Raw genomic sequence first — 57,671 nt, forward strand, 5'->3', positions numbered from 1 at the left:
ACACCTGCATTTTCTGTCAACTGATAGAAACCACTAACACCTGGTAACCAAATGGTCGTTGATTTACGTTGCCAGTCATCTTTATCAACCGTGTCGGTATAAAACATATCCATGTCTTCGCCACGCACACCCGCAGATACGGTTAAATCACCAAACTTAACGGTGTCTTCAAGGTAAATAGAAAGCGCTTCTGTATTCTCGATATTTTGCGTTGTAAACTTTTTCGCTTCTTCAGTTCTCAGCGCAAAACCATCCGTCATTGCATATTTCTCTTCGAAATGTTTTCGCTCGATTTCGTCTTCGTGGTAACGCACACCAAATGATAATTGATGATCGATATTAAAGAGTGAGAAGTTGTAATCGGCATCAACTTGTAACCCCTGCGAATAATACTCGCGATCGTTAGTACCCATTACCAAGAACATAGTATTAAAGCCAGCTTCAACAGAATTTTGTTGACCTGAAATCACATTATATTCGCGTTCGTAATAGAGTGGATCGGTCATAATATCTGACAAACTCGCATTTGAGCCTGTTAATTTGCCGAGTTTACGCCAAGCTCGCTCATAATCGTTACGATACAAACGTGTAGTCATCGAAAACACATCGCTTGATAAATTATGCGTAAACATAAATTGCGTGTGCTCAGTGTCCATATTCGCAGGCTGTGATGCGGCATAGCGGCGATATGGATTTTCTTTAAAGTCCGCCTCAGTTAAACCTAAATAGGTTTCATCTGAGTTTTCATCCGCGTAAGAAAGCTTAAGTTCAAAGCTTTGATCAAACTGTTCACCATCAAGCAAATATTTAGTTTTAAATAAGAAATCATTTTTCTTAAAACCTGAATCACCACCGTTATCGATTTCTTTAAAGCCATCCGCTTGAAGGCGTACCGCTTCAACTAACACACCCACGTTTTTGGCGACTTCAGTACCAAAAAAGCCGTGAGCTTTATGATAACCATCGCTACCAGTCGCTAAATCTAGACCTGCGGTCAGTTCAAATGGCACTTGACGCGTAACCATATTGAGCGCACCAGCCACTGTTTGTGGACCGTGTTTAATCGCTGCTGGGCCTTTAAACACTTCAACGGCGGTCATACGAGTTGTTACCGGGAAGTAATAAGCGGCAGCTGCTGAATAAGGCGCAGGACCAATCAGTACACCATCTTCAAGAATCGTTACTTTTTTACTACGCTCTGGTGTTACACCACGAAATCCAATGTTAGGGCGCAGACCATAACCATCTTCTTCACGAATATTCACACCCGGTACTTTGGCTAGTATGCGGTGGATATCATCGTATTCGTATTTTTCAAGTTCCACTTCTGAAAGCAGTGTTGCAGACCCTGATTCTGTTCGTAATTTATTGCCATGACTAATAATCGTTATATGCTCAATGTCATCATCATTGGTTTTCTTATCGTCGGCAAAAATTGGGGTTACATAACTTGCAATTGCTAATGCTAATAGTGTTTTTTTCATATTCATAAAGCTCTAATCATTATCACCAGCTGAAGATTTAGGTAGCTCAAGGGCAAGCTTATTTATAAAGTCATGTTTAAGTTGATCGGTCACATCCTTTACTTTAGCATGTGTCTGTTCAACTTTTTCTTTTTCATCAATTAGGGCTTGTTGTAACGTGCCATTAATTGATTCAAGTGTTTCATTAGAATCAGTTAACCCTTTAAGCATCGCATCTTTGGTGTCGCTTCCCTCTTCTTCAATCAGAAAGTCATCAAAGCCAGTCGTGTTGTCTTGTGCAATACCATTGCCTGTAAATAATTTTTCAAAAGCAGCAAGATTTGCTTGGATATTAGCTAATGATTGCGCTGCAATTGGCGATTCAACGTCTTGCGGGCAGGCTTCTAAACCACACGAATTACTTTCATAGCCCAGTGGCAGTGCTAACTTTTTATCTTTTACTTGCTCGGTAAGGTAAAACAGCGCATCTGAAATCACATTCACCGCAGCATGTGCTGAATCAAAACTCGAACCAACCTCGCCTGCATTTTTAAGTGCCATAGCATAGCCTGCATCGCCATTCCATTTATCAAGTAATACTTGGCTGTTATCGACAAGGTCACTTGCAACTTCAATTGCAAACTCACAACGGGCAATGCGACGCTCACTGTCACTGCGGTTATTCCAATCTGCAAGTGCGTCATTGGCAATTGAGCAGCTGTGATTTAATTGTTCTGAAAATAGTAAGTGCTCTAGGCTGACAAGACCACGGCGAGTAGCTGTACGCTCTTTAATATCATAAGGTCTGGTTGAATCTAGGTTGATCATGCCATCTTCGAAATACGCGGTATCTTGGTCAACACCACATAAGCTTTTTGCTGGCCACGAATAAATTAAGTTGCGCAATTCACCTTCGTTTTCCAAAAGTGGCCCCATTTGCATTAATTCAGCATGTTGCCAAAGTGCAGTGGTATCTCGCCAGCTTGTTTGTGCCTCTAAAAGTGCTGCTAAGCGCTCATCTTCTGAAGCTTCACCCTCAGCCGCCGATTTTTCAACGGCGCAATATTGGCTTAACGTTGCAAAATTCGCAGCGGCTTGTTGATTAAATGAGGTAAACGTTGGTGTGATAACATTATCAACTAAGTTGGCAACAAGCGCCTTTTCGTCAAAACTTGTACCACCGCCATTACCTGGTTCGGTCGTGCCACCACCAAAGTTCTGTCCTTGAGTACTTGAAGTATCTTCTGAACACGCCGCTAACGTCAGTACTAGCGATGTTACAAGTGCTATCGGTTTAAGTTTTGCGGATATCAACATAAAATTATCCTAAAATCTCGAATAATAAATACAGCAAAAGGTTAGCGACCTAAATCACTAACCTTTTAATTAATTTAACGTTTATTTTAAATTACCAGTTCTCTGAGTTTGCATCAGCAAAGTCATACGCGTTATCTAAAATATCACGTGCAGCGATTAATTTCGCTTTGTAGTTTGCAAATTCATCCGCCCCAGCAAGTACTGGCATATCGCCGAATAAGTCATGCATATCGACAAATTGAGCTGGACCAACAGTATCTTTCTTAGGATTCAATGCATGGTCAGCAAATGGTGAGAATGGGCTGAATTGGAAATTAAGAGCAAAGCCTTTCATTTCACCCCAATGTTTGGCGTAATCTGCAAATTCTGCTGATGTATATTCGCCATCTTCAATGTTCTCAATATCAGCAATCACGTCATTGATATAATGAACAACTGTTGCTGCGATTGCTTTTTCCCATGCTAATGCAGCTTGGAATACATGATTATCGAATTTCGTTTTATCTTCTGCCGAAAATTCATCAACATTTTTACCAACGTTATCAGAAATCATTTTACGACCAGCGATAAAGTGTGTCATTGCCTCAGCCGTCAAATCTGTAGCAACTTCAGCACCTAAGTCACGCTTTGCTGCGTTAGACGAATTACCCCAAACAAATTCAGAAGTTAAATCAATTGCACCATCGCCATTAATATCGTTCTTACCTTGGAAATTCTCACGGCCGTCTTTTTTAGCAATTTCACTGTCTGAATATTCTAGGTAGTTGCGCGATGCACCAAAGTAACCAAAACCTTCATCAAATTGATGCTCAAGTGCTGTATACGTTTTAGTACCTTTGTCAGACACCTTGTTATCAGAAGCTAAACCTTCGCCAAGATAATCATCTGTACCCTGCGAGAACATTAATGCGCCAAGTGTATGCTTTTGAACTAGCTGAACTAAATCTAAACCTTCAGGAGTAATAAATGCTTTTGAAATAGCAACACCGTTTGCATCAACTAATGCTTCACCTGCGTTTACTTTTTCAATTTGAGCAACGAATAAATCAAAATAATGTTCAACTAAACCTTCTGGAGTTGCTGCGCGCGTACCAAAATCATTCCAGCCTTTGAAGTTGCCCGCAACATGCCACTCTTTATACATTTTTAACTTGTCACGGCCTGCAATTTTACCATTTTCACCACCTAGATTTTTATCCGAAGATGAAATATCGAAAAATGTTTTTTGCTTATAAGATGAAAGGTCATCGCCTAAGTGTGAAATTGGAGAATCAACTACCGCAGCATAGTCACCCCAAAGTGCATTTAGCTTAGCTCTTACATCGGCTGCCATAATGCCATTTGTTTCGATGTATTCAACCGTCATTAAGCCCATGTAGTGCTTAATTTCTGCTGACAGTGCATGACGCGCAGTTTGACCTGAGTAAGATACTGATGAACCACTGAAACCTGCAAGTTTAGTGTCAAACTCATAAACATTAACACCGTTTTCAGCATCGATGTCGTCTACTGTTAATGTAAGTGCTTTTGTGAAAGTTAAGCCACCAGCATCTGTTACTGTTACATTAACGGTAACTTCTTGTTCTTCTTCAAAGTTAACTGCAAGTGCATCTTTAAGCTTTAAATCTGTGCCTACAATTTCAAAACGTTCATCTTCAATAGAGAAAGTAAGACCGCTTGTCGTATCGTCAGTTGCTGTTAGCGCACCAACAACAACACCTAGTGTATCTTCAGAAATAGTTGAAGTTGAAATTTGGATATCTGTTGGTGCTTGATTTACAGGTGTTACTGGGTCTTTACTATCACTACCGCCACAACCAGTTAAACCAATAGCCGCAGCAAGCACAGCAGATGCTAATGCAGATTTACGAAGATTAATCATTGTTCGACCTATTAAATAATTTTTATTAATGAAGATTTATAAACTAACGCTATTATAAACCTCAAATCCAATGAGAATCAATCTCATTTAGTTTATTTTAATGTTTTATTTACGCAAATAAGTGTATCAATGCTTATGCTGCAATATCTGACGTAAGATCAAAGAATGATTAATTTGATTAAATTAGGACTGTGATTGTAGTTCAATGACAAAACAAGCACCGCCTAAAGGGCTTTTCTCTAAATAGCATTTGCCATTGTGCCAATTAATAATTTTTTGCACGATAGCTAAACCAAGGCCAAACCCTTTAATTTTTTTGTTACGGCTTTTATCAAGGCGGGTAAAGGGTTTAAATACATGCTCCCATTCTGATTGCTCAATACCCACCCCATCATCAGCAACTTTTATAAATACCCTATTTGCTTGCTGATAAATGGATATTCGAATTTCTTGCTCAGCATATTTTAAAGCATTGCCAACAAAATTCTGAATCGCGCGACCTATAAAATGTGGATCTGCAGTAATAATGAGCGGTGAGCTTGTCTCGATATTTATTATAATCTTGCTGTTAAAACCAAGTTTTTCTGCAAGTACCGTTGCCTGTTCTACAACATCATATTGCTCTATATTTAGGGTTGGCTTTTCACGTTCAAGCTTTGCAAATTCCAACATTTCACTGACTAAAGCATCTAGTTCTTGAATATCGGCTTGCATGCTTGCTAAATATGGTGCTGTTTTCTCATTGTTTTGTGTATCTTCTAGCATCGCAATAGCAAATTTTAGCCGAGCTAAAGGCGTTCTAAATTCATGAGAGACCGATGACGTAAGCTCTCGCTGGCTATCGAGCAAATGTTTAATTCGCTCTTTCATTGCCATCAAGGTTTGTTTTATTGGCAGAAGTGCCGATTTATCATCACTACTGAGTTGCAGATCTTCAGGGGCATTAATATCATGACAAGCACGCTCTAACTGATTGAAATCGCGCCATAACCAATAACTCCATGCCGCAACAGGCAAGCCTATTACCATCAGCATAATTATAAATGGCCAAATAGAATCGTAACTATTACTGTCAAAGCGGTAGGGGCCGATTTTTAGAAGCTGTGAGTTATCAAGTTGCAGATACCAAATGACTTGTTTTGGGCCATCAAAAACAGGAATAGCCTGCCCTTGTTGTAAACGGGATGATTGCTCTGGTAAAAAGGCAATTTGGTCGGCAGGAATAATTTGATGCTGATAAATATGCTTCAGCTTATCTATGCCGTGAGGCGTTACAGCTAAAGCTGAAATCGATTCACTAACTTGCGGTGCGAGTGGCAACGCTTCAATGCCATTAGGCTCAGGCCATAACCTTTCGAGCGCGCCACTTAAAATAAAGATTGAAACGATGATATAGGCATAGAGGCTAAGGAATAACTTGCCCATCTAATCTCCTAAAGAGTTATTACTAACCCCAAGCATCTGACACAAACAAATAACCTTGACCCCACACTGTTTTAATACGGTAAGGTTTGTCACTATTATCGCCTAACTTCTTACGTAAACGCGAAACTCGCACATCAACCGTTCTGTCGAGTCCATCATACTCACGGCCAATCATTTTTTCGTGCACAAAATCACGACTCAATACTTCACCCGCACTGTTAGATAATAACCACAGTAATTCAAACTCGTGCGATGTTAAACTTACTTCATTGCCCATCAACTTAACAATGCGACTGTTTTTATCAATGGTCAGCGAACCAAAGCGTAATTCTTCTGAACTTTTTTCAACAGCACCACGGCGTAATAATGCGGAAATACGTGCTAATAACACACGTGGTTCAGCAGGCTTAATGACATAATCATCGGCACCTAATTCAAGACCTATTACCTGATCAAAATCTTCACCTTTTGCAGTAAGCATTAGAATCGGTAATTGGTAACGGTCTCGTACTTCACGACACACACTAAAGCCGTCTTTGCCTGGTAACATCACATCCAAAATCATTAAATCAGGCATATTTGCCTCAAGTGCGGCCATCACTTCAGCACCATTACTTAATACATCAACCGTCATACCATTGTGCTCAAGGTAATCTTTGGTTAATTGTTGCAATGCTAAATCGTCTTCCACTAATAAAATGTGTGCCATGTGTATCTCCTAGAAAAAGCTCCACGGTGTGCGTAACCTTCTACGCTGGGACTTTGTATTGCTACTTTGCACTTTGATTTTAGCAGTAGCAATTTGTTCACCGCTTTTACGATTAACTAAGGAGTATACAGTGCCAAACTGAACGTCCGCTTTATAACTAAAATTACCATTAGTTGCACTTTGCCAACATTTTAATGGTGTTTGATCACGTAAAATACATACGTCTTGTGTTGTTTCTGTTTGCCACACAAAATTGACTTCAATTTGGCACACATCATCACTGTTTTGCACCATACAAACTGCAGGTGTCAGTTGAAACTCAGTGCTTTTATTTGCAGTAGCATTAAAACTGGTTAAAGCACATATAACTAAAAGCAAACAATATCTAAAAAACATGGGTCACCCCTGTAAATATTGTCACGCTTTCATCACTCGAAAATAAAGGACTATCACTTAAAGAACCAAGGTTGTGGTATTTAATTTTAGCTAGCAAACCAAAACGCTCGTTGATAGGCATTTGCCAACTTACTTCAACGTGCGGTAATACAGCAGCATCCTGCTCAAAGGTTTGCCCGACGTTATCGTCGGCCTGAATACCATAATAATAATCTGCGAGTTTGTGAGATAAATAATCGAGCCCCAAACGCACACTGAGTACCCCAGATCTAAATTGCCAACCCTTGGCGAAGCTCAGTGCTACTCGATGACCAAAATGAACTCCACTAATATCATGCAAAACATCGGCGGAGAAACGCCAAGAATCTGCGATATATTGATAATTCAATCCACCATCCAGTGCCCAATTTGGGCGATTTATCTCAGAAATGGATATCCTGTCGCGTGTTGCTGGTTCCGTGTAAGCGTTTCTAACAATAAATACGTTGGCAGGGTGCCAAGTAACGAAAAAGCGATTTTCTGGGTTTAATTCGGAGATAAGACTAATCACATGGTGTTTTTCATCCACCAAAGTGAGGCCTAACTGGCCATTGTCAAAATAAAAGCGCTCGCCATAATATGCAATATCTGGAATCGCAATTAATGGAAAGTTATCCCCCTCATTTAGCGGATTTGAAATTGTTCCAAGACCTAACGCTAAACCAAGGCGCAGTTCGCCTTGCTCTATCGCTTCATCTATTTGCTTAGCACTTGTAGCTGAGCAAAAGAACAATATAAATATGCAAAAGAGATGCTTCAATATTTAAAATTCTCCGAGAAAACACGCGCACTTTACCAATCAAAACAAATCCTGCAACAAAAATTACAATTACTTACACGTCGGAATAAAAATCAGCCAATTTGTAGTTCTTTTTTCCTAGTTATTTAAGCAATTGCCATATAGCATTCATGATTGGCTGCTGTAAATGTGCTTTTTTTGTAACTAGGCCAACATCAAATGCTGGCACAGGATCTGGCATGGCTAAAATCTGCACTTTATCTTTAATAGGACTATTATCGACAACAACTTTTGGAATAAGTGCCACACCAAAACCTAAACTAACCATTGAAACAGCAGCTTCGTTACCTGCTACTTTGGAGTATATAAGTGGATTAATGCCATTTTTATGCCACCAATCAGCTAATCGCTTTCGACTTAACCCCTGATCAGGCACGATAAACGGTAATTTTTGCCATGGAATATCCGAACGATTATTTATTGCCTCATTGATCATCGCACCCAGCGGCCCATCATCATTTGGCGCAATAAACACAAGCGGTGATGAGCCAAGTGAATAAAATGCCAAGCTTTCATGCAATTTATCCGGCCTTGCTGCAATTGCCATATCTTCAAAACCTTTCATCACACGCTCAATTGCAAGCGCAGGATCGCCTGTATTTAGTTTCACTTCGATGTGAGGGTGCGCCAACCTCACCTTTTTTAATAAGTCATATAAGAAACTGTAAGTTGCAGTAACAGAACTAAACAGCTGCACTTCACCTGAAAGTGCCTCACCAGCTTCATTTAACGATGAGCGAAACATTTGCCATTCACTAATTGTTGTACGGGCATAACGTAAAAAAGCCTCGCCTTGTTTAGTGAGCGAAACACTGCGTTTATTACGATTAAAGAGTATCGCCCCAACTTCATCTTCTAATTGTTTTATATTGCGGCTGAGTGTTGGTGCACTGACATTTGCCAGTTCGCTTGCTTTAGTAAAATGAAGCTGCTCCGCTAATACTAAAAACAATTGTAAGCGTTTAATATCCACGACAAGCCTTTATTTCATTTTTTGTAATACAATAATTCAAATATATCATTTTACGCAATTAATAATTTCTTTTAAGGTTAAATCAATGCTGCAAGACGCAGCGCATTATTTATTATTAGGAATTAGACATGGCAACGAATTATTTTAACAGCTTACCGTTACGCGAGCAGCTTGCGCAGCTTGCTCAATGTGAATTTATGGACCCATCAGAATTCAGCGATGGTGTTGATGCGTTAGTTGGTAAGAAACTGGTTGTAGTTGGCTGTGGTGCGCAAGGCCTAAACCAAGGCTTAAACTTACGTGATTCGGGTCTTGATGTATCTTACGCATTACGTGAGTCAGCAATTGCTGAAAAACGCCAATCTTATATCAATGCAACAGACAACGGCTTTGTTGTTGGCACTTACGAAGATCTAATCCCAGATGCGGATTTAGTACTTAACTTAACACCAGATAAGCAACACACCAGTGTAGTAAAAGCAGTTATGCCTTTGATGAAGCAAGGTGCAACACTTGCGTATTCACATGGTTTTAATATTGTTGAAGAAGGCATGCAAGTACGTGACGATATCACGGTAATCATGGTTGCACCAAAGTGCCCAGGTACAGAAGTTCGTGAAGAATATAAGCGTGGTTTTGGTGTGCCAACTCTTATCGCAGTTCACCCAGAAAATGACCCTGAAGGTAAAGGCCTTGCTCAAGCGAAAGCGTATGCAGCAGGTACCGGTGGTCACCGTGCGGGCGTTTTACTTTCATCATTTGTAGCTGAAGTAAAATCTGACCTTATGGGTGAGCAAACAATTCTATGCGGCATGCTGCAAACGGGTTCGCTACTTTGTTTTGACAAAATGGTTGAACAAGGTATCGACGCTGCTTATGCATCAAAACTACTTCAGTATGGCTGGGAAGTTATCACAGAAGCACTTAAGTATGGTGGTGTAACCAACATGCTTGACCGTTTATCAAACCCAGCAAAAATTAAAGCATTTGATTTATCTGAAGAATTAAAAGTGATTATGCGCCCGCTTTACAACAAGCATATGGACGACATCATGAGCGGTGAATTCTCATCAGGTATGATGGCAGATTGGGCTGAAGATGATGCGAAGCTACTAGGTTGGCGTAAAGAAACTGGCGAAACTGCATTTGAGCAACAAGCAAATACAAGCGACGAAATCACTGAACAAGAGTTCTTTGATAAAGGTATCTTAATGGTGGCTATGGTTAAAGCGGGTGTAGAGCTTGCTTTTGAAACCATGACAGCAGCAGGTATTAAAGAAGAATCTGCATACTATGAGTCACTGCATGAAACACCACTAATCGCTAATACGATTGCACGTAAAAAGCTATATGAAATGAACGCAACAATTTCAGATACCGCTGAATACGGTTGTTACTTATATAACCATGCATGTTTACCACTATTAAAAGACTTTATGGGCACAGTAAATACTGATGTTATCGGAAAAGGACTATCAACAGCTGATAATCGTGTTGATAACGCGCGTTTGATTGAAGTAAATAAAGCACTTCGTTCACACCCAGTTGAGGTGATTGGTGAAACGCTGCGTGGTTACATGTCTGCAATGAAACCAATAATTTAAGATAAACCCTGAGTAAACTGCCCGCCTTAAGCGGGCTTTTTTTTGCCTTGGTTCTGGGTTAATGTAGCCAAAACAATTTATGGGGTATTAGATATGGAACATGCGCAGTCTGGCATTTTTAATGAAAATAATCGCCACAGCTATTTTTTAGAATATGTCATTACCAATCGCGATCCACAAACACTTTCACAGCTTACCCAAGCACTCAAAAATATCACTCAAACGATTAAATGCAGTAATGTTATCGCATTTGGTAAGCGCCTTTGGCAGCACATCGACACCGAGCAAAACCCATTAGAGTTTAACGATTTTGCTACTCTATCAGGCCCTTTTGGTCACACAGCCCCTGCTACACAGCATGATTTACTGATTTGGCTTTATGATGATGAATTAGACAATGTGTTTGATGCAATGCAAATATGCCAAAATCAGCTTGCAGAACTGGCAATTTTAGCACTTGAATGCCCGGGGTTTCGCTACAAAGATAACCGCGACCTTACCGGGTTTGTGGATGGCAGTGCTAATCCCAAAGATTTAGCAGCAAAAGCAGAAGCGGCACTTTTACCAAATACACATTCACATGCTGGCGGCAGTTTTGTTTTAACGCAAAAATGGGTTCATGATTTAAGTGAGTTCGCAAAAATGCCTATGCAAATGCAAGAGAAAGTAATTGGCCGTACCAAACCTGATTCCATTGAGTTAGAAGGTGATGATATGCCTGAAAATTCCCATGTAAGCCGTACTGATGTCAAAGTAGATAACGTTGCGATGAAACTTTATCGCCGCAGTGTGCCTTTTGGTAACGCCAACGAGAAAGGGCTTTATTTTCTGGGTTTTGCCTGCGACCAAAAGCGTTTTCAAATTCAATTAGAACGCATGTTTGGTTTAACCAATGACGGTATTTACGACAAGTTAATTGATTTTTCCAAAGCAGTGAATAGCGCCTATTGGTTTGCACCATCACAGCAGCAACTAAATGCTTTATTTGGGAAATAAACTGTAACAATTTAACCAAGCAAAGGGGCCTAAACTTTACTATCTTTAATCAAGTAGTTAGAAGTTTCTGGAGGTGTTATGCGTCTTTCTTTTTGCTTGGTTTTACTGTTGCTAATGGGTTGTAATTCAACTCAAAATACACATAAGCCACCTCCACTCCTACTAAATGATGATCAATTTTCTCTTGTAACAATAGAATCTAAACAGGATGTATTTGAATTATCCGAAAGCACAATTGCAATTATGGAAGCGGAAATATCACGCTCATTAGATAAACGCTTAACAACACGTTCTTTACTCAAATATATATTTTCACCTGAAAACCAAAGTTTAAATTACCTCACTGGCGCAACACTGACCGCCGAAGAAACTTTCAACAGTAAAGATGCAAACTGTTTATCGCTTTCAATTATGGCTCATAGTATGGCAAAACACTTTGGTATCGAATCGCGTTTTCAGCAGGTATTTATTCCTGAGTATTGGGCAAGTGAAAATGGCTATAGCTTGCTAACTGGGCACGTAAATTTACGTTTAAAAAGACCTAGTTCTAGTGATATTGCCCTCACTTCAACCGTATATGATGCAGTTGGCGATCTTATCGTTGACTTTAATCCAAGCAGTTTCAGACAAAAATTCCGTACCAAAATAATTAGCGAAGACCTTATTCTCGCAATGTTCTATAACAACAAAGGGGCAGCTGCAATGATCAATGGCGAGCATGATCTTGCCTACTCATACTTTAGTGCTGCCATTGAAAGTGCGCCTGAGTACAGCTCAAGTTTTGGTAATCTCGGTGTGCTTTATCGAATTAGTAATCATTTTAAGCAGGCTGAAATTGCTTACAACCATGCATTATTACTGGATAGTGGTAATAATACTGCAAAAGGCAATTTAGCGCGCTTATACGACTTAACAAATCGCAGCTATGAAGCTGAAAGAATCCGCGAAGCCCTCGAACACGAGCGTAGTAAAAATCCGTATTATGCAATAGCCAAAGGAAATGAAGCCCTGTATCAACAAGATTTTGAACAAGCGATTCGCTTCTTCAAAAAATCAATTAAGCTTGATCGTAAAATACATGAAAGTCATTTTGGTTTAGCTAAAGCCTATTTTTATATCGGTGAACTTGATAAAGCCCTGAGTGAGTTAGAAAAAGCCGAGAAACACGCCTACTTTGACGGTGAAAAACGGCGTTATCGTGGCAAGATAATGTCGCTAACGGCCCATTTAATACAATGATCAATACCGTTTTAATTGTACTTTCGCTTTCCATAACCTCTGAAGCGCAATTAGCATCACACACGCACCTGCAATTTTTTAGTCATGATCAACTTGCAGGTCGAAAAACAGCTACTAAGCACGCTAATTTAGCCGCCAGTTATATTGCAAAGCAATTTAAGCGGTATGGTTTGGCTCCAGTTAGCAATCAATTTATTGTGCCATTTAATTATAAAAGCGGTTTTTTTAGTGAAGGCAATGCACATAATGTAATGGCTGTGACAAAAACAATTGCCAACAAACCAACGGTTGTTATTACCGCACATTTTGATCATTTAGGCAGTAGCGGCAAGGGAGTCTACAACGGTGCAGATGATAATGCTTCGGGCGTGGCGGCTTTATTAACCTTGGCAAAATTGATTTCTGAAAACCCAAGCCGGCAACTTAATTATTTATTTTTAGCAACCGATGCAGAAGAAGCAGGACTGTTTGGCGCGCGCGAATTTATTGATAACCCACCTATCCCACTATCTAATGTATTAATAAACATCAATTTAGATATGTTAGGGGTAAGCAAACGAAAACGCTTGCTGGCGCTTTACAATACACCATCAAAGCGACTGGTTGAGGCACTAAAAGACACCAATTGGCATACCAATAGCAAATTAAAATTCACTAAAGGCAATGGTTTTTATAACAGTTCAGTGAAAAACCAACGACGTCGTATTATAGATGCAGGTGATCACCGTGCATTTTACAAAAAAAACATTCCAGTATTATATTTTGGTGTAGGTGAACATGATAACTACCACACCGTAGACGACACCTATGAAAATATTCACCACGGTTTTTTTGATGCCAATTTACATAACATCGCTAAAGTGATTTCTGAACTGGATGCAAATGCGCATCTGCTAAACAGCGCTTTACCCAATTAACCTTTTGCAGCTTACTTAACTTTTTGACTTGGTATTCTAATTTACTTGCTTCGCTTCGCGTACCAACAGGCATATTAAAAATAAGTGATAAGGGCCCTTTGCCAACTAAGGCTTTGGCACCTTTGCCCGAGTTATGCTGTGAAAAACGCCTTGCTACATCAGTTGTAATTCCCGTATACCAATGGTGATACCGAGTTTCGACAATATATAAATGCCAAATAGGTTTAACCGATTGATTATTAGTGCAGATAACTTCATTAGACATAAAAACAGCGATTTGGGAACTTCAATCATCAATTTAAGTCAAATTTACACTTTTATAACCTGATAGCAAGAGGTATCATGATGCGATTAGTAGTAAGGATTAAAGAATTCAATGAATTGGTTTAAGTATATTTTTCTCTGTGCCGTATTGGTTATCAGCTCAGGTTGTTCTTCTTGGCTTTATAGAATGCCAATCCCACAAGGGAACTTTTTAGAGCAAACTGACATTGATAAACTTCGTGTAGAAATGACGCGTGAACAAGTGTTATACGTGTTAGGTCAACCAATTGCAAAAGACGCCTTTGATGAAAGCACATGGTATTACTTGTACCAATTTAATGCTGGTAGAAAAAATGAAGTGCGAAAAGAACTGATTGTTGAGTTTGACGGCGATAAATTAAAAGCACTGCGCGGCGACTATAAAACGCCAGAAGCATTTAACACGCCGCTTGAGCAATAACCAAAATATTTAAGTAAAAAGTCATGCAAATGCATGACTTTTTTATGACTGCCTGCGCCCTGCACGACCACCTGTTATTTTGTTAGCACGGCCTTCATCTTTCGCTTTTTCAGCACGACGTCTGCGCGCTTCTTTTGGATCGGCAATCAATGGGCGATAAATCTCGATGCGATCGCCATCTTTCACTTGTTGATTTAATTTACAAGTACGATTCCAAATACCAACTGCTAATGAGGTTAAATCAATTTCAGGACATTTTTCTAAAATACCGCACTGTGTTATCACTTCTTCAACGGTGAGGTCATCGTCAGTTTTGAAAGTCACAGTGGTTGCTGTATCTGGCAATGCATACACAATATCGATTGATTTCATTATTTGTACACCTGCTTTGCTCGTTGGGTAAATGCTTTTACCATATTATTTGCCACTTCGTTAAAAACCTTACCAAATGCCAACTCCACCAGCTTATTAGTGAACTCAAAATCAAGCTCAAGACTGACTTTACAGGCTGTTTCATCTAAAGGCGTAAATTTCCAACCACCCGCAAGCGTTTTAAATGGGCCGTCTAGCAATTTCATATTTATCGCTTGGCCTTCTATTAATGTATTTTCCGTCGAAAACCATTTACGCATACCTGCTTTCGATATTTCGACTGAAGCAGACATACACTGTGCAGTTTGATTATGTATTTTGGCCCCAGAACAATTTGGTAAAAATTCTGGGTACTTTGAAACATCATTAACTAAATCATACATTTGCTGCGCACTAAACATTACCAGCGCAGATCGACTAATTTGCGGCATATACTCTCCAGATTCAACACCGCGAATTCTATCAAGGTTTAGCTAAGATACAAAAAAAGAAGCGTGAGAATGTCAAAAAAGAGTGTAAAACCATAACGGATAAGTATAATGACGCCATTATGGCAAAACACAAAAAACCAAAAGCACAAAGTAATACCATCGCGTTAAATAAAAAAGCGCGTCATGAGTATTTACTGCAAGATAAATTTGAAGCCGGTATGGAATTACAAGGCTGGGAAGTGAAAAGTATTCGCGCCGGCAAAGTAAATATTACCGAAACGTTTATCCAAGTTAAAAATGGCGAAGCGTATTTACACGCAAGTCAAATTACTCCTTTACTTCAAGCATCTTCACACGTTGTTTGCGACCCTATGCGTCCGCGTAAACTGTTATTAAAAAAACGTGAGATTGACCGTTTAATCGGTGCTGTAGAACGCGAAGGCTACTCTTTAATTGCAACCGCAATGTATTGGAAAAAATGTTGGGTTAAATTAGAGTTTTGTCTAGCGAAAGGTAAGAAATTGCACGACAAACGTGCCGCCAGTAAAGATCAAGATTGGGCGCGTGAAAAAGAGCGCACAATGAAGCATTCAGCTCGATAGATTGTAAAAAAAAACCACGCAAATGCGTGGTTTTTTTTGCTTTGAATTTGCTTGCCAAACTTACTCTATTGCCAATTCTCATAGCACTTTCACTTTTTCTGTTTTCGTAATTCCCTTTATCAGAAGCTCCTAATACATAATTCATTACAAATTAAAAAATGCACAAAAGTTACTGGATTGTTAATGTTGTTTTTACATGTTATTAATAACAACAATTAGGTAACTAATTAATTTGATAATAATTAAACAAGGAATTTACTATGAACAGCGCTACAAAGTTCAAGTTAAGTACTCTCGCTTCAGTTATTTCTTCATCGCTACTTTTCTCTACTTTTATTGCAAAAGCAGATGAAGAAAAGCAAGTTGAACGCATCGAAATCACAGGCTCTCACATTAAACGTACCGACCTCGAAGGCCCTTCACCTGTTGCTACCTTAACAGCAGAAGATATTCAAAAATCGGGGGTGACTGATTTAATCAGTTTATTCACAAAGTTACCAATTTCAGGTCAAGGTACTTTCTCAACGCAAGCAAACAGCAGTGATGATACCGCAAATGGTGGTTCGTCAGTATCATTACGTGGTTTAGGTGCCGATTCAACACTAATTTTAATCAATGGTCGCCGTGTTTCGGTATCACCATTTGCTAAGGGCATTGATACCTCTTTCGTAGACATTAACAATATTCCGTTATCTGCAATTAAACGTGTCGATATATTAAAAGATGGTGCGTCTGCAACCTATGGTTCAGATGCGGTTGCAGGTGTAATTAACATCATTCTGCGTGATGATGTTGAAGGCGCAGAGGTTTCAGCTAAATTTGGTACCACAGCAGATGGCGGTGGTGATGAACAAAGCGTTAACTTAGTTTTTGGTAATCAAACGGATAATTCAAGCCATACCTTTATTTTAGAGTACTTTAACCGTGAAGAAGTGCTGTATGCCGACAGAGACTATTCAAAAACCTCTAACCAAGCATTAAGAACAGGCGATCCAGACGCAACTGATTTTAGAAGTTCTTCAGGTATTCCAGGTACTATTGCTCTTGCAAGTGACCCATCAAATCGTTTAATTGATTTATATGGAAATGATACTTGTCCAGAAGCAGATCGCGACTTTGCCAATAACTTGTGCCGCTACGACTATGCGCCTCACATGACGATGATCCCAGCAGCTGAGCGCTTCAGTTGGAATTATCTCGGTAAATATGAAATCAATGATAACCTTCGCGCGTTTGCGGAATTAAATGGTCAAAATTCAAAGTCGACCGTTCGCGGTGCAGGTAGCCCAAGTTTCAATGAGTTAACGATGGCAGGCGATAATATTAACCACCCATTTGCCAATATGCCAGATCATGAATTCCATGGCCAAGACTTAACAATGCGCCGTCGTACAGTAGATATCGGCAACCGTGAAAAACGTGTTGATTCGAATTATCACCGTGCAATTCTTGGTCTTCAAGGTGAATTTAAAGATTGGAATTGGGAAGCGGCGTATAGTTATATTAAAAGTAGTTCAACTGAGCGCGGTGTAGATGGTTTCCCGAATAAAAGACGCATGCAAGAAGCAATTGATTCAGGTGCGTATGACCCATTCGAACCGTCATCAAATGGGCAACAAGTATTAGACTATGTTGAAACAACCACGACACGTATTGGTAAATCAACGATGAAATCGCTTGATTTCAAAGCCTCTGGATCAATTTTCGAAATGGAACACGGCGATTTAATGCTGGCATTTGGTGGTGAATACCGTGAAGAGTCAATTAGTGATAACCCTGATGATCAGTTCTTACGTGGCGAAGTATTTGGTACCGAAGCAACACAGGCAAATGGCTCGCGCGATAACATGTCTGTTTTCGGTGAAATGTCAATTCCAGTTCTAGATTCACTGGAAGTGCAACTTGCTGCACGTTACGAAGATTATAGCGATTTTGGTGATACTACTAACCCTAAAGTGTCTTTCTTCTGGTCTCCAATGGATGACCTGAGTCTACGTGGTTCTTGGGGCACGGCATTTAGAGCGCCTTCATTGCACCAACTCGGTTTAGGCCGTACTGATGAATCGCCAAACCTTGTCGATACTCTACGCTGTAGTGCAATTGGCAATCAAGACCGAGCGTGTGAACCACAAGAGTATACTGCAATCTTTGAAGGTAACCCTGAGCTAGGTCCTGAAGAGTCTGAAAGTTATAACCTAGGTTTAATCTACAATATTACAGAAAACCTGAATTTCTCTATCGATTACTATGATTATGATATTACCGATATCATTGGTGCTGATACGCAATTTGTAATGGATACCTACGGTTTAGATCCTAATATCGTTGAACGTCGCCCTACAGCAATAGCAAATGACCCAGGTGAAGTCATTCAAGTGAATGACTCATATCAAAATATTGGTGACTTACAAACTTCAGGTATCGACTTAGACGTTCGTTATAATTTAGATACTGAAGTTGGTCAGTTTAAATTTGGCTATGTGCTTAACTATGTTCTTAATTTTGAAGATTATAAAGGCACCAAAGAAGGTGGTTTTGAGCAACCTCAAATGCGTTGGACTACATCTGTTGATTGGGTTAAAGATGACTTTAGCGCAACAGCTGCACTAAACTATATCGACTCGTTCGAGCAAGAAGCTTCTTTAAATCTTAATAAAGATGTTGATGCAATGACCACACTCGATGCGTCAGTTAACTATTTTGGTATAGAAGATTTAGTGCTTACAGTAGGTGCTACCAACTTAACAAACGAAGAACCACCATTTGCCTATCATGACTTTATGGGCTTCGTTGTTAACGTTCACAGCGGGCAAGGCAGATTTGCTTATGTTCAAGCAAGTTATAAGTTTTAATTAAACTAAAAACAATAAGCCCCAGTTTGGGGCTTTTCTTTACAATGATTATTTAAATATGGTCGCGCTGTTTTTTACATTCAAGCATTTCTTTCCAATGCACTATTTCTTCATGAAGTACTGGCGCTTCGCCATCAAAATCGGCTGCTTCTAGTAACTCTTCAACAGTCACAATGCCACCTTTTTTCTTAAATACACCACGCACATACGCAACTGCATGTAAACCACGTTCAGATTTAAAGGTTTGCTTAATATAAAAATATTTATGATCCCATCCAACAAGCTGAGTTGCAACTGTAAACTCTTGTAGTGGCTTAATATCTCGAATGTAAGTAATGGCAGTCGCATTGACAATTGGAAACCAGCGGTTTTTCATTACGACTTTAAATAGCCCTAAACGCTCAGTCATCCAAGTACGTGCTAAGTCCATAAAGGCAAGGTAACGTGAGTTAGTTAAATGCAAGTTAATATCACAATCAGACGGTAATGCTCGGTAGTTAATTTCAACTTCATCTAACAAAGGCTGATAAAGTTTATTTCGTTTTATCCGATAAAAGAGTAATAGTAATCTAAAATATAAATTCATTTGTCTTGAGTGGTCATACCAGAAAACATCATTTTCTCAGGTTTAATAATAAACTCAAGCACAAAACGATACTTTTAAGGTGTTTATGAAGTCATTCTTACTCATTTTGTTATTAAGCTGCATCAGCTTCATTTGTCAGGCGAGCTTTGAATTGCCAGGAAGTGGTACCGTTACCTACCCATCTGGTATAAAGAAAGAGTTCAACTTTGGTTTTAAGTGGGACAAAAAGAACAAGCAATTTACCATTGGCTCACAGCAGTACCCGATGGAACAACTACCAGATTCTTACGCCTTAGCATTAACGCTGGCAGGTGATGATCAAGCCGTTTTTGTACAAGAGTTTGCTAATGGTTTCATCTCAGAGTTTGAATGGCAAATTGGCTCACATTTGATTCGTCTTGAAAAAAATCGTTCAGAGTACCCTGTTCGCGGGGATTATGTGCTATGGATTGATCAATACAATTATTATTTAGCCAATGGAAACCCAAGTATTAAGCTGGTATTTGATAAGTCAGGTTTTTTTAAACTTTGATGGTTTTGCGATTTATACCGTACTCGCGTAACTTGTTTGCGATTGCGGTATGGCTTAATCCTAATCGTTTAGCCAATTGACGTGAACTTGGATAAGCCGGATAAAGCTTTCTTAATAACGTTGACTCAAAACGTTTAACCGCTTGATCAAGCGTACCTTCAAAATCTGATTCCAAATAACCTAAATCATTGGTAAAGCTTGGCAACTGTAAATGTTCAATACTTAATTGTTCATCATCTAGTAACGAAATCGCACGATAGAGCGAGTTTTCAAGTTGGCGTACATTACCAGGCCATGGGTATTGCTGTAAAAACGTCGCGGTTGTTTCATCAAGCACTGGGGATTTGCGCCCTAACTGATGCGAGTAACGGCTAATAAAGTGTTCCGTCAGTGGAACAATATCAGCCTTACGGTCGCGAAGCGGCGCAAGCTCTAAACTTAAAACATTAATACGGTAATAAAGGTCTTCACGAAAACGCCCTTCTTGTACCATGCCTGGAATATCTTTTTGAGTTGCAGCTAAAATACGCACATTAACCTTGATTTCATTCTCACTACCAACACGTCTAAAAGTGCCATCCTGCAAGAAACGTAATAATTTTGTTTGTAACTGAGGTGACATTTCACCAACTTCATCAAGGAAAACAGTACCACCATCAGCCTGCTCAAGTACTCCTCGGCTCTCTGCGTTAGGTAATGCACAACCAAATAATTCCGGCTCTGCGGCATCGTCTGGTAAGGATGCACACGACAAGGTAACAAAAGGCTTGTTTGCTCTATTTGAAGCATAGTGACACGCTTTTGCTAGTAACTCTTTTCCTGTGCCTGTTTCACCAGTTATTAGAATTGGAGCCTCTAATTGCGCCATTTTACGTGCTTCTCGAACAACTTTGCGCATTGCACTGCTGTTGGTATGAATTGTCGCAAAGCTCTCATTACCTTGACGTCTAAATGCGCTTACTTGCTCACCTAAACGGCTTTGAGATTTGATATTTACCACCGCACCAACAAAGGTAAAACTGTGTTCAGAGTCAGGAACTGAAATAGGCAAAATGTCAGCGATAAAATCTTCGCCATTAACTTCTACACGAGTGGTTTGCGCTAACACTTCATCACTTTCAAGCCAACGGGTGAAGTTAAAGCCTTTGAGCTGTGTGTTAATGTGATGGCCAATTACTTCATTACTTTGTGCATTTAAATCACGACACGCTGAATCATTACACTGCCTAATAATGCCTTTAACATCAATTGAAATAACGCCATCAGGTAATGCGCTTAATAATGTAGTTAATTCATTATGCTCTCTTTCAGATGGTAAAAAAGCCGTCGTTCTTACATCTTCAACCCCTTGGATCAAACGGATCTCAGGCATTATTTTTTGAAACTGCTCAAATTCAATCGGTGGAAAAGAAACATACATCCGACAATTGACAGCATCAACTTCAATACCTTTTAAATCAACTTGATAACTCACTAAAATATTGAGTATTTCCTGCGCAATACCTATTCGGTCTGCACAGTGGATCTCTAAGCGCATAATTTCCCCATTACCAGCTTAAGCACATTGATGTTGATAATACTGAAAAAACAACAGATTGAAAGCAAATTTGTAAACATAAATGAACAAAAAAGCTATAACCAATAACCATTCTGCAAATAAAAAAGGGAGCAAATGCCCCCTTTCTTTTAGTAACCTGGATATACCATCCATTCACCATCATCGAGTTGAATATAAGGTTTGCCATTGAACATCTGCATTCGAGTACCTGAGTTTTCACCAACCATTGGGGTTTTAGGTAAGTCAGCAGCCAATGCAGCTAGATCAAGGCTGCCTTCGAATTGGTTTTGGCGTGTTGCTCGTGCAATTAGTTCAGAAATAGCTAAATAGCTTGATGGCGCTGAAATAACCTTTTGTCCACTATCTGATTTAACCTTCGGACCAATAAATTTTACACCTACAGGAATATCTAAAATAGCTGGGCTTGGAATATCTCGCATACCGGCTATCTGCATTTTATCACCTGCAAGTGAAGCACCGTGCTCTGGAACCATTACTACCATATAGTTACGGCCGCTTTGCTCTAAACGCTTAAAGAACTGGTCGAATTGCTTAAATAATATTTCTGTTCTTGTACCATAGCTTTTTAAACTACTGCCAAATTTACTTCGTCCTTCAATCACATTTCCGTCGTGTAAACTAATAGTGTTGTAATAAAGTGCAGCGCGAGGTTTACTCGATGTCAAACGGGATTTAAGCCATTTGTTAAGAACTTGCCCATCATCAAAAATTGGTGTGCCATCAAATGAACGCTGCGCAATTTTAACACCCGAAAGCGACTGCAATTTTGCATCTACTCGACCTTGGCTTTCAACCATACCTAAGAAATTATCAAAATTACCGTTATGGTTCATCGCAAAGTCATTATCAAACCCTAAATTCGCCAAATTTTCAAAAAGATAACATTGCTTGTTTGCATCAGTGTAAAGACCCTGATGAGAGGTTTGGCCACAACTTGCTTTTAATAAACGGATACCAGCTGGACCACTATACGATGTCGCCGAACTAAAATTATCAAACAATAGGTCGAACTGATTAAACAGTGCGTGCTTCGCTAAATTAACACGCTCTAAATCGTCCCAACCGAGCGAACATACGTTAAGTAAAACAATATCAAAATCACCACCTAAATTAGATGAAGGAAATTCTGTTCGTAAACGCGACTGCTGCTGATAAAATGTTTCAATTGATTGTTCTGGGTTTAATGCACTTTGTGCTTGGCTTTGATTAGAGTTAGGCTGGCCATTATTTTTAACTAAAATAGGTTCTGTAGATGCGATATTTTGCGTTGCAAAAAATTGCAAAAATCCAATATATAACACACCCGCAATACTTACAGTTGTAAAGCGAACCCAATTAACTAGGTAAATGTAAATAATCACAAGTACCAATGCCATTGCAACAAATTGCCATGATAAGAAACGTGAGAGTAATTCAATTAAATACGGTAAACTAAAATCACTTAATAGGTCACCACTTTCTAATAGACGTTGTAAAGGTGGTAAATATGAATCGTAATGCAATAAAAATAGCGCTACGACTATGGCAACTGCGTGCTTAACTTTTATTAAAATTGAATGTTTAAACGGCAGCAATAGAAACGCTATAAACGCAATATTTTCTAGTACATGAAGATCAATCACTTCAGAAAAATACAAACCTAGTTTAACTAAAAAGTATAAATTCCAAAGCCCTAAAGCATCATAACGTAATGGGTCTTTGTCTAAGTGCGTAATACTCATAAATTAGTCTTTTTCCTGAGGCTTATAAGGGTGAATGGCTTTGTGTTTAAACGTCCATGTTTTGTAAAATTTAGTAATACCGCGCATTAATTCTTTTGCAAATTGTGCAATGAAAATACCTACCACAAGGCCAAAAATAAACGCCAAGATTATATAAGTTAAATACATTTACTCTGAATCCATTAATTCTAAAGTGAAGGGTTTACACTCTTTCCGACTAGGAAAACGATTGATATCACTAACAACAGATGTACGTCCTGATGTACTCATTGCAAGCGGTTGTTCTTCTAAAGCAGATTCTAACAACTGAATTGAGTAATCTTCTAACTCTTTATTCTCATCAGCGAGTTTTAGGTCACGGCAGATTTCTTCAATATATAAGTCTTGTGAGTAAATTGCGTGCGCCACAAAAAATTCGCTGATGGCTAATCGGAACAATCTCTCAAGTGCATTTGTAACATCATTTTCACGACAACCATGGAGGTATAACAAAACTTGTGAACGATTTGCAGTAAAAAAGTCACCATTTCGTTTAACAGAAAAGAGCCTAAGTGCGTCGATTGCATCAATCCCTTTGATTAAATCAAGGGCAACTAAAACACCGCTAATTCCTGTAGATAAACTGGCTTCTCTTTGTATTTTCACAGCATCAACAAAGTGCTGTGGTGTTAAATAGCCTTTTACCTCAACTCCATTTGCATGTGCTAAAACTGCCTTATAATCTTTTGGTAATACACGTGCAAACTTAACACCTTGAAGCGCTTGGACCTGTGACATTAATCGAGAAATGTCAGTGGTAGTATGTAAAATCAGGTTAACACCTAAAGTTAAAAATACGCATTCGTCGTGATGGCGTAACACACCATCTTTATTTTTAATAACTATTTTAAGCCATGGCCCACAATGCTCCCGTAATTCATAGCATTGCGCTGCAAGTACTGCTTTTTCGACATCTCGTGACGCATAAAGCACAACTGTTGCTGCTTTATTGGATTTAGCACTTTCTAATACACTGTTGTTATCTTCACAAACATGATAATTCGGCGGTAATTTTGTATCACTTGGAAGTAACTCTTTCGCAATAAACACTTGATCTAGGTTTTGTTGATAAAGGATATTATCATCTTCATGATGCTCTTCAATTTGTGCATATGGTGACTCATCAAAGTACAGAAGATAACTTACTTTCGTTGAAATACCCTCACTATGACGCCAAAAATCAAATACTAAACGGTGGTTCATCAAGTGGCTGTTTAAATGTGCTAAACCAGCGAGCAGATCATTATGCAAAATGAATTCTTTCGTTTTCTCAAGCGCACTTTTACCAGTCATTAAAAATAGTAAACTTACATTATATTTTTCAGCTAACTGTTCGCTTTTTTGCAAGAATCTAGCAATAAATTTTTCATCGAAACGACTGGTCAATGCTTCTGAAAAATGAATAATTAGATGACCGTTGCTAAAACCAGCATAGAAACTTAACTCTTCAAATGTTTGTTCAATAAACGAAGAACGGTTTTCAATAAAAAACCCTTTATCTAACGAAAAGGTTTGGCAACTAGCCTTTGACCAATGTTTTGCTTTTGCCAAAAAGCGATCTGGGTCTTGAGATATAATAAAGTTTTTATTTTGCTCGTCCAACGAGCTCATTGCTAACTCAATCCCAAAATCTTCGCTGTTAGCAAACAACAAATACGTTGCGCTTTTGGCGATTTTTGCTTGCTCAAGTTGAATACCTGAAAAGTTCAATTTATGCACATTTAGCCCGCTTTTTCATTAGAAACGCATTATTAATACATAACGCATCGATCTATAAAAGTAATACTTTCTATTTAGGTCAAAATATGATTTTATATACAATCATTTAGCTAAGTCCAGCGTCAAAACTGAGAAAACTGCTAAATCCAGATTTGTTTGAGTTTATTACAGTTACATCAGGTTGATAAAACCTACTGAATTAAAGACATTCAGAGGAAAAACAACTCATTTTGTTTAATTTGCCGCGTAATAGAGTGTAATAGTTTAGCCCAATCTAACCGTCTAATAATATTGTAGGTTTAACTTAAGAGGTTAATATTGTGACTAATAGTCAGAACGCAGAATTAATTGAAAATGCATATCATGCGCACGATATTTCTAAACTAGAATCAAAAAGCAACATTGCAGTAGCTGATTACGTTGAGATTACAGAAAAACAAAAAGAGATCAAAATTATTGCTAAGTACGATCTTTTCAGCGAAATTGAAGAAGTTTAACATTTACATTTGAGCAAAGTACATTTTGTATGAATCGAGTTTTTTTTAAAGGCATCAAAGGTGGAACAGGGACAACATCTATTATTGCCAATATTGCAACACTACTAGCTCAAAGTAAACACAGTGTGTTGTGTATCGATCTCGACCCAAAAAATGAACTTTGTCTTCATTTAGGGCATCAATGGCATAATCAGATAGGTTGGTCGAATAAAGCCATAGATGCTGATGCAAATTGGAGTGATTCTGCTTTTATCAACGAAGATAATGTAAAGTATGTGCCATTTGGCTCGGAATCAACCAATACTTTTGCTCTTTGTACATTATTAAATCAATCGAAACGCCTAAACCTTGAAGCTAATAGCTGGTTACTATTTGATGTGCCGAGCCATATTTCTCTTGAAGAATTACCTCTCGATGAAAACGACTTAATAATCAATATTGTTACCTGTGATGCTGGCTGTTATAGCCAAATTAAAAAAGGTCATTCAGGTAGTAACGGCTTCTATTTAATTAATCGCTTTAATGCAAGCAACCCATTAGAACTCGATGTTTATCAGATTTGGCGTGCAAATTTAAATCAACTAGCACCTTTTTTTATTCACTTTGACAGTTCAGTTCCTGAAGCGCTTGCGGCAAAAAATGTGTTAATCAACTGCTCTCCTTTGAGTGTCGTAAAGGAAGACTTTCAAGCTTTGGCAAGTTGGTTAAATAACAAACGCAAAAGTTTGTCGAATTCATTATGAGCGATAGAGTTTTGACCAGCCCGCAATTCGGCATTAGCTTAATTAAATCACGCTACAACTATTTCTTTGAAGAGAATAGCTATAGTGTTTTTATGTCAATTCTACTGACAATTAGCTATTTTCTTCTACATGCTTTTATTAAATTAGAACGCATTGATTTCAATAATGCATTTTATCGTTATTTCCCACAGTTAAAACCAAACCGTTTCCGTCTTGGCGATCCGCTTCGTTTTATGATTCAGCTGCTATTTTTAACATTGGTGAAATTTAAGCGAGATAGTAAAGAAGTCCGTGAAAAAGAAACTAAATACTCAATTTTTAAAATCTTACCTTTGTTTATTGATTGGGCTATTCGCTTTGATAAATGGTTTACTTTAAGGGTGAGGCAATCGCTCAATAAAGAAATAAACGAAAGTACCCAGACTGGTTTCCAAAAGCTTACTGCAGCAGATTTTTGGGAAAACCCTCATATCACAAAGATACTGCTTGCAGCAGTACTTTTCTTGCTTGCAATTTTCATTACAGTACCTTTTTCACTTGAAGCACAAGCTATTTTTGTGAGCTTAATTTTATTTATCGCATATTCACTTCGTGGTATCGAGGGACCACTGCCAACTATTGTAATGATAACACTATCAGTGACTACTTCTACACGTTATATTTGGTGGCGTTTTAATGAAACCCTTAACTGGGGTGATCCTATCGCCCTCTTTTTAGGCTTTGGTCTACTCGCCGCAGAAGCATACGCATGGTTTATTCTAATTTTAGGTTTCTTCCAAACAATTCGTCCTCTTAAACGTAAACCAGTCAAGCTACCGAAAGACACCAGCAGTTGGCCAACGGTTGATGTTTATATTCCAACTTATAACGAGCCATTAAGTGTTGTAAAACCAACAACCATTTCTGCATTGGCACTCGATTGGCCAGAAGATAAACTGAACGTTTATATTCTTGACGATGGCAAGCGTGACGAGTTCAAACAATTTGCTGCCGAAATAGGTGTTGGCTATATAGTTCGCCCTACAAATTTCCATGCAAAAGCAGGTAACTTAAACCATGCTATGCGTTACACTGATGGCGATTTAATTGCCATTTTCGACTGCGACCACGTTCCTGTTCGTTCATTCTTACAGATGACAATTGGTCAGTTTGTCGAAGATCCTAAAATGTGTCTGGTGCAAACACCTCACCATTTTTTCTCTGCCGATCCATTTGAAAAGAATCTCGGTAATTTCGCTCAAATTCCTAACGAAAACATGTTGTTCTATGGCCTTATTCAAGATGGCAATGACCTGTGGGATGCCACATTCTTCTGTGGTTCTTGTGCCGTAATTCGTCGTAGTGCCATCGAGGAGATTGGTGGGTTTGCTTTTGAAACAGTAACTGAAGATGCCCACACAGCCCTGAAAATGCAGCGTAAAGGCTATCGCACAGCGTATATCAATATTCCACAAGCAGCAGGTCTTGCAACAGACAGTTTATCAACCCATGTAGGACAACGTATTCGTTGGGCAAGAGGCATGGCGCAGATCTTTAGAGTAGATAACCCTCTGCTTGGACGAGGGCTTTCACTAAGCCAGCGCTTTTGTTATCTCAATGCGGCCATGCACTTTTTTTCTGGTATTCCACGTATAGTGTTTTTGACCGCCCCGCTGGCATTGATTTATTTTGATGCATACATCATTTATGCGCCCTTTTTAGCAATTTTATTGTATGTTGTACCCACCTTAATGCAGGTAAAAATCACCAACTCCCGAATTCAAGGTAAATGGCGTTACTCGTTTTGGGGTGAAGTATACGAAGCAGTACTTGCATGGTATATATTAAAACCAACAACAGTTGCGCTTTTCGCTCCTAATAAAGGTAAATTTAACGTAACAGAAAAAGGCGGTTTAACCGATAAAGATTTCTATGACTGGGAAATCTCTAAACCGTATTTATTCTTAGCTACCATCAATTTAATTGGATTAATCATTGGTGTTTTTCGCATATTCTTTGGTGACCCTGTGCAAATTGGTGTGTTGTTAATTAGTATGGCCTGGGCGTTATACAACTTTATGATTTTGGGAGCTGCAATCGCAGTTGCTGCAGAAGCAAAGCAAGTACGTCGTTCTCATCGAATTTCAGCCGATTTCCCTGCTGCTATTCGTGATACTCATGGTAGAACTTTTAAAGTACGTGTTACCGATTTTAGTGATGTTGGTGTGGGTGTTAGTTTACCCGCAGACGATTTAATTAAGATTGAAAGTGATATTGAACTTATTATGTCACGTGGTCGTCGTCAGTTTTCATTCCCTTGCAAAGTGATTAATGCGCGAAAAAATCGTGCAGGGCTTATTTTAAGTGATCTCTCTTTAGAACAAGAAAAAAATTACATCGAATCTACATTCAGCCGTGCCGATGCTTGGCTCACATGGCAAGATAATTTCACGCATGATCTTCCCTCTGAAAGTTTTAAGCACGTGCGCCAAACCAGTGTTCGTGGTTTTAAGAGCTTAATTCTACATGCGCCTGAAAATGCAAAGAAATACATAACAAAAATTGGTAATATTTTAATTTTGGTTGGCTCGTTTATGCCGCAAAAACCAAAACTGGGAAATTTAAATTATGAAAGTGCTAACTAAAGTAGCAGGAAGCATATTAGCGCTCTGCACGCTATACAGCGTGAATGGCTCTGCAACCACGAGTGATAATCTTGCATCTAGTAACTTTGCCGGCAACACTATCAAAATTGCTGAAAACAAAGATATCTACAAAGACGGTTACCCTGAAGCTGGGCCTCGCAGTACCTTATCTTACACCTTTGAGCAGTTAAATCGTCCTGACATGCGTCTTCGAGGTGTACAGGCCAGCCGAACGGTGGATTTCACCAACCGTGTAGACCATATCATTACTGATTTAAGCCTTGATTTTGCGTTTACTAGCTCACCATCTCTTATTCGTGAACTTTCGCATTTAAAGGTGTATTTAAATGAAGAAGTGATGGCTACTATTCCAGTTACTGATGCTAGCCCTGAAAAAGTAAATGAAGGTATGCAGCGTCATACCATCAAACTTGAACCTAAATTTGTAGAAGATTTCAATACCTTACGGTTTGAATTAATTGGCCACTATACTCGTGAATGTGAAGATCCATTCCATTCGAGTATTTGGGCTGATATTAGTCGCACAAGCCGTATAACTTATACCGAACAGCAATTGCCATTTGAAAGTTTACTTGCGCAATTCCCTGAACCTTTTTTTGACGAACGTGATTACTCTCAACTAAATTTACCATTTGTATTTAATGAAACGCCTGACAATACTACCCTGCATGCTGCGAGTATTTTAAGCTCTTGGTTTGGTGCTAAAGCAAACTGGCGTGGTGCAAAATTCCCTGTAAATTACAATGAGCTACCTAGTTCACACAGTGTGGTATTTGCCACAAACGATAACCGCCCAGATTTTCTTGCTGATTACCCTGACGTAGATGGCCCTATTGTTGAAGTAATTGCGAATCCAGAACATAGATACCAAAAGCTATTGCTTATCTTAGGGCGTAATAGTGACGATTTAAAAGTAGCTGCCGAAGGCCTCGCCTTAGGTCTACCTATGATGACAGGGCGTACTGCGAAAATTAATAAAGTCGAGTACATTGAACCTCGCAAGGCTTACGATGCACCGCGTTGGATCCGCTCTGATCGCCCTGTTCGTTTTGGCGAATTAGTCGAGTACAAGAACCAGTTACAAGCTATCGGTTACAGTGCACCACCAGTGAAACTGGATGTGCGTGTTGCCCCTGATCTCTTTACTTGGTACACCGATGGTTTACCGATCGAATTAAAATACCGTTATACCCCTCCTACAGATAAAGGGGTATCTCGTCTTAATATGTCAATCAACCAAGAGTATGTCCAAGGTTATAAACTTGACCCAGATGAATTCTCAACGCTGGTAGATGAAGATATCCGCATTCCTTTGCTATCAACGGACGATACCGATAAAGAACGCTACTTCACTGTTCCTGGTTTTAAAGTTGATATTAAAAATGACGTTGCTTTTGAGTTTTTATTTTCAACTGAAAAAGAAGGCTTTTGTCAAACCACTGCTCCTGAGGGCACAATTGGTTCCATTGACGAAAACTCAACTATCGATGTATCCGGATATCACCACTATATTGCGATGCCTAATTTGCACGCTTACGCGCAAGGCGGATTTCCATTCACTAAATTTGCTGATTTAAGTGAAACGCTTATTGTGCTGCCTGAGTCACCTAACCGCGACGAGGTAGAGACACTTCTCACAGCGACAGGTCATTTAGGTCAAACAACAGGTTACCCTTCTTTAAAAGCAACGATCTTAACCGACAATGGTGCTGAAATTGATTTTGATAACAAAGATATTTTACTAATTGGTTCACAAACTGGTGCAGAGAGCTTTGCGCAAGTTGAGCATATATCAGTACTAATTGATCACTCTCTAAGAGAAATTAAGCAGGCAATTTACGAAACTCAGCCATACAAATATGCAAAAACCAACGAGGATGCATCAACCCATGTATCGCTTGAGAGCTATGGTTCACTTGCTGCAATTGCCGGCTTCCAGTCACCATTTAACGATGAGAGAAGTGTCGTGTCTATCATGGCTGCATCAAGTAATGACTTACATTTGATCAACAACACTTTAATTGATGGTGCTAAATTGATCGAAGTACAAGGTACAGCAACCATCATTAACCCTTATAAAGTTCACCAGTCTCACCTTGGTGAGCGCTATTACGTTGGCTCATTACCACTTCATACATTAATTTGGTTCCATTTATCTGATCATCCATTGCTATTAGCATTTATGACCATTATTACATTACTTATTTTATCTGTTATTTTATGGCGTGTACTAAACACATTAGCACGCAAACGTGTTGGCGATAAGGAAGACTAATTATGAAAAAGTTACTCATTGTATTATTGCTTCTAATGCCAACATTCTTGAAAGCTGAAAGTTGTATGGTTTGGCCTGAGTGGCAAACATTTAAAAGCAATTTTATTTCAAAAGAAGGCCGAGTCATTGATTTAGGCTCTGAGAAAAATATAACCACTAGTGAGGGACAATCTTACGGTTTATTCTTTGCATTAGTCGCAAACGATCAAGAAACCTTTGATAAGTTACTTAACTGGACCGAGCGTCACCTTGCGGAAGGTGATTTAAGCGCTCGTTTACCTGCATGGCTTTGGGGCCGTAAAACGCCATCAAGCTACGGTATTTTAGATTCTAACCCTGCATCTGACTCTGATTTATGGATTGCCTATGCATTAGCAGAAGCGAGTCATTTATGGAACGAGCGCCGCTATGCAGTGCTTGCTGCGGTAATGGCAAAGCGCATTTTAAAAGAAGAGACTGAATTTTTACCGGGTCTCGGTTTAACATTATTACCTGCACCTTATGGTTTTAAAGTTGACGACAATACATGGCGCTTAAACCCAAGCTATCTACCACCATTTATCTTCCAACGTTTTATTGAGCTCTATCCAAGTCAACCATGGCAAGAAGTACTAAATTCATCTTTGGTAGTGCTTTCAGAAAGTGCACCAAAAGGCTTTAGCCCTGATTGGGTGCTATACAATCCCAAAAAAGGCTTCCATTTCACTAAAAAGCATAATGATGAGGGTAACTTCAATGCTATTCGCAGTTATCTATGGGTAGGATTGTTAGCTGATGATGTTAGTTATAAAGAGCAGTTGCTATTCAAATTTGACCCAATGGCACGCAAAGTAAGTAGTAATCGTGCAGTACCACTCAACACTTATGCTAAAACAGGCCGCACTAACAAAACTGGACCACTTGGATTCCAAGCTGCGATATTACCTTTTATGAAATCATTTGGCGATCGTGTAACTGCCAGCATGATAAATCAAAAAATCAATGCAAATATTGATTATGAACTTAGAAATAACTATTACAGCAGTGTATTAACTTTATTTGGTACTGCTGCAACAAATGCGCGTTTTGAGCTTCAAAATGATGGCTCGTTAGTGCCAGCATGGAGTACCGAATGCAACTAAGAGCGACGGCACTTTTAGTTAGCTGTTTACTTGGGACACACCTTCATGCCAATGAAGGCCTTGATGCACAGCCTATTAGTTGGCTTTTAGAGCAAGTAGAGCTTGGCGAGGCACAACAAAAACCTCAACTGGTGATAGATAGCCTTGCGCGTCTTGAACAAGTTGAACCAGGCAGTCTTGATATAAGAGCGGCATGGATCCGCTACTATTTTGAACAAGGCGAAGTTGAAAAGGCCAAAGAAGAGTTAAAAGCGTTTAAAAAGGACGAACCCTTCTACCCTTATATTCAACGACTAGACAGCATTGCATACATTCATTCGCCTGAAGGTAAGCAAAGGTTAAATTTAGTCAGGGCAAAAGCCGTCGGTGGTCAATCTAAATTAGCTGCGAAAGAGTTCAAAGCACTTTTTCGTGGAGACATTCCCACAGCCCGTTTAAAATTTGAATACGCTAATATTTTGTCTGCAGATCCAGACAGCTGGCAGCAAGCTAAAACACTCTTTACCAAGTTAACTCAGCGCTATCCAAACACCGCAGAGTTTGAAGTTGCCTATGCCCGCCATATTTTGAAACGCAAACCAACTGACAAAAAATCGCTGGCAATTTTACGAAAATATGCAACTCATTCACAAATGCGCATTGAGGTTGAGCGAGTATGGCTAAATGCCCTCGAAGACATGCCGATCAGTACGTTTACCCGTTCACAATATAGCTATTTCTTTAGTCTTTACCCAAATAGCGACTTAGGTAAATTACAGTACGAAGTATTCAGTGAAAAGTTAGTTGCACAATTAAAACTTGAAGCAGATCCAAATTATCAAGCATGGCAGCGTGCTCGCCGCCATATGGCAAAAGAAAATTATGCCCTTGCGGAAAAGCTATTACGTAAAGCTGCTGCAGGAAGACCTAAAGATGCAGATATCGTTGGCGATCTTGGCCGAGCGTTAATGGCGCAAGGAAAACACGACGATGCCCAACAATATTTCTCTAAAGCAGCATCATTGGCACAAACCAGCGATAAGTCAATTTGGCTTGGTTTGCTTAATACCGCTAAGTTTTGGGGGCTCATTGCCAAAGCACGTGTAGCTATCGATGCACTGGAACTTACAGAGGCAGAATCCCTTCTGGCAAGCGCATTAAAACTTAAAGAAGACACTAACACAGTACTCATTTATTCCTCGCAAGTTGCCAAAGCAAAAGGTGATACGAAACAAGCCACTAAATATTTACAAACCGTTTTACGTAGCGACCCAAACAACGCTTATGCACTGTCTTTATTACTGGGTATTGTGGAAGAGCAGCAAGATATCGCTGTTTTGGAACGATTTGAATCAAGCTTAACTCAAAAACAACGTGAAGCGGTCGCGGCGGAAATAAAAGCAGCAAAAACCGCTATCTATCGCGATAAAGCTGAAGAGTTATCGAGTCATGGCGAGCCTCAAGCTGCGATTGCATTACTTGAAAAAGCAATAAAAACGTCACCAACTAATGGCTGGCTTTATTATGATTTGGCATTTGAGTGGCGTAAATTAGGCGATATAGACGCAAGTAGAAAAGTATATAACCAAGCACTTTGGCGTTTTCCAATGAACCCTGAAATTCGCTATACCCATGCGTTATATATGCGCTCTCTAGGTGATTTCCGCGCTGGATTACAAAGTCTGTCTTATATAAGAGTAAAAGATTACACACCGCAAATAAAAGAACTGAAAGAAACACTTGCTCTTGGCGAGCAGTTTGAACAAGTTGATATATTAATCGACACAGAGCAAAAAGCATCAGCTCTTGCCCTTTTACAAGAAATCGAAAACCAGAATGATTTAAGCAACCTGCAAAACGCGCAAATTGCAGCGCAGTGGTACAAGCTTGGTATGCATAATCGCGCTTCGGATCAACTTAGAAAAGCGCTTGATAGCACACCAAAACTCGATTTTTACTGGTATCAGTTATATAGCGAGTGGTTACTTAATGCAGATGACACTGAAGTACTTGATGCTTGGTTCACCAATTTACATATAGCACCTGCTGCAACACAAAGTGAAAAACGTGAAATTGAAAACTTAAAGGTTCGCTATCAAGTAAAAAAACAGCCTGATCGTGAAGAAATTATTTTAACGTCTTATTTAAGTAATAACCCATCAAGTATTCCTGCCAATACTCGATTGTTAGAGTTTGCCCTCAATAAAGGTGAATTTGAGCAAGTAGATTTACTTTACGAAAATGCCCATAAATATGGCGAACTTGAATTTGAAACAGAGTACCAACTGGCACAAAAAGCACTATTAAATAACAAGTATGCGTTAGGTGAGAAAGTAGTCAGCCACCTTGTATACCGTGTGCCTGCTGATGAAAACTATAATCAACGTCGTTTAATGGCGCTTTTATTGGATTTTAAAGATCAACAAAGCGCACTTAGGTTGCAAAAAGATTTATTAGCACTTTCTCCAGCAGATGGCGAATTGCTAAATCTTTCGGGTCAAGTTGCCGACAAATTTGGTGAAAGTGAATTAGCAATCCAATATTACCGTCAAGTTTTAACGAAGCAAGACCTCGATATTGCAGATAAGAAAGTATTACACGAACTTGCGCAAGATAAAGAAACAGATACTTGGTATATGCGTTCTGCTCGCTCTGGCATAGCAAAAATTAAAAACCGTACCGATGGTCATATTGCATTAGCCGGTGATTTTAGCGGTCAAACTAGCACGCAAAATGATCACGAATTAGGCTTAGGGGCAGCCCTTTTTGAAGGCTATTTCCCTTTTATGGATGGGCAACTGTTTGCAAAAGCCGATGCAGTCAGTATTTCGGCTCAACAAACGAACTTTTCAGAGCGTTTTGCGGCAAGCCGATACGGTACAGGTGCGCTTTGTTATGATACTTGTTCATTATTCAGTATCACACCACGTGATCAAGGAATTGCACTAGGCTTTGGTTGGCAAAACGACAACTGGCGAGTTGATATTGGTACTACGCCACAAGGCTTTTTAATTTCAAATATTGTTGGTGGGCTACTTTATCAAAATAGCCTAGGTGACTTCAGCTATGACATTGAAATCGAGCGACGAGCACTCACTAACAGTGTACTATCCTACGCAGGCCTTGAAGATGTTAATCAAAATGAAATATGGGGTGGCGTTACCAGTAATGGTATTACATTAGGCCTTTATCATGATCTAGGACTAGATTGGGGCTTTTGGGCAACACTCGATTATCAATATTATCAGGGTCAAAATGTACTTGATAATGACCGTAAACGGGCGATGACCGGTGCTTATTACCGCTTTATCCAACAGCCAGACTTTGAACTCTCAGTTGGAACTAACTTGTTGTATTGGGGTTATAAACATAATCTGTCAGAAGAAACGTATGGTCATGGTGGCTACTACAGCCCGCAAAAATACTTCGGACTTTCAGTACCTATCACGGTAGATGGTCGTTTTGAAAATGATTTAGTATATCGTCTCAAAGTTAACGGCGGTTATTCAAGTTCGAGCACAGATGCTATCAATTTTTACCCTAATAACCCCGAGCTACAAGCTGTTGCAGAGCTTAAGGCCCTTGAAACAGGCATCGACCCGGTGTTTTCAGCTGATAAAAGCAGTGGTTTTTCATGGGGTATTGAAGGTTTGGTCGAATATCGCTTACAACCGCAATGGTTAATTGGCGCAAGCTTTAATATTGACCGTGCTGATTTTTATGAGCCAAATTACGGACAGATCTACGTGAAATATCTATTTAACCCTATGTACGGTGAATTACCATTGGTACCAAGGTTAATTGTGCCTTACGCCAACTATTAATCAAAAATTAGAAAAGGGAGCCATGCTCCCTTTTTTATTACTGACTTTGACTGCGCCAAAGTGCTGCATAATGGCCATTTTTTTCCAGTAACTGCTGGTGTGTGCCCTCTTCCACCAGCTGACCTTGTTCCAAGTAGAAAATATGATCGGCATCGGTGACGGTTGATAAGCGATGGGCAATCATAATGGCGGTATGATGACGTGCTACTTGCTTAATGGTACGCATTATCGCTTCTTCGTTGTGACTATCAAGCGCTGAAGTTGCTTCATCAAATACCATAATGGGTGAGTCTTTCAATAGCGCTCTTGCTATGGCAACGCGCTGTTTTTCACCACCTGAGAGTTTTAATCCTCGTTCACCAACATGGGTATCAAAACCCTCTTTAAGTGACTCAACAAAGGTTTTGAGATTGGCAGCTTCGCTTGCGGCAATAACCTGCTCTTTACTTGCTGCTAAATTACCATAATGAATGTTATCAAAAATACTGGCGTTAAATAACACCGTATCCTGTGGTACCACAGCAATCACTTTGCGCAATGAGTCAAGTTCAAGCTGAGAGATGGGTTGCTCATCAATTTTTATCTCGCCATTTGTCACATCATAAAAACGACAAAGTAGCTTAGTTAGTGTACTTTTACCGGAACCACTTGGCCCTACAATAGCCACTTTGCTACCGGCTTTAATGTTGAGAGATAACTTGTTTAGAATTGTACGCTCTTCGGCATATCCAAAAGTAACATTTTCAAATGCTATCGCACCTTTGCTTACATCAAGCTTTTTGCCATCAGCATTACGTGAAACTGATGTCTCTACTTTCAGCAAATCAAACATATTTTCAATATTGGTAAGCGAGCCTTTGATTTCACGATAAACAAACCCCAAAAAGTTGAGTGGCATAAATATTTGCATCATAAAGGCATTAACCAATACAAAATCACCGAGCGTCATCGCCCCTGCTTCAACATCAAGTGCTGCAAATAACAGCATTGATGTCATGGCTGTTGCAATAACCAGTGCTTGTCCACCATTTAACGCAAATAATGATAAACGATTTTTGCGACGTGCTTTTTCCCATGCGGCAAGCTCTACATCGTATTCTTTTATTTCGTGATCTTCGTTATTGAAATATTTAACCGTTTCAAAATTTAACAGGCTATCAACGGCACGGGTGTTAGACCGGTTATCAGCCATATTGGCTTCACGAATAAACTTTAATCGCCAATTAGTCACATAAACAGTGAAAGTGATATAAACCACCACAGACACAGCAATCACTAACCCATATTTGGCGCCATACTTGGTAGTTAAAATACCAATTACCAACATCAGCTCAATCAACGTTGGGCCAATATTGAAAACAAAGAAGCGCATCACAAAACTAATGCCCGATACACCCCGTTCAATGTCGCGGGCAAGTCCGCCGGTTTTGCGATCTAAATGAAATTTTAAGTCGAGGTGTTGTAAATGGCTAAAGACTTTCATGCTAATGCGACGCATGGCGCGTTCAGTAACACGACCAAACAACATGTCGCGTAACTCTGACAACACCACATTGGCAAGTCGCAGCACACCATAGGCGGCAATTAAACCAATCGTACCAAGTAGCACCACACTCTGTTGTTGATCTAACGTGTCAACGGTGTATTTAAGAACAAAAGGCAGGTAAACACTGGCAAGCTTAGCAAGTACCAAGCAACAAAAGGCAATAACAATACGCGTGCGAAATTCTAATAAATAAGGTACAACTTGTTTAAAGACGCGAAGATTAAAACTATCATTTTCATTTGGCACAGAAAAACCGCGGCGCATAACTCACTCGTGCTCATTAAGATCAAATATAGGATGTATTATGTATTGGCAAGCAGTTGAACAGCAAATAGAAATCGCATTAAAAAATAAAACGCTCCAGCCACTCACTACACAAAGCCAATCCTTTTTGGATAATGATATTAACTTCACGGTACATTTGCGTGTTCCTAAAAAAATCAAAAAACCTCATCAAGCTACGCAAAAAAGTAACCCATTTTTACCCCATGAAGATGCCATGTTTGTAAAATCATGCCCGCCATCACATAAACTGCTCTTAAATAAGTTTCCCGTATTAAAACCCCATGCCCTTTTATGTAGTAATGATTTTGTTTCGCAGCAAAGTCCACTAACAGAGTCTGATTTTTCGACTTGGCTTGAACATTTAAATTCGCCTTATGATGTCGGCTTTTATAATGCAGGCCCCATTGCTGGTGCCAGCCAAGGACATCGTCATATGCAATTAATTCGCTTAGCACACAGCGAAACTGTATCAGCCATAGCAAAAAAATTGGAAGAAATTAGTTTTGTGCGCTTTGGCCCACTTAATTTAAGGCTGTGTAACGAGTACTACCAACAAGCACTGTCACAATTCGAATTGGATACAAATGAGACTGAAACTGGCGCATATAATTTAATACTGCATAAAGAATTGTTCTGGTTAGTGCCACGTAAAACAGCACATATTGAATCTATTTTCGCAAACGGTTTAAATTTCTGCGGGCATTTTTTAGTGAAAGACGAAGCGCACCTGCATTGGCTAAAGCATTATGGCTTCATTCATTTTTTAAAAGGCTTATGCCTTGATGTGAATAATTAATCGACGAAATTGCATACAAACAGGTCAAATCTGTTAGATAAGGGCTTTTGTTTAAAAAACTCTCTAGGTATACTGGCTGGATGCAGTTTGTATTAATAACCTTATTTTACCCCTCGTTCAGTATGTTTATTAACACAAATCTGTTTACTGGGTAACCGTTACCCAAACACACATATTGGCCGCCCGTTCAAACCGAAAGGTAGTAACAACAATAATAATATTGGCCATAACAACAATTTGAATTAGGAAGCATACGATGAATTCAGTCCCTAAAGCAGGTGAAATGTTAGGCCACCCGAAAGGTCTATTCCTGCTATTCACTACAGAACTATGGGAGCGCTTTAGCTACTATGCAATGCGCGCTATCTTAGTACTTTATCTAGTAGACCAAGTATATTCTGAAGGCGGTAACGGTATGGGTTGGACCCAAGCCGATGCACTTTCAATGTACGGTACATTTACCGGTCTTGTTTACCTTACGCCATTAATTGGTGGTTGGTTAGCAGACCAATACTTAGGCCAACGTAAAGCAATTTATATCGGTGGCTTCTTAATGGCCGCTGGTCAATTTATGCTAGGTACACCACACGCATGGGTGCCGGGCATGGAAACAGAAGCCTTCTATGTGGGCTTAGGTCTATTAATTGCTGGTAACGGTCTATTCAAGCCCAACATTTCGACCATGGTTGGTGACCTTTATGAAGAAGGTGATAACCGTCGTGACGGCGCATTCACTATTTTCTACATGGGTATTAACGTAGGTGCAGCACTTTCAGGTATCGTTGTAGGCTCAGTAGTAGCGCATTATGATGGTAACTACCAAGCTGGCTTCATCTGTGCAGGTATCGGTATGGTACTTTCACTTATCATTCAATTCTTATTTGCACAAAAACTACTTGGCAACATTGGTACTGTACCAGCAGCTAAACTTGAAAAAGAAAAGCAAACTGAAGTTCGCAAAGAGCCATTAACTGCTGTTGAGCGCGACCGTATCAAGGTAATCATGGTGCTTGGTCTATTCACTGTTGTTTTCTGGGCAGGCTTTGAACAAGCTGGCGGCCTGATGAACATTTTCACTAACGAATACACAGACCGTAACATTGGTAGTTTTGAAGTACCAACAACTTGGTTCCAATCATTAAATGCGATTTTCATCGTTGTATTTGCGCCTGTAATTGCCTCTATCTGGATCCGTCTTGGTAATAAAGAGCCTAATTCACCAGTTAAATTTGCACTTGGCCTTATCTTATTAGGTATTGGTTTTGTATTTATGATGGGTGCGGTTATGGAAATGGATGGTGACCCTACAAACAAATCAAGCATGTGGTGGTTAGTTGGTGCATACTTCTTCCACACAATGGGTGAATTATGTTTATCACCAATTGGTTTATCAATGGTAACTAAACTTGCTCCACTGCGTATTGCATCATTAATGATGGGTGCTTGGTTCCTATTTATTGCAATTGCTAACAAAGTTGGTGGTATCGTTGGTTCATTTATTGGTCACGGCGAAACAACTAAAGAAGAGCAACTTGCAAATGCTATGTCTATCTTCGGCGGTATCTTTATTACTGCAATTGCTTCAGGTGTTCTACTGTACTTTATGGCAGATAAACTTGTTGATTGGATGCACGGTGCAGAAGACCGTAACCATTCAGAAGAAGAAGTATTAGAGGAAGAGCTGGAAGTGACGGCTTCTCGCTAATACACTTATTTAAAAAAAAGGGCTCATAGCTTGCTATGAGCCCGGTTTTTTTTTATGTCATGAAGTGTAATTGAAGCTTAGCTATCAGATATGGTATTTTTCACTCTCAATATAATTCTTTTGGGTGATCTGTGAAAATTTCCAAGTTACTGAGTTTATTCTTGATATGTTTGACCCTCATCGCATGTGGCGGTGGCGAGACTGAAAAAGTATATGTCCCCGACCTTGAGCAAGGCGGTGTTATTAGCCCAACGATGAGTTTAAATGCAAATTTTGATAATGGCTTGATGAACTTACGCATTCCGGTTGGCGCATCCGACAGTGACTTTACATTGAAAGTAAGCTCTTCGCCAAGCACTTCAATCAGTGATGATTATCAAATCATCTCAAATACATACACCCTATCACCAACCGATAAAACCCTTATCAACCCCATTCAAATGGAGATTTTTGTTGATTTAACCAATTACCAACAAGGTAAAGTGTATATCGCTCGGTTAGAAAACAATGTATGGAACCCCATAACAAGTAGTTTAGGGACAGCAAGCGTTAAAGCCGACCTGTTACTTTTAGGTCAATACGCTGTAATTTTTGAGCCAAAGCGTGAATTAGTGATTAGTAAAACGATAGGACCAGTCTGTGATAGCAACACAGCTTCACAATCATTACGCTTTATTCATGTTGCTGACTTGCATTCTCGCTTTGGCTACAAGGAGCAACTATTTAGCCGTATTAAAGGCTATTATCAAAATGCCAAAGCTGAACAACCCTATACGATATTCACTAATGGCGGTGATGATTATGAAAAAGGCACTGTTGCAGAGCAAATTTCTCAAGGGCTAGCAACCGTAGATGCCATTAAAGCCATGGAATTTGATGTACGTGTTGTTGGCAATCATGACTATGCATGGGGTCCTGAACAACTGCTAAATTATGCCAATGACGATCATGCTATTGTTTTGGCGAGTAATACGCGATATATCGGTAATGACGAAAATGGTTTTTCCGCTGTTGATTTTGCCGCGGTTCAGGTTGGCTGCCTTAAAGTAGGCTTTTTTGGTATGACATCAGTACCTTGGAATGAATTGGATGAACCACTAGAAACATCACCTATTCCTGATTTTATTCCGGACTTTAGGATGAACTGGGATTGGACATCCATAGCACAAGGCATAGTCAACACTTATCGTGAGGATGTCGATTTTATGGTGATGCTAAGTCATATGGGAATAGGTGGTGACACACGTATTGCTGAGAATATTACCGGTGTTGATCTGGTATTAGGTGGGCACACTCATGGTGGTGAAAGTATTCAAGCGCTTGAAAATGGTGCATTAGTAATTCAACCAAACTTTTTTGCTCAAGGCTTAACCGATCTCACTCTCACAATCGATACCATCAACAAAACACTTACTAACTATGACTATAAAACTCAATTAACCAGCACAATAGATGTTATTGACTCGCAAATGGCGAATAGTATCGAACAGATTATGGGGCGCTATGCACCTGATGCAAACACTGCCATTGCATTTTCTGAAAACTACCCAAATGAAAATCAAACTGCTGAAATTTTAGCAAATGCTACATTTTTTACTCATGGTGTTGATGCGGCCTTGTTCGATCCAATCCAAGTGCAAAATCGTTGGACACCAGGCAAATTGACCCAAGAAAAATTCCATGAAACCTATTATGTAGAAAGGCAACCATCAGACACACCTGGATTCAATGCACTTTACGAAGTATCCGTTACTGGAAGCGAACTAAACCAAATGCGCTTAGCAAAGCCTGATTGGATCTTTAAATTAGCATCTGATAAATCAATTAATAATGACAAGACATACCGCGTAGCATTACAAAAGGGACCTGCCTTTAATGGCAGTCTATTCTTTTCATCTGTGACCCTGCCTGAGTCTACGGCATTATCGGAGTCATGGTGGGCACTTGACCAATATGCCCGTCACCGTACCAGTCAATGTGTGCATATCGATACCAATCAGCCACTTAACAGCTGCCTTCGTGATGACAATATTACTATTTGGAATTTTAACAACTTAGACGCGCCATTTGATGCAGATTTTGGCCCAGGTGAACTTAAATACTTTGATCCACTTGGAAAAAACTGGGGCCCTGAACGTAGCCCTTTTGTCACTACTGCATCAGCAAATATTACAAGTTTACCCGACGGTGACTCAGGTGTACTGGCATTTGGCCGCCATAGCCCATCTCAAGGTTTAGAACTTGAACATAACGCACCAGCTAACGGTGACTTTTACTTTAGCAATAAGGTCTCAGACTACACCTTAGTCATGGATATCATGTGGCCAGAAACAAGCGTTAATGAATTTAGAGGGCTGTTACAAACAGATCCGCTAAACAACGATGATGCCGATTTATTTGTTGATAGAGATACCAATGGTGTTGGCATTACCACCCGAGACAGCGGTTTTTTTGGCAACTTACAAGCCAATACCTGGTATCGCATTGCCATTGTATTTTATGCCGCACCAGAAAACGGCGTACTAAAGGTATTTATTAATGGTGAATTGGCAGGTGAAAAGGATGAAGGTGAAATTGGTGAGCGTTGGGCGTTAAACGATACCTTATTGCTACTGACCGATGATACCTACGAAACAGAACCAGGTTTTTTAAACGCATTACTATTTGCAGGCCGTAGTTTCGATGCAGATGAAATTGCCTCACTTGGTGGACCTAGTAAAACACTGCGTTTTAATCAGCAAACTCGCGAATTAAATCAGAAAGTAGAACGTCACAGTGAGAGCGTAAAGACCATGGCAGTTAATCCATGGCTATTGCAACGCCAAAAATTCTTTAAAGCAAAGTAATAAGCATTCATTCTAAGGGGCATTTATGCCCCTTAAATCATCAACTCTGCGTGTTAATACCTTTTTGTAAATTAACCTGTACAAATTAGTGTATTTTTTGTACTCACATAAAGTTGTGTTATTAGTCTAAATTTTTGCCATTTGGTTATTTAAACCGCACAAATCAAAATTTTGCTATTAAATTTTTACTGCTTTCTGCCATAAAAATTTACCTTTACCTAAAAATACACTCAAATACTGCATTTTTGTATTTAAAACTTTACGAAGTAGCCTACTTAACAAAAACAAGCGCCCTCTTTCCCTCAGCTCAATTTTGAATAATTATCTAGCCAAATCGTGTTTAAAGAGTTGGCCACTCCAACTAACTAAGCCATCTCTCACTCTTTAGGGGACTAAAAATGACTACTGCAAATAACCCACTAGGTTTATTAGGTATTGAATTCACAGAGTACGCAACGCCAGATGCAGACTATATGGACAAAATCTTTGCTGATTTCGGCTTCTCAAAACTGAAAAAATTTAAAGGTAAAGACATCACTTATTACAACCAGCATGATATTCATTTTTTACTAAACAATGAGCGTGGTGGTTTTTCAGCTGAATTCGCTAAATCTCATGGTCCAGCTATTTGTTCAATGGGTTGGCGAGTTGAAGATGCGCAAAAAGCATTTGATGTAGCAGTTGAGCGCGGTGCAAAACCTGCAACTGATTCAACGCACAAAGACTTACCATACCCAGCAATTTACGGCATCGGTGATAGCTTAATCTACTTCATCGACGTGTTTGGTAACAAAGGCTCTATTTACCAAAATGATTTCGAAGACCTAGCTGAGCAAAATATTGTTGAAGACAAAGGTTTCCTTCGTATTGACCACCTAACTAACAATGTTTACAAAGGCACAATGGAAACTTGGGCTAACTTCTATAAAGACGTATTTGGCTTTGAGGAAGTTCGTTACTTTGACATTAAAGGTCAAAAAACTGCACTGCTTTCATATGCACTTAAATCACCGTGTGGCACATTCTCTATTCCTATCAATGAAGGTAAAGACGATAACAATAACCAAATTGATGAATACTTAGATGAATACAATGGTCCAGGTGTTCAGCACTTAGCGTTTTTAACAAATGACCTTGTTGGCTCGTTAGACAAACTAGACCAGACAAATATCGCAACGCTTGATATTGTTGATCATTATTACGATACAATTTTTGACCGTGTTCCTTGGGTTAAAGAAGACAAAGAAAAAATCAAAGAACATCAAATCTTAGTTGATAGCCAAAGTGAAGACTGCTACTTACTGCAAATTTTCACTAAAAACTTATTTGGTCCAATCTTTATTGAGATGATCCAACGTGTTGATGACGGTGGTTTCGGTGAAGGTAACTTCCAAGCGCTGTTTGAATCAATTGAGCGCGACCAAGAGCGTCGTGGTGTTATTTAATTAATACCTAATACAAATAAGCCCAATAAGCAGCATGTAATTTTATATGCTGCTTTTTCCACTTTAAGTCTTTAAAAATAACTGTTGTGTAGCAATATAAGTAAACAGTTAAAAATAAAAGGGTGCATTATGAGCGCAATTAATAAAACACATGACGTAAACCTAAAGAGCTGGGTTGCGTCTGCAAATGTGAGCGGTACCGATTTTCCTATTCAAAATTTACCTTTTGCTGTTTTCCGTAGAGCAAATAGCAATGAAGAATTCCGTGGCGGTGTTGCCATTGGTGATTACGTTCTTGATTTAGACGCTGTCGTTGCATCAGGCGTGTTAACAGGCTTAGCACTTGAAGCAGCAACTGCGGCCAATGCTCCTGCTCTAAACGAGTTTATGGGTATGGGTAAAGCACATTGGTCAGCACTTCGTTTAGCATTAAGCGAAGCCTTAACTGAAGGTTCAGCTCACCAATCTGCTCTTGAATCAGCGCTTGTAGCACAAACTGATGTTGAATACTCACTACCATGTCATATTGGTGATTACACTGATTTTTACACATCTATTTATCATGCAACGGCAGTAGGCAGTTTATTCCGTCCAGATAATCCATTATTACCAAACTACAAGTGGGTTCCGATTGGTTATCATGGTCGTGCATCATCAATTGGTGTGTCAGGCCAAACATTCCCACGTCCAAAAGGTCAAACAAAAGCACCTGATGCAGATGTACCCTCATTTGGCCCAGCAAAACGCATGGACTACGAATTAGAGCTTGGTATTTACTTAGGCAAAGGCAATGAGCTAGGAGATGCTATTAGCATTACTGATGCAGAAGATCATGTATTTGGTTTTTGTCTCTTCAATGACTGGTCAGCACGTGATTTACAAGCATGGGAATACCAACCACTGGGTCCATTCCTTGCGAAAAACTTTGCATCAACAGTGTCACCTTGGATTGTAACGACTGAAGCACTTGCGCCATACCGCACTCAGTGGCATCGCGATGCTAACGACCCGCAACCACTTGAGTATTTAGAATCAGCGCACAACCGTGAAGCAGGTGCATTTGATATTCAGATGGATGTGTTACTTGAATCTGAAAAAATGCGTGTTGACGGCGTAGCTGCTAGCAAATTATCTGAGTCTAGCTTCAAACACAGCTACTGGACAGTTGCACAAATGGTTACGCACCACACAGTAAATGGTTGTAACTTTGTACCTGGCGATATGTTAGGTTCGGGCACCCAATCTGGCCCAGAGCATGAAGAAGCGGGTTCAATGCTTGAGCTATCACGGGGTGGCAAGGAAACCATCAAATTAAGTAACGGCGAAGAGCGTACTTTCTTAGAAGATGGCGACAAAGTGATTATGCGTGGTTGGTGTGAAGCTGACGGCTTTAACCGCATTGGTTTTGGTCGCGTAGAAGGCACTGTGCTACCTGCGAAATAAACTCAAATGCATTTCATGGTGGCAAGCTAATTGCCACCATACTCCCACCCTTTAGTATGAATTACTAAATTTTTCTGGATTTTTCGATACATCTTGGTATCGTGTACCGGTTAACTTGCCTGCTCAAAAAATAATAAATCAAGGCAGTATATTTAACTACATCGGTTGTCATAATGTTAAAAGCACTTTTTCCAAATAAACAGTTATTGATCCGCCAAAATGGTGATGTGAAGTACATTACATTACCTAGTTGGTTACAAATAAGCTTATTTGCTGTTGGTTTAACCGTATGTATTGTTGCTGGTGCTGCAAGCTACCAATATGTTGAACTTCACAAAGTCATCACAGCACAAGATAAGATCATCGAGCAAAAGCAAACTGAGCTTGATGCCCTTCACCTTTCTTATCGAGAAAAACACAGCGAATTGTCCAATCGAATTTCTCAGATTGATGAAAAGTCTCAAATAATGACTAATATGCTTGAGTCATTACCAGAAGCGCAACAAACAGAATTCCAGACAAAGCAAGAAGCCACTAAACAAGAATCATCTAAAGATGACAAAGCTAAGTCTGCAGCGGACACTTCACCAAAACAAGAAAAAATAGCGCAAACTGAAACATCAGGGGCTGAGCCAGTTATCAGCCTGTCGGATGACGCCTCTGTTGAGAAAGAAACAGCAAACGGTGACCAGCAAAAACCGCAAACGACAAAGCCTAATACTGAAAACAAAAAGGCTGAAGAAGAAAGTATCGAAAGCGATATTGAAAAAGAGAATCAACAGTTAGATGCTCACTTTGCAATGCTTTCAGAGATTGTTAATACACGTACAACAAGCTTACTTAAAGCGCTTGATAAAGCGGGTGTAGATAAAGACTTTATAATGCAACTTGAGTTAAATACCAGCGCTCAAGGTGGTCCATTTAACGCCATTGATACCTCGGTACTTACTGAAGAGCAGCAAGAATTATTAGATAAAATTGTCACTTTAAACCAACTAAGCAGCAATTTAGCATTGTTACCAACCTCACTGCCTGCAAAAGATTTTTATATATCAAGTGCGTATGGGCTGCGTACTGACCCTATCTCTAAACGCCGTGCAATGCACCGAGGTATTGATATGGCGGGTTGGCATAAAACTAAAATCTTCGCACCTGCAAATGGTGTAGTTAAGCGTGCTGGTCGCAATGGCGGCTTTGGCAACTTTATTGAAATAGAACATAAGAATGGATTCGTTACGCGTTACGGCCATTTAGCAAAGGTAAATGTGAAACGCGGGCAGCAGGTACAAAAAGACCAAGTTATCGGGCTAATGGGTAGCTCAGGACGCAGTACAAGCACCCATTTACATTACGAAATTTTACATAACAAAAAGTATATTAACCCGTTAAAACTAACTAAGGCATTTGAGAATGTTCTCCAATAAGAAAAAAAGCCCTTTCCCTTCTATTATCTCCTCAGACGTTGAAATCACCGGGCAAATTAATAACGCAGGCACCATTCAACTTGAAGGTTGTATCAATGGTGAAGTAAATGTTCAAAGTTTAACTATCGGCAGTGATGGTCGTGTTGAAGGCGATATAAACGCCCAAGAAGTGATAGTAAAAGGCACAGTTAAAGGCACAATTAAAGCCAAAAAGGTCGTATTAGAGCAATCTGCAACGGTTGTTGGCGATATCTTCCATGACACTATCAGCATTCAAGAAGGTGCTTCAATTCAAGGCTCGATGACACAAACAGCGAAGCCGGCGGCACCTGTATCAGAAAAAGAAAATAAAAAAGAAAAGAAACCTGCTTAAATGAAAATGTTACGTAATACACTGTTATCCGTTACAACCGCTCTATTTTTATCGGCGTGTTGGTTTCAAGACCCAGCGATTAAACAAGTTGAAAAGTTTATCACTGAGCAAAAAGTCGATAAACATGATGAAAAATGGCGCACTAAACTGACCATTCCACCAAAGTTAACATTCGCAGAAGATGCAACATATTACTGGGTGTTACAAACAACCCTTGGTGAAATGAAATTTGAACTGTTTCATAAGACAGCTCCAATGCATGCGTCGAGCACAATTTACTTAACCACGCTTGGTTTTTACGATTCACTTACCTTTCACCGTGTAATCAATGACTTTATGGCACAAGGTGGCGACCCTCTTGGCAATGGTCAGGGTTTTCCTGGTTATCGTTACGCAGGTGAATTTGAGCCTCTCGTACCACATGACCAAAAAGGCCTGTTAAGTATGGCCAATGCAGGCCCTAATACTGACGGCAGCCAATTTTTTATTACTTTTCGCCCAACACCTCACTTAAATGGCAGACATACTGTGTTTGGTAAACTTGTAAGTGATGAAAAGGTGCTTGATTTATTTAATGAAAACGGTAGCCGTGGTGGCAAACCAAAGCAACAATTGGTGATTCAATCTGCCAAAATTATTGTTGAGTAGAAGCCTTTATGCCAAGCCTTAGCTATCGCGCTAGGCTTGGATCTTCCCAGCATAACGTATACAATTCCTGCCCCTGAAAATTGTGTTGTGATTATGCTAAAACTCGCCCTTGTACTGCTTGTAATCTTTTGCCCTTTAGCAATCGATCTTTATTTACCTGCCATGCCGCAGATGGCATCCGAGCTAAATAGCTCAATTACCCATATTCAAACAAGCATCACTGTTTTTATGTTGTGTGTTGGTTTAGCCCAATTAATTTTAGGGCCACTAAGTGATCGCTTTGGCCGCAGAAAAATCGCTATTTTTGGCGTTTTAACGTATTTATTAGGCGCTCTGTGCGCTGCCTTTGCTGAAACAGTGACAGTACTTATATTCGCGCGGATAATTCAAGGCATTGGCGCAGCTGCAACATTTGTAAGTACCTTTGCTCTGGTTCGTGATAACTATAATGCCAATAAAAGCGCGCAAGTAATCTCTTATTTAAATGGTATTGTGTGCTTTATCCCCGCTTTAGCGCCGATTTTAGGTGCATGGTTAACCTTGCAATTTGGCTGGCAAAGTAATTTTTACTTTTTAGCTGGTTTTGCCCTTATAGGCCTTGCCGTGCTGGTATTTGCAATTCCAAAACGCGCACCTGAGAGCCACACAGATAAAGCTGAAAAAAGCGTGTCTTACTGGCAAATTTTTACGCACCCAACTTTTCTTTTTAATGCCACTATTTGTATGTTGGCTATGGGTGCAATTTTGGCGTTTGTAGCACAAGCGCCAAACTATTTAATTAATCAACACGGGCTCAGTGAACAGCGTTTTACCTTTTGGTTCAGCATCAATGCCACTGTCAGTATTATTGCCAGTTTTCTTGCTCCACAATTAATTAAACGTGCAACATCACTTGCGCTAATGTGTGGTTTAATATTGATGGTCATGGCTGCAAGTTTAGTGGTGGTGTTTCAGCTAACATTTGCTAATGTAGCTAGCTTTATGTGTGCGATATTTATTGGTTCCGTGGGGTTTTCATTTACCATGGGTGCAGCAGCTGGCAACGCGCTCGCGCCATTTAAACAGCATGCGGGTAAAGCATCAGCATTACTCGGTATGATGCAAATGAGTGGTGCGGGGCTAATAGTTAGTCTAACTCAATATCTGCCACTTGCTATCCCGTATATTATTGCATTACACCTGTTAAGTGTTTTACCGTTTTTAATTAACTTAAAACAGTTTGAAAACACTCCAATTCCTTCATATAACTAATAAAAATCATGATTAACTTTGAATCTCTTTTATCATTTATTACCCTCAGTTTTTTGTTGGCAGTTTCACCGGGGCCATCTAACGCGTTTTTAATGGCGCAAACGTTTGCAAAAGGCAAAGTCGCAGGAATGCAAACGGCATTTGGTTTTGCCGCGGCGGGGGTTGTTCACACAATACTGGCTGTTGCAGGGCTGAGCGTAATATTAAAAACATCTGAGCTTGCATACCAAGCAGTACTTTGGCTAGGTGCTTTGTATCTTATTTACCTTGGCGTAACCAGTATTATTGATAGTCTACGTCAACCAGAGGTTATTCACTGTGAACTATCAGGTAAAAAAGAAAAGAACATTTTTGTTCAAGCAATGCTTACTGAGATTTTTAATCCGAAAGTTGCCTTATTTTTTCTCGCGTTTATTCCCCAATTTGCTGATAGCACATTAGCTACACCAGTGTGGTTACAGTTACTGATATTTGGATTGCTCTACCCTATTTTGGCATTTCCTATTGATGTATTTTATGTAAAAAGTGGAAACAAGATTGCAGGCTATTTCAAACATCACCCAAGTGCACAACAATGGATTGACCGTATTGCCGGTGGTATTTTTATTTTATTAGGGTTACGCTTGGTGCTCGAAGTATTTTAAGGTGTTAACAAATGGACCAAATTATCACTGCAATTCCTGCTAAAAAAAGCATCGCATTAGTCGCTCATGATGGTAAAAAAGCAGCCTTAGGCGCTTGGTGTGAAAAGCATAAAAACATTCTTGCAGAGCATAATTTATATGGTACCGGCACTACAGGCCACCTCATTGAGAAAACTACCGGGCTGCAAGTAGAAAAATTATTGAGCGGCCCTATGGGTGGTGATCAACAACTTGGGGCAAAAATCGCCGAACATGAAGTAAATCTGCTGATATTCTTTTGGGATCCTTTAGCCTCTCAGCCTCACGACCCTGACGTGAAAGCACTTTTAAGACTAGCTGCCGTTTGGAACATTCCGGTCGCTTGTAACGAAGCAACAGCTGATATGCTGATAGCCAGTCAGATGATGTCTGAGAAAATAAATCGCACAATTCCAGATTATCATAACTACCTTGCTAATCGATTGGACTAAGTTTTACTCTTCTTTTCTTTGGCGTAAAAATCTCGCAAATCGTGGTTTACCATATTTGGTAAACCCGTTGTAGCGATAAGTGACCTTGCTGCCAATAGCAGGAGGTGTACTTCTCAGTTGATCAGAAAGACCACTTCCGAGTTTTAGTTTATCACCATTTTCAAGCTCAATAATTAAAGCACCAACGAGCCCTTTATACTTTCCTTTACCCGCGCTATAGCCAACAACTACACCTTCGGCATCCTGATGTGGCTTATATTTCAGTAAATTAGCGCTTCGTCCAACGCTAAACAGGGCATTTTTTGCGTGCAGCATTACCCCCTCTGCGCCTTCATCTAAACGTGTTTGATAAAATTGCGCTAATTGGTCATCTGTTGAAAATTGAAATTGCTCGATGGCAACAAGGTATGCTGATTTGCTCTCGCTGATGATTGAACGGTAGTTTTGATATCGTTTTATAAAAGGATTTGAAGTGTCTGGCATATCAAATACAAAGAATTTTATATTCTGCCATGCCTCTTGATTTGCCTTGTGATCTAACACTGTACTGGCTATAAATTCAAAATCGTTATGTTTGCTCCAAAGCTCGCCATCAAGCCAAGTATCTGGCCAATGCTCAGTAAACCAACTCGGAGCGTTAATTTGCTTACCATTACGTGTTACAAGCTGTTTGTTACGCCAAATTGCTCTTACCCCATCTAGTTTTTCACTGACCAAGTAATTAGCGACACTTTGCTGCTGGTAACTGTTTGCCAGTTGTACTTCCATTGCAAAGACAATGCGATAACAACATAAAGAAAAGAATATTAGGGATTTGAGAGCCATCATTTCCTCCTTGAAATTTTACTGGCTCTTATAAGTGTATCGGATTATTTAAAGTTTGCTGGCAATAAGCGTCTTAACTGCCATTAAATCGTTGCAGCATTCGTCTACATGAGAAAAATCCGCAGAGATACTGTATTTGTTAGGAACCACCACAGTAAATAACCCAGCAGCTTTAGCGCTCGTTGAGCCTGTAACTGTATCTTCAATAGCAAGGCCTGTTTCAGCTGTTAAAGCAAAGTGAGTAATGGCTGATAAATAAGGCTCAGGATGTGGTTTTGGCAATTCAACATCATCACGGGTATAAATCACATCAAAAAACGGTGTTAAGTTATGCCCTGATAAAATTGCAGACGCTTCGGCTTTTGCACTACCTGTTACTAATGCCAGTTTTAAGCCTTGCTTTTTACACCATGTGAGTAAGTCTTTTGCACCTGCCAATAAGTCTGGTAACTGTGATTTCGAAATATCAGAAAAAACCACATGCTTAAGATTGGCAAGTGCACTTGGGGCAATGTCTAAGCCATGTTCGCGAACAATTACTTTGGCAGCTTCTAGTGTTGGTTTGCCTGCAAATTGCTGGCAAAATTCATCTTCACAAAACATTAAGCCAAACTCACTAAGCACTTTGTTCCAGCTAACTGCATGTAAGTGCTCTGAATCAACCAAAGTGCCGTCTAAGTCAAAATAAATTGCTCGCAAAGACATTTAGTTTTGCTCTTGTAATGATTCTGGAACAGGCGATGATGCTAAATCACCACTTTCTACTTCCACTAATTCATAACCACGGGCTAACCTTTTTACTGTCAGCACTGGTTTTTCTAACGCTTGTTTTTGGCGTTCAATATCTTGCGCTAAGCCTTCAAGGGTTGTACCGAATGACCCCTCAGCAGTTTCAGACCAATTTACTGCTTTACCATTAATGTTATATTCAACAACATGTACTTGAAATAATGTACCTTCATCACTTGGACATTCAATTACACGATAATTCCAAAACGCAGACATAGCTTTCTCCTCTTTATAAGCGCGCAGACTTTAGCATATTTTAAATAAATATAAAGTAGTCGAAAACTGGCTATCGACAAAACTTGCATAATTATTCTTAAGCTGGTAGTATAGTGCATAACTAAGCAGTTTTGTGTGTAGAATATGTGGTTGCAAAGATTTTTAGTATTGCTTTTTTCAGTTGTAAGCTTCGTGGTAAAAAGCGAAGTCAATGTTCCAAACCTTATCAATGTCCCGGTTTTAATTGCAGAAGATGTTAAACTTCACCTCGAGCGTTTAAGCAAACAAACCAATATTCTCACTCTTAACGATTTTTCAAATTTACCGCAAGGGCGTGACTTAGTTGATGTTATCTTACTTAATCAGGCGCGTCTTAGAGTATTTCGACAATTCTGTTTATGGTCGTAATATCGATCTTCTCAATAGTGGTAAATTTGCTATGAGCGCTGATACCTTATGGTTGTCTGACATAAATGCCCATCCAGAGTCATTGCTTGCCAGCAAAGCAGTTATCAATAAAGGTGACTACGATGTTGGTTTATACACCTCTAAAAACAATGACAAAGCACTTAAAGCACAAACCACCGATGATATTTCAAGGCTTACCGCAATTTCAAATCGTTTTTGGACAGCAGACTGGCACACAATCAATCAGTTAAAACCAAACAAATTGGCACATATAGAATCGTTTCCAAATATGAAAAGATTAGTGAAAAGTGAGATTGCCGATTACACCTTGCTTCACTTTAGGGTAAGCGAAAGTGATTTAAGCTATGAAGAGATGTTGCCTATTCCAAATATAAAGGCTGTGTTATGGGATAGTCGCCACTATGCAATTTCGACCCACTTTCCAAACCATCAACGTATCGCCAAAGCGATTAACGCTGGGTTAAAACAGTTACACCAACAAAATAAAATTGAAACAGCCTATCAATCTGTTGGCATAAATCATCCGCTTACAGCTGATTGGAAAGTACTTAATGCAAATTGAGCTAAAAGTCTATTTAGCTTAAAAACAAAAGCCCATCAAATGATGGGCTTTTTGTTTTGTTGTAAAGTATTCTTAGAAGAATTTTGCTTTAAGCTCGATGCCTACAAAGCGTCCTTCATTCACAATACCTGTGTTGTTATTGAAATCAACACCGCCAATCACAACGCGCTCGTCAGTTAAGTTACGTGCAAACGCTGCAATTTCATATTCGTTGTCGCCAGACGCCCAGTTATAACCTGTACGTAAGCCGCCTTCGAATAATGCTTCACCTGTAAACTCAACCGAGTGGTAAAGGAAGAAATTGATTTCACTGCGGTATGACCAATCAGTGTATGCGAAGAATTCACCATCGCCGATTTCTTTGCTGTAACGTAATGTGAAGTTAGCAATCCACTCTGGTGCATGTGGTAAGCTGTTACCATCGATGCTGTAGCCTTTGCCTTCAACCATAGGATCTGTGATTGTACAGCCGAAACAACCTGGTAGATATAATGTCTCGTCATCAAGCTCAGTGTTGTTGTAACTTAAGTTAAATGTTGCAAAGAAGTTATCTGCAAGCACCCACTCAGAGTCCATTTCAAAGCCGTAGCCAGTTGTTTTATCAGCATTTAATAAACGGTTGAAGTTAGAGTCACCACCTACCGCTGTTAATTGCTGATCGTCCATCTGATAGTAGAATACCGTCATGTTTAAACGACCACGGCCATCTAATACATCTGACTTAATACCCGCTTCAATAGAGTTAATTGTTTCAGATTCAGCAACAGTTACTTCATTACCAAATAAGATACGCCCCTGAATACTTGGTGCACGGAAGCTGTTTGCAGCACGAGCAAATAAGTTAACATCATCTGTTAATTTATAAGTTGCAGATAGGTCCCATGAAACGTGTTCGTCACTTGGGTTTGCTGTGCCCATTGCAGTACCTGAACCGAATGGACCTTGAATACGCTCAGCAACAAAGTCTTTATCATCATCTGAATAACGAAGACCAGCTGTTACTTTTAAATCGTCGCTAACAGTGTAATCAACAGAGCCGAATAATGCCCATGCTTTCGTTTGCTGGTTTTGCACCGCATAACCGTTTTGAACACCATTTGCTAACGTATCGTAGCTGAAGCTCTCGATTGTTAAATCTTCATCAAAGTAGAACACACCTACTTGGTAGTTTACATCGCCGCTAAAGTTACTTGATAGGCGAAGTTCTTGCGTGATTTGGTCATGATCAGGAATAGCATCCGCACTTTCTGCTGAAAACGGAATAAAACCATGGCCAGTTTCCATGCCACAGAAGCCACAACCGTAACCACCATCTACGTCAGCACGAGAATAAATTTCTGCGCTGTCCCAAGCTGAAATACTTGTAATTGTGTGCTCATTTAAGTCCCACTCAAGCTTTAAGCTAACACCTTGTGTTTCAACTTGTTGTGTTGCATTTTTCGCTGCATCGTGATGAACAACATCATCTTTCCAACCCGCGCGAATTTTGTTTGAGCCCACATCCATTAAGTTACCGTAGAAAACAATTGGCTCACCATCAAGGTCGCGGTAGCGTAGGTTTAAAAGACCAGTGAAGTCGTTACCTTCATAAAGGAACTGAACACGTGCTGCTTTTTCGCTGTAACCACCTAAAACATCTTTTTGTTCAGCACCCGGTGCTACTGTATCGATGTAGTTATCTTTTTCTTGCCAAAGCGTCGAAACACGCATTGAGATGTTATCAGTAAGGCCTGTACCTACAGCACCTTCAAAATCCATTGCGCCACGCGTACCGTAAGAAAGTGATGTATATGCATCAAATTCTTGAGAAGGTTTTACTGAGTCAAACTTTACAAGACCTGCAGGCGTGTTACGTCCAAACAGCGTACCTTGTGGACCACGAAGTACTTCGATACGTTCGATATCAAAAACAGGGAAACCTTTTAAAATTGGGTTCTCTTGAACAACATCGTCAACTACTAACGATACAGGCTGAGATGCGTTTAGATCGAAGTCAGTGTTACCTAAACCACGCACATAAAAACGTGGGAAAGTACGACCAAATGAAGACTCAACTGATAAACTTGGAATTTTCGCATTCATAAAACGAATATCCATACCAGCAGAGCTGTAAGCATCTAGGTTATCACCTTGAAGAGCTGATACAGCTACAGGAATTTCCTGAGCATTTTCAACACGCTTACGTGCAGTTACTTGTATTACTTCCAGTTGAGATGACGCAGCACCTGCTTCTTCATCTTGTGCAAATGCTGCACCTGATACAACTAAAGAAGAAAATAGTGAGCCTTGAATTAATTTAGCTAGCTTGGACTTTTGTAGATATTTCATGGTGGTTTAAAACCTTGTGCACTCAAAATAAAACGTTTGATTTGACCTACTTTGTTGTCATCAGTAGTGTCAAAATCATGCTTGTATCCTTTTAAAGTGAATGGCGAAGTTCAACTTTTCACGTTAAAACGCGGACCCTTCAATACGAGTACTTAATACTGCGGGTTGAGCAGCGCCGCAACAGCCAACCCAGCGGTTAACATATTGTTTACACCCTTATCCATTTGCGGCAAAAATAATACAAATCGCCACCTTTTCAGAAGGACATATGCCCTTGAAAAGTTTCAGTAGATCGAATATGAAATATAGCCTAAGTGATCTTTTTTTCATCTTTTAGCAGCAAAATAGCAAAAAAAGTCTAAAAAACTATATTTAAAGAAAGGACAAATGGCCGCAACCAGGTTACAAACAGTTTACATTATTACGCTTGTAACAATTCAGGAGCAGCCAATTTTAGCTTATGTTGATGTAATAAATTCATGATTTCGAAGTGAAGTGCATCACTTACTTCCAGATAGGTTTCAAAATCTGTGGTTGTAATATAAGACAATACATACAACTCAACAGCAAATGGGCTAAAACCTTTAAAATAAACACGGCAAGGGCTTTCATCAATTAATTCATGCTGTTCGAGTAGCGCTTTAAGAGCGGTATTAAACTCTGTTAATTGTTCATTCGATTCGGGCATTTCAAGCAATAAATTCGGTCTAAATGCCATTTTTTCACGCTCGGAAAAATTCTCAATCTCCATATCGATAAACTTAGCATTAGCAATATACACCACTGTACGCTCAATGGTACGAACACGTGTTGCACGAAGACCAATTTCTTCTACCGTGCCCACAAATTTACCGATACGACATAAGTTACCTACTTTTACCGGCGTGGACGAATATAAGGTAATCGCACCGATTAGATTTTCGACAGACTTTTGTGCAGCTAAAGCAACAGCCAAGCCACCAATACCGAGGCCAGCCATGATAGTCGTTGCACTAAAACCTAAGTTTTCCAACCAAATTAATATAGCCGCTATTACCAGCAATGTTTTAAATACATTTGACGCAGGGCGTAATAAATAGGTAGCGTGTTCTTTACCTTGAGCAATCAGCTTTTCAGATAACTTACTTTTAGTTAATTCAACAACTCGCCATAAAAACCACAGCCAAGCTAAAATCAAAATGGTGGAAGCTTCAGCAACCGCTTTCACTGCAAAGGTGACATTAGATGAGTCAGAAAAGTTACGGGTTAAAATCGTAGCCGTTAAAAAGCTAAGAGGGCCGTATAAAAAATTGAGGTAATAAGCTAATTTTAAATTTGCTAACTGCGCTATTTTGCTTAGTACCCAATAAGCCAGGCACACTGCAACGATATAAATAGCAAACATTACGGCAAAATAAAGCCACTGCCAAAGCATCACGCCCATAAAGCGATAATTAGGCAGATGCATTGATAACCACTCACCTATTTCACTGTAACCATAATACTTATCTAACAGGGGTACTTTCGCTACTGTTGCATTTGATATTTTCCAAATGCGTTTATTATTGCTACTTGGAATACGCTGCAATAAAACGGGCACTGTGCCTTCAGGTGTATCAATCGTGCCCACTAAATCTCGATAATCAGGTACATTTTCAGGTAATTTC

At 39.6% G+C, this 57,671-nt stretch carries 49 protein-coding genes (1 of these 49 running past the window's edge); 27 read left to right on the forward strand and 22 right to left on the reverse strand.

The features are described from left to right. From ON073_RS03505 to ilvY, 8 genes are all read right to left on the reverse strand, one after another. Nucleotides 1–1,484 (reverse strand): TonB-dependent receptor family protein (locus ON073_RS03505; RefSeq protein ID WP_274760483.1); only part of this gene is annotated, 1,484 nt, incomplete at its 3' end. A gap of 12 nt (nucleotides 1,485–1,496) precedes the next feature. Further along, nucleotides 1,497–2,780 (reverse strand): imelysin family protein, encoded by a 1,284-nt coding sequence (locus ON073_RS03510; RefSeq protein ID WP_274760484.1) that lies wholly within the window; start codon nucleotides 2,778–2,780, stop codon nucleotides 1,497–1,499. Nucleotides 2,781–2,871: 91 nt separating this feature from the next. Next, nucleotides 2,872–4,662: a DUF4856 domain-containing protein gene (locus tag ON073_RS03515; protein ID WP_274760485.1), complete on the reverse strand. Its 1,791-nt coding sequence runs from the start codon at nucleotides 4,660–4,662 to the stop codon at nucleotides 2,872–2,874. Between the two features lie 183 nt (nucleotides 4,663–4,845). Continuing rightward, nucleotides 4,846–6,087, reverse strand: coding sequence for an ATP-binding protein (locus ON073_RS03520; RefSeq protein WP_274760486.1), 1,242 nt, complete (start codon nucleotides 6,085–6,087; stop codon nucleotides 4,846–4,848). A 22-nt stretch (nucleotides 6,088–6,109) separates the two neighbouring features. Further along, a complete protein-coding gene (locus ON073_RS03525; RefSeq protein ID WP_274760487.1) occupies nucleotides 6,110–6,796 on the reverse strand; it encodes a response regulator in 687 nt (228 codons plus the stop codon). A gap of 9 nt (nucleotides 6,797–6,805) precedes the next feature. After that, nucleotides 6,806–7,192: a DUF3019 domain-containing protein gene (locus tag ON073_RS03530; RefSeq protein ID WP_274760488.1), complete on the reverse strand. Its 387-nt coding sequence runs from the start codon at nucleotides 7,190–7,192 to the stop codon at nucleotides 6,806–6,808. Then, entirely contained in the window at nucleotides 7,182–7,964 is a 783-nt protein-coding gene (locus ON073_RS03535) for a MipA/OmpV family protein (protein WP_274760489.1), read from the reverse strand. Before ON073_RS03535 ends, ON073_RS03530 begins: the two co-directional genes overlap by 11 nt. Before the next feature lie 148 nt (nucleotides 7,965–8,112). Beyond that, nucleotides 8,113–9,003, reverse strand: a complete 891-nt coding sequence (gene ilvY, locus ON073_RS03540; RefSeq protein ID WP_274760490.1) for an HTH-type transcriptional activator IlvY — start codon at nucleotides 9,001–9,003, stop codon at nucleotides 8,113–8,115. Between the two features lie 128 nt (nucleotides 9,004–9,131). Here ilvY and ilvC point away from each other — a divergent pair, with 128 nt between their 5' ends. The 4 genes from ilvC (at nucleotide 9,132) to ON073_RS03560 (ending at nucleotide 13,759) form a co-directional block, all read left to right on the forward strand. Then, nucleotides 9,132–10,607 carry a ketol-acid reductoisomerase gene (ilvC, locus tag ON073_RS03545; protein ID WP_274760491.1) on the forward strand — a complete coding sequence of 492 codons (1,476 nt, stop codon included), beginning with the start codon at nucleotides 9,132–9,134 and terminating at the stop codon, nucleotides 10,605–10,607. A 93-nt stretch (nucleotides 10,608–10,700) separates the two neighbouring features. Continuing rightward, nucleotides 10,701–11,603, forward strand: a complete 903-nt coding sequence (locus tag ON073_RS03550; RefSeq protein WP_274760492.1) for a Dyp-type peroxidase — start codon at nucleotides 10,701–10,703, stop codon at nucleotides 11,601–11,603. A 78-nt stretch (nucleotides 11,604–11,681) separates the two neighbouring features. After that, a complete protein-coding gene (locus ON073_RS03555; RefSeq protein WP_274760493.1) occupies nucleotides 11,682–12,842 on the forward strand; it encodes a tetratricopeptide repeat protein in 1,161 nt (386 codons plus the stop codon). Next, a complete protein-coding gene (locus ON073_RS03560) occupies nucleotides 12,839–13,759 on the forward strand; it encodes a M28 family peptidase (RefSeq protein WP_274760494.1) in 921 nt (306 codons plus the stop codon). The genes ON073_RS03555 and ON073_RS03560 overlap by 4 nt, the downstream gene beginning before the upstream one ends. On the opposite strand, the gene ON073_RS03565 is transcribed toward ON073_RS03560, so the two are convergent. After that, nucleotides 13,698–14,024, reverse strand: coding sequence for a GIY-YIG nuclease family protein (locus ON073_RS03565; RefSeq protein ID WP_274760495.1), 327 nt, complete (start codon nucleotides 14,022–14,024; stop codon nucleotides 13,698–13,700). The genes ON073_RS03560 and ON073_RS03565 overlap by 62 nt on opposite strands. A 111-nt stretch (nucleotides 14,025–14,135) precedes the next feature. Here ON073_RS03565 and ON073_RS03570 point away from each other — a divergent pair, with 111 nt between their 5' ends. Continuing rightward, nucleotides 14,136–14,483 (forward strand): outer membrane protein assembly factor BamE, encoded by a 348-nt coding sequence (locus ON073_RS03570; RefSeq protein WP_274760496.1) that lies wholly within the window; start codon nucleotides 14,136–14,138, stop codon nucleotides 14,481–14,483. A 42-nt stretch (nucleotides 14,484–14,525) separates the two neighbouring features. Here ON073_RS03570 and ON073_RS03575 read toward each other — a convergent pair whose 3' ends face one another. Together ON073_RS03575 and ON073_RS03580 are read right to left on the reverse strand one after the other, a co-directional pair. After that, complete coding sequence (locus tag ON073_RS03575) at nucleotides 14,526–14,855, reverse strand: RnfH family protein (protein WP_274760497.1); 330 nt, start codon at nucleotides 14,853–14,855, stop codon at nucleotides 14,526–14,528. Further along, entirely contained in the window at nucleotides 14,855–15,286 is a 432-nt protein-coding gene (locus tag ON073_RS03580) for an SRPBCC family protein (RefSeq protein ID WP_274760498.1), read from the reverse strand. Before ON073_RS03580 ends, ON073_RS03575 begins: the two co-directional genes overlap by 1 nt. Nucleotides 15,287–15,405: 119 nt before the next feature. Here ON073_RS03580 and smpB point away from each other — a divergent pair, with 119 nt between their 5' ends. Together smpB and ON073_RS03590 are read left to right on the forward strand one after the other, a co-directional pair. Then, complete coding sequence (smpB, locus tag ON073_RS03585) at nucleotides 15,406–15,888, forward strand: SsrA-binding protein SmpB (RefSeq protein ID WP_274760499.1); 483 nt, start codon at nucleotides 15,406–15,408, stop codon at nucleotides 15,886–15,888. 260 nt (nucleotides 15,889–16,148) lie between these two features. Next, a complete protein-coding gene (locus tag ON073_RS03590) occupies nucleotides 16,149–18,740 on the forward strand; it encodes a TonB-dependent receptor plug domain-containing protein (RefSeq protein WP_274760500.1) in 2,592 nt (863 codons plus the stop codon). A gap of 52 nt (nucleotides 18,741–18,792) precedes the next feature. Here the strand turns inward: ON073_RS03590 and ON073_RS03595 are convergent, their stop codons facing one another. Beyond that, the gene (locus ON073_RS03595; protein WP_274760501.1) at nucleotides 18,793–19,326 is read right to left on the reverse strand and encodes a thioesterase family protein; all 534 of its coding nucleotides are present in this window, start codon (nucleotides 19,324–19,326) and stop codon (nucleotides 18,793–18,795) included. A gap of 85 nt (nucleotides 19,327–19,411) precedes the next feature. On the opposite strand from ON073_RS03595, the gene ON073_RS03600 reads away from it, so the two are divergent. Next, nucleotides 19,412–19,858, forward strand: coding sequence for a hypothetical protein (locus ON073_RS03600; protein ID WP_274760502.1), 447 nt, complete (start codon nucleotides 19,412–19,414; stop codon nucleotides 19,856–19,858). On the opposite strand, the gene tyrR is transcribed toward ON073_RS03600, so the two are convergent. From tyrR to bcsE, 4 genes are all read right to left on the reverse strand, one after another. Continuing rightward, nucleotides 19,848–21,395 (reverse strand): transcriptional regulator TyrR, encoded by a 1,548-nt coding sequence (gene tyrR / locus ON073_RS03605; protein ID WP_274760503.1) that lies wholly within the window; start codon nucleotides 21,393–21,395, stop codon nucleotides 19,848–19,850. The genes ON073_RS03600 and tyrR overlap by 11 nt on opposite strands. A 149-nt stretch (nucleotides 21,396–21,544) precedes the next feature. Beyond that, nucleotides 21,545–23,158, reverse strand: coding sequence for a cellulose biosynthesis protein BcsG (gene bcsG, locus ON073_RS03610; RefSeq protein ID WP_274760504.1), 1,614 nt, complete (start codon nucleotides 23,156–23,158; stop codon nucleotides 21,545–21,547). Nucleotides 23,159–23,161: 3 nt separating this feature from the next. Further along, the gene (locus tag ON073_RS03615; RefSeq protein ID WP_274760505.1) at nucleotides 23,162–23,326 is read right to left on the reverse strand and encodes a hypothetical protein; all 165 of its coding nucleotides are present in this window, start codon (nucleotides 23,324–23,326) and stop codon (nucleotides 23,162–23,164) included. After that, a complete protein-coding gene (gene bcsE / locus ON073_RS03620; protein ID WP_274760506.1) occupies nucleotides 23,327–24,916 on the reverse strand; it encodes a cellulose biosynthesis protein BcsE in 1,590 nt (529 codons plus the stop codon). Between the two features lie 320 nt (nucleotides 24,917–25,236). Here bcsE and ON073_RS03625 point away from each other — a divergent pair, with 320 nt between their 5' ends. From ON073_RS03625 to ON073_RS03650, 6 genes are read left to right on the forward strand one after another with little or no spacing between them, the layout of a single operon-like run. Beyond that, nucleotides 25,237–25,413, forward strand: a complete 177-nt coding sequence (locus ON073_RS03625) for a hypothetical protein (protein ID WP_274760507.1) — start codon at nucleotides 25,237–25,239, stop codon at nucleotides 25,411–25,413. A 29-nt stretch (nucleotides 25,414–25,442) separates the two neighbouring features. Continuing rightward, a complete protein-coding gene (bcsQ, locus tag ON073_RS03630) occupies nucleotides 25,443–26,156 on the forward strand; it encodes a cellulose biosynthesis protein BcsQ (RefSeq protein WP_274760508.1) in 714 nt (237 codons plus the stop codon). Continuing rightward, complete coding sequence (gene bcsA / locus ON073_RS03635) at nucleotides 26,153–28,780, forward strand: UDP-forming cellulose synthase catalytic subunit (protein WP_274760509.1); 2,628 nt, start codon at nucleotides 26,153–26,155, stop codon at nucleotides 28,778–28,780. The genes bcsQ and bcsA overlap by 4 nt, the downstream gene beginning before the upstream one ends. After that, a complete protein-coding gene (bcsB, locus tag ON073_RS03640) occupies nucleotides 28,764–31,076 on the forward strand; it encodes a cellulose biosynthesis cyclic di-GMP-binding regulatory protein BcsB (protein WP_274760510.1) in 2,313 nt (770 codons plus the stop codon). The genes bcsA and bcsB overlap by 17 nt, the downstream gene beginning before the upstream one ends. Before the next feature lie 2 nt (nucleotides 31,077–31,078). Further along, nucleotides 31,079–32,197, forward strand: a complete 1,119-nt coding sequence (gene bcsZ, locus ON073_RS03645; protein WP_274760511.1) for a cellulose synthase complex periplasmic endoglucanase BcsZ — start codon at nucleotides 31,079–31,081, stop codon at nucleotides 32,195–32,197. Further along, nucleotides 32,188–36,000, forward strand: coding sequence for a cellulose synthase subunit BcsC-related outer membrane protein (locus ON073_RS03650; protein ID WP_274760512.1), 3,813 nt, complete (start codon nucleotides 32,188–32,190; stop codon nucleotides 35,998–36,000). Before bcsZ ends, ON073_RS03650 begins: the two co-directional genes overlap by 10 nt. A 37-nt stretch (nucleotides 36,001–36,037) precedes the next feature. On the opposite strand, the gene ON073_RS03655 is transcribed toward ON073_RS03650, so the two are convergent. Beyond that, the gene (locus ON073_RS03655; protein ID WP_274760513.1) at nucleotides 36,038–37,810 is read right to left on the reverse strand and encodes an ABCB family ABC transporter ATP-binding protein/permease; all 1,773 of its coding nucleotides are present in this window, start codon (nucleotides 37,808–37,810) and stop codon (nucleotides 36,038–36,040) included. Between the two features lie 40 nt (nucleotides 37,811–37,850). Between ON073_RS03655 and ON073_RS03660 the strand changes: the two genes are divergently transcribed. The 11 genes from ON073_RS03660 to ON073_RS03710 all read left to right on the forward strand — a co-directional run bounded on the left by ON073_RS03660 (nucleotide 37,851) and on the right by ON073_RS03710 (nucleotide 50,876). Further along, on the forward strand, nucleotides 37,851–38,627 hold the full coding sequence (locus tag ON073_RS03660) for a hypothetical protein (RefSeq protein ID WP_274760514.1): 777 nt from the start codon (nucleotides 37,851–37,853) through the stop codon (nucleotides 38,625–38,627). Nucleotides 38,628–38,883: 256 nt separating this feature from the next. Next, the gene (locus tag ON073_RS03665) at nucleotides 38,884–40,332 is read left to right on the forward strand and encodes a peptide MFS transporter (protein WP_274760515.1); all 1,449 of its coding nucleotides are present in this window, start codon (nucleotides 38,884–38,886) and stop codon (nucleotides 40,330–40,332) included. 131 nt (nucleotides 40,333–40,463) lie between these two features. Next, the gene (locus tag ON073_RS03670) at nucleotides 40,464–43,178 is read left to right on the forward strand and encodes a metallophosphoesterase (protein WP_274760516.1); all 2,715 of its coding nucleotides are present in this window, start codon (nucleotides 40,464–40,466) and stop codon (nucleotides 43,176–43,178) included. 398 nt (nucleotides 43,179–43,576) lie between these two features. Beyond that, nucleotides 43,577–44,623: a 4-hydroxyphenylpyruvate dioxygenase gene (gene hppD, locus ON073_RS03675; protein WP_274760517.1), complete on the forward strand. Its 1,047-nt coding sequence runs from the start codon at nucleotides 43,577–43,579 to the stop codon at nucleotides 44,621–44,623. A 129-nt stretch (nucleotides 44,624–44,752) separates the two neighbouring features. After that, nucleotides 44,753–46,066, forward strand: coding sequence for a fumarylacetoacetase (gene fahA / locus ON073_RS03680; protein ID WP_274760519.1), 1,314 nt, complete (start codon nucleotides 44,753–44,755; stop codon nucleotides 46,064–46,066). 173 nt (nucleotides 46,067–46,239) lie between these two features. Beyond that, nucleotides 46,240–47,490, forward strand: a complete 1,251-nt coding sequence (locus ON073_RS03685; protein ID WP_274760520.1) for a M23 family metallopeptidase — start codon at nucleotides 46,240–46,242, stop codon at nucleotides 47,488–47,490. After that, nucleotides 47,477–47,863 carry a bactofilin family protein gene (locus ON073_RS03690; protein WP_274760521.1) on the forward strand — a complete coding sequence of 129 codons (387 nt, stop codon included), beginning with the start codon at nucleotides 47,477–47,479 and terminating at the stop codon, nucleotides 47,861–47,863. Before ON073_RS03685 ends, ON073_RS03690 begins: the two co-directional genes overlap by 14 nt. Next, nucleotides 47,864–48,511: a peptidylprolyl isomerase gene (locus ON073_RS03695; RefSeq protein WP_274760522.1), complete on the forward strand. Its 648-nt coding sequence runs from the start codon at nucleotides 47,864–47,866 to the stop codon at nucleotides 48,509–48,511. It begins immediately after the preceding gene. 93 nt (nucleotides 48,512–48,604) lie between these two features. Continuing rightward, nucleotides 48,605–49,762 (forward strand): multidrug effflux MFS transporter, encoded by a 1,158-nt coding sequence (locus tag ON073_RS03700; RefSeq protein ID WP_274760523.1) that lies wholly within the window; start codon nucleotides 48,605–48,607, stop codon nucleotides 49,760–49,762. An 8-nt stretch (nucleotides 49,763–49,770) separates the two neighbouring features. After that, the gene (locus ON073_RS03705) at nucleotides 49,771–50,406 is read left to right on the forward strand and encodes a LysE family translocator (protein WP_274760524.1); all 636 of its coding nucleotides are present in this window, start codon (nucleotides 49,771–49,773) and stop codon (nucleotides 50,404–50,406) included. Nucleotides 50,407–50,417: 11 nt separating this feature from the next. Next, nucleotides 50,418–50,876: a methylglyoxal synthase gene (locus ON073_RS03710; protein ID WP_274760525.1), complete on the forward strand. Its 459-nt coding sequence runs from the start codon at nucleotides 50,418–50,420 to the stop codon at nucleotides 50,874–50,876. 3 nt (nucleotides 50,877–50,879) lie between these two features. Here the strand turns inward: ON073_RS03710 and ON073_RS03715 are convergent, their stop codons facing one another. From ON073_RS03715 to ON073_RS03725, 3 genes are read right to left on the reverse strand one after another with little or no spacing between them, the layout of a single operon-like run. Further along, nucleotides 50,880–51,704 carry a DNA ligase gene (locus tag ON073_RS03715; RefSeq protein ID WP_274760526.1) on the reverse strand — a complete coding sequence of 275 codons (825 nt, stop codon included), beginning with the start codon at nucleotides 51,702–51,704 and terminating at the stop codon, nucleotides 50,880–50,882. 45 nt (nucleotides 51,705–51,749) lie between these two features. Then, on the reverse strand, nucleotides 51,750–52,406 hold the full coding sequence (locus tag ON073_RS03720; RefSeq protein WP_274760527.1) for an HAD family hydrolase: 657 nt from the start codon (nucleotides 52,404–52,406) through the stop codon (nucleotides 51,750–51,752). After that, entirely contained in the window at nucleotides 52,407–52,706 is a 300-nt protein-coding gene (locus tag ON073_RS03725; protein WP_274760528.1) for a hypothetical protein, read from the reverse strand. A 144-nt stretch (nucleotides 52,707–52,850) separates the two neighbouring features. Between ON073_RS03725 and ON073_RS03730 the strand changes: the two genes are divergently transcribed. Together ON073_RS03730 and ON073_RS03735 are read left to right on the forward strand one after the other, a co-directional pair. Then, nucleotides 52,851–53,114 (forward strand): hypothetical protein, encoded by a 264-nt coding sequence (locus ON073_RS03730; RefSeq protein ID WP_274760529.1) that lies wholly within the window; start codon nucleotides 52,851–52,853, stop codon nucleotides 53,112–53,114. 31 nt (nucleotides 53,115–53,145) lie between these two features. Beyond that, nucleotides 53,146–53,697, forward strand: a complete 552-nt coding sequence (locus ON073_RS03735) for a hypothetical protein (protein ID WP_274760530.1) — start codon at nucleotides 53,146–53,148, stop codon at nucleotides 53,695–53,697. Between the two features lie 72 nt (nucleotides 53,698–53,769). On the opposite strand, the gene ON073_RS03740 is transcribed toward ON073_RS03735, so the two are convergent. Both ON073_RS03740 and ON073_RS03745 read right to left on the reverse strand, forming a co-directional pair. Continuing rightward, nucleotides 53,770–56,025, reverse strand: coding sequence for a TonB-dependent receptor (locus ON073_RS03740; protein WP_274760531.1), 2,256 nt, complete (start codon nucleotides 56,023–56,025; stop codon nucleotides 53,770–53,772). Between the two features lie 421 nt (nucleotides 56,026–56,446). Further along, nucleotides 56,447–57,671 carry the 3' portion of a mechanosensitive ion channel family protein gene (locus tag ON073_RS03745; protein WP_274760532.1) on the reverse strand. It continues 383 nt past the right edge of the window, so only the last 1,225 of its 1,608 coding nucleotides appear in the window; its start codon lies beyond the right edge, outside the window; the stop codon is at nucleotides 56,447–56,449.

Source organism: Pseudoalteromonas sp. G4, from assembly GCF_028875915.1.
Lineage (GTDB): Bacteria > Pseudomonadota > Gammaproteobacteria > Enterobacterales > Alteromonadaceae > Pseudoalteromonas.

What these genes read in the sequence shown, in the direction of transcription:
- ON073_RS03510 (WP_274760484.1), bottom strand. Translation starts at nt 2,780, where the DNA reads ATGTTGATATCCGCAAAACTTAAACCGATAGCACTTGTAACATCGCTA.
- ON073_RS03515 (WP_274760485.1), bottom strand. Translation starts at nt 4,662, where the DNA reads ATGATTAATCTTCGTAAATCTGCATTAGCATCTGCTGTGCTTGCTGCG.
- ON073_RS03520 (WP_274760486.1), bottom strand. Translation starts at nt 6,087, where the DNA reads ATGGGCAAGTTATTCCTTAGCCTCTATGCCTATATCATCGTTTCAATC.
- ON073_RS03525 (WP_274760487.1), bottom strand. Translation starts at nt 6,796, where the DNA reads ATGGCACACATTTTATTAGTGGAAGACGATTTAGCATTGCAACAATTA.
- ON073_RS03530 (WP_274760488.1), bottom strand. Translation starts at nt 7,192, where the DNA reads ATGTTTTTTAGATATTGTTTGCTTTTAGTTATATGTGCTTTAACCAGT.
- ilvC (WP_274760491.1), top strand. Translation starts at nt 9,132, where the DNA reads ATGGCAACGAATTATTTTAACAGCTTACCGTTACGCGAGCAGCTTGCG.
- ON073_RS03550 (WP_274760492.1), top strand. Translation starts at nt 10,701, where the DNA reads ATGGAACATGCGCAGTCTGGCATTTTTAATGAAAATAATCGCCACAGC.
- ON073_RS03555 (WP_274760493.1), top strand. Translation starts at nt 11,682, where the DNA reads ATGCGTCTTTCTTTTTGCTTGGTTTTACTGTTGCTAATGGGTTGTAAT.
- ON073_RS03560 (WP_274760494.1), top strand. Translation starts at nt 12,839, where the DNA reads ATGATCAATACCGTTTTAATTGTACTTTCGCTTTCCATAACCTCTGAA.
- ON073_RS03565 (WP_274760495.1), bottom strand. Translation starts at nt 14,024, where the DNA reads ATGTCTAATGAAGTTATCTGCACTAATAATCAATCGGTTAAACCTATT.
- ON073_RS03570 (WP_274760496.1), top strand. Translation starts at nt 14,136, where the DNA reads ATGAATTGGTTTAAGTATATTTTTCTCTGTGCCGTATTGGTTATCAGC.
- ON073_RS03575 (WP_274760497.1), bottom strand. Translation starts at nt 14,855, where the DNA reads ATGAAATCAATCGATATTGTGTATGCATTGCCAGATACAGCAACCACT.
- ON073_RS03580 (WP_274760498.1), bottom strand. Translation starts at nt 15,286, where the DNA reads ATGCCGCAAATTAGTCGATCTGCGCTGGTAATGTTTAGTGCGCAGCAA.
- smpB (WP_274760499.1), top strand. Translation starts at nt 15,406, where the DNA reads ATGGCAAAACACAAAAAACCAAAAGCACAAAGTAATACCATCGCGTTA.
- ON073_RS03590 (WP_274760500.1), top strand. Translation starts at nt 16,149, where the DNA reads ATGAACAGCGCTACAAAGTTCAAGTTAAGTACTCTCGCTTCAGTTATT.
- ON073_RS03595 (WP_274760501.1), bottom strand. Translation starts at nt 19,326, where the DNA reads ATGAATTTATATTTTAGATTACTATTACTCTTTTATCGGATAAAACGA.
- ON073_RS03600 (WP_274760502.1), top strand. Translation starts at nt 19,412, where the DNA reads ATGAAGTCATTCTTACTCATTTTGTTATTAAGCTGCATCAGCTTCATT.
- tyrR (WP_274760503.1), bottom strand. Translation starts at nt 21,395, where the DNA reads ATGCGCTTAGAGATCCACTGTGCAGACCGAATAGGTATTGCGCAGGAA.
- bcsG (WP_274760504.1), bottom strand. Translation starts at nt 23,158, where the DNA reads ATGAGTATTACGCACTTAGACAAAGACCCATTACGTTATGATGCTTTA.
- ON073_RS03615 (WP_274760505.1), bottom strand. Translation starts at nt 23,326, where the DNA reads ATGTATTTAACTTATATAATCTTGGCGTTTATTTTTGGCCTTGTGGTA.
- bcsQ (WP_274760508.1), top strand. Translation starts at nt 25,443, where the DNA reads ATGAATCGAGTTTTTTTTAAAGGCATCAAAGGTGGAACAGGGACAACA.
- bcsA (WP_274760509.1), top strand. Translation starts at nt 26,153, where the DNA reads ATGAGCGATAGAGTTTTGACCAGCCCGCAATTCGGCATTAGCTTAATT.
- bcsB (WP_274760510.1), top strand. Translation starts at nt 28,764, where the DNA reads ATGAAAGTGCTAACTAAAGTAGCAGGAAGCATATTAGCGCTCTGCACG.
- bcsZ (WP_274760511.1), top strand. Translation starts at nt 31,079, where the DNA reads ATGAAAAAGTTACTCATTGTATTATTGCTTCTAATGCCAACATTCTTG.
- ON073_RS03650 (WP_274760512.1), top strand. Translation starts at nt 32,188, where the DNA reads ATGCAACTAAGAGCGACGGCACTTTTAGTTAGCTGTTTACTTGGGACA.
- ON073_RS03655 (WP_274760513.1), bottom strand. Translation starts at nt 37,810, where the DNA reads ATGCGCCGCGGTTTTTCTGTGCCAAATGAAAATGATAGTTTTAATCTT.
- ON073_RS03660 (WP_274760514.1), top strand. Translation starts at nt 37,851, where the DNA reads ATGTATTGGCAAGCAGTTGAACAGCAAATAGAAATCGCATTAAAAAAT.
- ON073_RS03665 (WP_274760515.1), top strand. Translation starts at nt 38,884, where the DNA reads ATGAATTCAGTCCCTAAAGCAGGTGAAATGTTAGGCCACCCGAAAGGT.
- hppD (WP_274760517.1), top strand. Translation starts at nt 43,577, where the DNA reads ATGACTACTGCAAATAACCCACTAGGTTTATTAGGTATTGAATTCACA.
- fahA (WP_274760519.1), top strand. Translation starts at nt 44,753, where the DNA reads ATGAGCGCAATTAATAAAACACATGACGTAAACCTAAAGAGCTGGGTT.
- ON073_RS03685 (WP_274760520.1), top strand. Translation starts at nt 46,240, where the DNA reads ATGTTAAAAGCACTTTTTCCAAATAAACAGTTATTGATCCGCCAAAAT.
- ON073_RS03690 (WP_274760521.1), top strand. Translation starts at nt 47,477, where the DNA reads ATGTTCTCCAATAAGAAAAAAAGCCCTTTCCCTTCTATTATCTCCTCA.
- ON073_RS03695 (WP_274760522.1), top strand. Translation starts at nt 47,864, where the DNA reads ATGAAAATGTTACGTAATACACTGTTATCCGTTACAACCGCTCTATTT.
- ON073_RS03700 (WP_274760523.1), top strand. Translation starts at nt 48,605, where the DNA reads ATGCTAAAACTCGCCCTTGTACTGCTTGTAATCTTTTGCCCTTTAGCA.
- ON073_RS03705 (WP_274760524.1), top strand. Translation starts at nt 49,771, where the DNA reads ATGATTAACTTTGAATCTCTTTTATCATTTATTACCCTCAGTTTTTTG.
- ON073_RS03710 (WP_274760525.1), top strand. Translation starts at nt 50,418, where the DNA reads ATGGACCAAATTATCACTGCAATTCCTGCTAAAAAAAGCATCGCATTA.
- ON073_RS03715 (WP_274760526.1), bottom strand. Translation starts at nt 51,704, where the DNA reads ATGATGGCTCTCAAATCCCTAATATTCTTTTCTTTATGTTGTTATCGC.
- ON073_RS03720 (WP_274760527.1), bottom strand. Translation starts at nt 52,406, where the DNA reads ATGTCTTTGCGAGCAATTTATTTTGACTTAGACGGCACTTTGGTTGAT.
- ON073_RS03725 (WP_274760528.1), bottom strand. Translation starts at nt 52,706, where the DNA reads ATGTCTGCGTTTTGGAATTATCGTGTAATTGAATGTCCAAGTGATGAA.
- ON073_RS03730 (WP_274760529.1), top strand. Translation starts at nt 52,851, where the DNA reads ATGTGGTTGCAAAGATTTTTAGTATTGCTTTTTTCAGTTGTAAGCTTC.
- ON073_RS03735 (WP_274760530.1), top strand. Translation starts at nt 53,146, where the DNA reads ATGAGCGCTGATACCTTATGGTTGTCTGACATAAATGCCCATCCAGAG.
- ON073_RS03740 (WP_274760531.1), bottom strand. Translation starts at nt 56,025, where the DNA reads ATGAAATATCTACAAAAGTCCAAGCTAGCTAAATTAATTCAAGGCTCA.